Source organism: Actinoplanes sp. NPDC051513, from assembly GCF_044454685.1.
Taxonomy (GTDB): Bacteria; Actinomycetota; Actinomycetes; order Mycobacteriales; family Micromonosporaceae; genus Actinoplanes.
In genome coordinates this window covers 287,135-332,645 of the sequence record NZ_JBITDW010000010.1, presented here as the reverse complement: position 1 = coordinate 332,645, position 45,511 = coordinate 287,135, and the positions used below count along the sequence as shown (strand labels likewise).

Here is a 45,511-nt window from a genome sequence, read left to right as displayed (position 1 = left end):
CTCGGCGGCGAAGACCACGAATTCGAACTCGCCGAGACCCGCGTCGCCCTCGGGCCCGCGCTGGCCACCCTCGACGAGCGCGAGCAGAAGATCCTCACCCTGCGCTTCTACGGCAACCTCACCCAGTCGCAGATCGCCGACCAGATCGGCATCTCCCAGATGCACGTCAGCCGCCTGCTCACCAAGGCCCTCACCAAGCTGCGCGGCCACCTGGCGGGCGAGGAGATCTGAGCGACCAACCCCAGGGACAGCGTGCGGCCGGCCCGGTTCGGGCCGGCCGCATGCTTTATGCCAGCGGTGTGCGGCCCGAGAAGGTGCCCAGCCGCGAATTGATCTTCAGGGTTCCGCCGCCACCGGCGAAGAGCCACAGAGCGTTGTTCGACTTGGCTACCGCGACCAGGTCGACCGTGCCGTCCCGGTTGAAGTCGCCGACACCCACCAGGTCGCGGAAGCCGTTCCAGCCGGTGCCGATCCTGGTGCGGCCGTCGAGCGCCGTCTTGCGCCCGGGGAACAGCCACAATGCGCCCGCGGTGTCGCGGACAACCAGGTCGGAGTTGCCGTCCTTGGTGAGGTCGCCGACGCCCGCCAGTTCGGTCATCGTCGACCATCCCTGCGGGCTGATCTTGACCCGAGCGCCGAGCGCGGTGCCGGACTTGCCGGGGAAGAGGTAGAGGGTGCCGCCGCTGATCGCGGCCAGGTCGGGGTAGCCGTCCCGGTTGAAGTCGCCGGCCGCGGTGATCTCCCGGTATCCGCTCCAGTTGGTGGCCAGCCGTTTGCGCGTGCCGAACCCGCCGCCGGTGCCCGGGTAGAACCAGAGCTCGCCGTTGGTCTGCCGGGCCACCACGTCCTCGCGGCCGTCCCGGTTGAGGTCGCCGATCCGCACGATCGCGTTCTTCGTCGTCCAGGCCGAGGCGAGCTTCTTGCGCCCGGCCTCCGAGACGGTGGCGCCATTGCCGGGGTAGAGGAAGACGTTGCCGGTCGAGGCGGTCTTGGCCAGCACGTCCGGCCAGCCGTTGCCGGTGAAGTCGGCCAGCTGCGGCGAGGGCAGCGGCGCGAAGTCGACGTAGTTGCTGTCGATGTTGATGGTCACGCCGCCCCAGGTCTCCGGGTGGCCGCCCTGGTACTGCTTCATCCGCCGGCGCCCGGGCCACATCGTCGCGGGGATCGACGGGTCGGTCAGCGTGACCGCTTGGTCCCAGCGGGCGAAGTCCACATAGTCGGGCCGGGCGTAGCCGGTGGCCGAATAGTTGGCGACCTGGTCGGCGATGCCGGAGCTGACGCTCGAGTAGTAGCCGGAGAAGTAGCCGAGGTCGTGCAGCTGCTGGGTCCAGCCGTTCATGAAGGCGAGCACGCCGGCCCGGCAGGCCGCGTCGGTGGTGCTGTACGCCTCCATGTCGTAGATCAGCACGCTGTTGCGGGCCAGCCCGAGCGCCGTGGCCTGGGCGACCGCGTCCGAGCCGGCCGCCCGGCCCTGGGCGTCGGCCTTGGTGTTGTCGATCCGGTTCTTCTTCGTCGTGCAGGAGGCCTGCGGCCCGACGTACAGCGGCAGCAGCTTCCACCCAGCGGTGACCTGCTGCTGCACCCAAGCCGCGGTGAGGTTGGCCTGCGTGCAGCCGCGGCTGACCCCGCCGATGTAGATGCCGACCGCCTTGTACGGCGACGCCTTCCACGCGGTCATCGACACGGCCGCCGGGGCGGTGCACGCGTCGAAGGCGTACCCGGTGAAGGTTCCCGGCTGGACGGTGCTGTAGGCGCTGGCCGCGGTCGCGTTCGTCCGGGCCAGCGCGAACAGTGAGGCCACGAGAACGGCGGCGAGAAAGGACGCTTTGATGGCGAGGCTGCGGCGCGGCTCGATGAGCGCGTGGGCTCCCATGATGGCCTTTCTCGGGCGGCAAACGACGCCCGAGCCAATCAAACGATCATCGGGGGTCGCCTCCGCCGAACGGCTCGATCCGGACAACCCGCTCGGCCTTATCTATAGATCGACACCTATCCGGGTGACCGTGCGGCGACGGGTGGTGACGATCAGGGCCGCCGCGAGCCCGAGCGCGCCGGCCTCCATGGCCGCGCCGACCAGCGGCGTCGCTTCGTAGCCCCAGCCCGCGGTGATGGCCAGGCCGCCGAAGTACGCGCCGGCTGCGTTCCCGAGGTTGAAGGCGGAGACTGCGGCCGACGAGGCCAGCAGGTTCTGCGCGTCGTCGCCGGCCGCGGTGATCACCCGCGTGGTCAGGCCCGGCACGGTGGCGTACGCCGCCACACCGAGCGCGAAGAGGGTGACGGTGGCCGATGCCTTCGCGTGCGAGGTCCACGCGAACGCGACCAGCACCACGAGCATCGCGATCGACGCCGCGACGATCGTCCCCATCAGACGGTTGTCGGCCCCGCGCGCCCCGATCACGTTGCCCAGCACCAGGCCCAGTCCGAACAGAGCGAGCAGCCACGGCAGCGCGCCGTCGGCGAAGCCGGCCACGTCGGTCATCAGCGGCGCAACGTAGGTGAACGGCGCATAGACCGCGCCGAACGCCAGGGCGGTCATGCCGAGCGCCAGCCAGATCGCGGGGTTGCGGAAGGCGGCCAGCTGCGCGCGGGCCTCGCCGGTCGCGGACGTGGCGGGCACGAAGGCGGCCGTGGCCACCGCCGCGATCAACCCGAGCAGGGCCATCGCCCAGAACGTCGACCGCCAGCCGAGGTGCTGGCCCAGCAAGGTGCCGAGCGGGACGCCCGCGACGTTGGCCACGGTGAGCCCGCTGAGCATCGCGGCGATCGCCCGGCTGCGTCGCGACGGGGGCACCAGGTCACCCGCGACGACGGTGGCGAAGCCGATGAACGCGCCGTGGCCGAGCGCGGCGACGATCCGGCCGGCCAGCATGGCCGGGTACCCCGGGGCGAGCGCGCACAGCACGTTGCCGGCCACGAAGAACGCCAGCAGCCAGATCAGCACCGGCTTGCGGCGGCGGCGCGCGACGAAGTAGGTCAGCAGCGGCCCGCCGAACAGCACGCTGAGGGCGTATCCGGAGACGAGCAGCCCGGCCGTGGGGATGGAGACGTGCAGGTCGGCCGCGATGTCGGGCAGCAGTCCGGTGATCACGAACTCGGTCATGCCGATCGCGAACGTGCCGACCGCGAGGGCGGCGAGGGCCAAACCGGAACGCTTGATCACTCCAGCGACTCTCACAGACCCGCCACAGTTCCGCCACACCGTAAAGTAAGTCCGGGCGTCGATCTTTGGTCGCATGAGACCCGTACTCGACGTCGTCATCCCCGTCTACAACGAAGCCGCCGACCTCGAACGCAGCGTGCCACGGCTGCGCGACTACCTGCTGTCGGTGTCGCCGTTCCCGTTCCGGATCACCGTCGCCGACAACGCCAGCACCGTCACGCGTCTCCGCCGCACCATTCCGACTTTGCCCCTGAAAACACGTGGTTTCACACGATCGGGGAGTTCGGAGCTTCAGCCACAGTAGTGACTCCACAGGTTTGGCGGCGTCCGCTCCGGCTACCGTGTTAGCCGATGCCACCTTCTGCCGAGCTTCCCGGATTCCTGCACGGAGTCGCCCCGCTTCTCGATCGCTGGGGCTATACCGCCGTTGCGGCGGTGATCGGCGTCGAGAGCTTCGGGGTACCGGCGCCCGGCCAGACGATCATGGTGGCCGCGGCCATCTACGCCGGCGCCGGCCGTCTGAACATCTTCGCCGTGGCCGCGATCGCCTTCGTCGCGGCCGTCCTCGGCGACAACGTCGGGTACTGGATCGGGGTCCGCGGCGGCCGCAAGGTGGTGCACCGTTGGGGCAAATACGTGTTCCTCACGCCCGAGCGTTTGGCCCGTGCGGAGGGTTTCTTCGCGCGACGCGGAGGTCGTATTGTTGTCATCGCTCGTTTCATTGATGGTCTCCGGCAGTTCAACGGCGTCATCGCGGGAATCACTGCGATGCCGTGGCGCACCTTTCTGATCTACAACACGATCGGTGCTGCACTGTGGGTCGGTTGGTGGACGAGCGTCGCGTATGCGCTCGGTACCCATCTCGTCGAGATCATCGAGCATGCACACCGATACAAATGGTGGGCGATCGCCATCATCACCCTCGCGGTGATCGCCTACATCACACTGCACCTCCGGCACATCAGACGCCGGCGCGCCCGCAGCGCTGCGGCAGTCGTCGAGGAGCCACAAGCCTGACGTCGCGCGCCGGGATTCGCCGGGGGTGCAAACGGAAGGAGAGTTCGTGACCACCCCTCAGCTCGACCGCCGTCGTGCGCAGTCGGCGGCCGCCGGCGCCGCCGCCGAGAAGGCCCGGCTGGCAGTGACGGAGCTGGACAACCGGCTCCGCACCAACGCCGACCTCACCCAGCAGCAGGCCCAGGCGCTGCGTAACGCCGAGGCCGAGGCCAAGCGGCTCAAGCGCTCGCTCAAGACGCAGGAGCGCGACCGGGTGCGCCTGACGAAGGCACACAAGAAGGCCGTCAGCAAGGCCGAGAAGACCAAGAACCGCGCCAGCGACATCGACGCCAAGTACGACAAGGCCGTCCTGGCCGATCTGATCCGCCGCGAGAAGGAGCGCGATCAGACCGCGCAGCTCGCCACGGTGACCGCGATCGCCCCGGCCCCGGCCCCGGCCCCGGAGCCTGCGCCGGCCCCGGTCGCGAAGACCGAGGTGGCCCCGGCGGCGCCTGCGGCCACCCCGGCCCCGCGGACCACCCGGCCCGCGGCCACCAAGGCCACCCCGGCCAAGACGGCCGCAACCACCACCGCCGCGCGCACCACCGCCGCGCGCACGACCGCCGCGCGCACGACCGCTGCCAAGGCGACCACCGGCGCGACCAGCAGCCGCAACTCCGCCACGAGCCGCGCTACGTCGGCCACCAAGGCCACCGAGCCGGCCGCTTCCCGTCGCGCCACGCCCCGCCGGGGCACCACGACCGGTCGCTGATAGCACCACCACACTCAGGCCGCGTCCGGGCAACCGGGCGCGGCCTTGTGCAACGCTCGACCTGTGGCTGACATCAAAGACATCCGGGCGATCCTCTTCGACATGGACGGCACGCTGGTCGACTCCGATCGCGCCGTCGAGCGCTCCTGGCTGTCCTGGGCGAGCGAGTACGGCGCGGACGGCCCCGCCGCGTACGAGATGGCGCACGGCAGCCCCAGCGAGGCCACCGTCCGCAAGCTGCTGTCGCGGCTGACCGAGGACGAGATCCTAAGCGCCTCAGCCCGGCAACTTGAGCTGCAATATGATGACTTATCCGATGTGGTAGCGACACCGGGCGCGCACGACCTGATCGCGCTCCTCGATCGCCAGGGCGTGCCGTGGGCCGTGGTGACCAGCGCCGACGACCGGCTCGCGAAGGCCCGGCTGAACGCGGCCGGCATCACCCCGCGGGTGCTGGTGACCACCGACGACGTGGCGGCCGGCAAGCCCGACCCGGCCGGTTACCTGCTCGCCGCCGAGCTGCTCGGCGTCCCGCCGGCGGACTGCCTGGTGGTCGAGGACGCCGAGGTCGGCCTCGAGGCGGCGCGGGCGGCCGGCGCGCACACCGCGGCGCTGCGTGGCCTCGACGGCGACGTGCGCCTGAGCTCGCTGACCGACCTGGCGAGACTTCTCAGTTAGGCAGATCGTCCAGGAACACGGCCGTGGGGACGAAGAACAGCGAACCGGTCACCGCGGTCGAGAAGTCGAGGATCCGGTCGTACGTCCCGTACGGCTCGCCCAGGAACATGCGGCGCAGCATGAGCTCGGGCACGTCCGGCGTGGACGCGTACGCGATGTAGTACGTGCCGAACTCCCCGTCCTTGATCGATCCGAACGGCATGTTGTCCCGCAGGATCTTGAGCTCGTTGCCGTCAGGGTCGTCGACCGTGTTGAGCTCGACGTGCGAGTTGGGCGCCTTGTCCCGGATCTCGACGTTGTCGAGCTTGGTGCGCCCGATCGCCGCTTCCTGCTCCTCGACCTTGAGCGCGTTCCACGCCGGCAGGTCGTGCAGGTACTTCTGCACCAGGACGTAGCTGCCCCCGGCGTACGCGGTGTCCTCGTCGCCGATCAGCACGTGCTGCCCCGCCTCGTCGGCATTGGGGTTCTCGGTCCCGTCGACGAAACCGAGCAGGTCGCGCTCGTCGAAGTACTTGAAGCCGTGCGTCTCGTCGACGACGTCGGCCACTTCCCGCAACCGGTCGGCGATCTTGCTGGCCAGCTCGAAGCAGACGTCCATCTGCCCGGCCCGGATGTGGAAGAGCAGGTCGCCGGGGGTGGAAGGGGCCGCGTGCTTGGCGCCCTTCCAGGCCCGGAACCGGTGCAGCCCGGCCGGCCGCGGCACGGTGAACAGCCGGTCCCACAGGTCGGCGCCGATCCCGGTGACGCAGGAGAGCTTGGCGGCCGGCAGCCGGAAGCCGACCGTGCGCTGCAACGCGCTCATGTCCTCCAGCAGCTCCCGAGTGGTGTCCTCGCCGCCCTCCCGGACGGTCACGACCAGGAACATGGCGGCGTCGGTGAGCGGAGCCAGGACCGCCTGCGAGTTGACGAGCGGGCCGAGCGAGCGGGGCGCGGTCATGATCCGCAGCTTACTGAGCTTCGGCCGGATAATGGACGAATGAGTGATCGGGTTGACGTTCTCGTCGTGGGCGCGGGCCTGTCCGGCATCGGGGCGGCGTATCGCCTGCAGACCGAGTGCCCCGGCAAGAGCTACCTGATCCTCGAAGGTCGCGACGTCTCCGGCGGGACCTGGGATCTCTTCCGCTATCCGGGCGTCCGCTCGGACTCCGACATGTTCACCCTCGGGTACCCGTTCCGCCCCTGGCGGCAGCCCAAGGCGATCGCGTCCGGCGAGACCATCCTGCGGTACGTCCGGGACACCGCCGACCGCTACGGCATCACCGCGAAGATCCGCTTCGGCCGCCGCGTGGTGAGCGCGCACTGGTCCACCGAGGACGCCTCCTGGACGGTCCGCACGGCCAACGGCGAGGAGTACAGCTGCTCGTTCCTGTACCTGTGCACGGGCTACTACCGCTACTCGGGCGGCTACGACGCCGACTTCCCCGGGCGGGAGGAGTTCGCCGGGCGGATCGTGCATCCGCAGCAGTGGCCGGACGATCTCGACCACGCCGGGAAGCGGATCGTGGTGATCGGCAGCGGGGCCACCGCGGTGACGCTGGTGCCGGCCCTGGCCGAGACCGCTGGACACGTCACGATGGTCCAGCGCTCCCCGTCGTACATGATCACTCTGTCCGGCGGCGAAGCCGGCGGCCGGGAGATGAGCCCGGCCGCCGCCCGCCTGATCCGGTCACGGAATGTCGTGGCCACGTCGTTGCTCTATCAGGCCTCCCGGCGGTGGCCCGACAAGGTCGCCGGTTACCTGCGCCGACAGGTGGCCCAGCAGCTGCCGGCCGACGTGCCGCTCGATCCGCATTTCACGCCCCGTTACCACCCGTGGGACCAGCGGCTCTGCGTCGTGCCGGACGGTGATCTCTTCGCGGCCCTGCGGGCCGGACGGGCGTCGGTGGTCACCGGGGTGATCGACAGCTTCATCCCCAAGGGTGTACGGCTGACCGACGGCACCGAGATCGAAGCGGACATCATCGTCACCGCGACCGGGCTCTCCATGGTGGCCCTCGGCGAGATCGCGGTGGAGGTCGACGGACAGTCGATCGAGACAGGCAAGCTCAACGTCTACAAGGGAATGATGTTCTCGGGCGTGCCCAACCTCGCGTGGTGCGTGGGCTACATCAACGCCTCCTGGACGCTGCGGGCCGACCTCACCTCCCGGTACGTCTGCCGGCTGCTCAACTACATCGACCGGCACCACATCGAGATCACCACCCCGACACCTCCGCCCGGCCGGCCGAAGGCCGACGAGCCGCTGATGGCGCTCAGCTCCGGGTACGTGCGACGGGCCGCCGCGATCCTCCCCCGGCAGGGCGCGCGCCGGCCGTGGAAGATGGTCAACAACTACCTGATCGACATGCCGGCCATGCTCCTGGGCCGTATCAATGATGGACACGTTCGATTCGCCCGGCGGAAGGTCACGGTCTGACATGCAGCGCTTCGCGTTCGCCGGGCGCACCTGCCTGATCACCGGCGCGGCCAGCGGGATAGGCGCCGCGCTCGCCCTCGACCTGGCCAAACGGCGGGCGGTGCTGGCGCTGCTCGACCGGGACGCCGAAGGCCTCGAGCGGGTGGCGGCCCTCGCGCGCGAGGTCGGGGCCGGCTCGGTCACGACGTATGTCGTCGATCTGAGCGACGGCGGCGACCGGCTGGACCTCGCCGCCGAGATCGCGTCCCGCCACGGCGGGGTCGATCTTCTGATCAACAACGCCGGCGTCTCGCTGACCGGCACGTTCGAGCAGAACCGGATGGCCGACTTCGACTGGCTGCTCGAGATCAACCTGCACGCGGTGATCCGGATGACCAAGGCCTTCCTGCCGCAGCTGCTGGCCCGGCCCGGCACCCACCTCGTGAACATCTCCAGCCTCTTCGGGCTGATCGGGCCGCCCGGCCAGGTCGCCTACGCGACCAGCAAGTTCGGCGTGCGCGGGTTCACCGAGGCGCTGCGCCACGAGCTGGAGCCGCAGGGCGTGGGCGTGACCGTGGTGCACCCGGGCGGCATCAAGACGAACATCGCGGCGAGCGCCCGGATCAGCGGGGCTGACCCGGACGGCGAGCAGGCCGCGCAGGTCCGCAAGTTCGCCGAGAAGGCGCTGACCATGCCGCCCGAGGAGGCGGCCCGGCAGATCGTGGCGGCCATCCAGTCGCGCCGGCCCCGGTTGGTGATCACGCGGGAGGCGAAGGCGGCGGACTGGCTGGTGCGGATCACCCCGACCCGGTGGTGGCAGCTCACCCAGCGCCTCGCCAAGCGAGTCTCTTAGAAGATCACCAGCCGCCGCCGGTCCTGGCCGTTGATCATTGTGAAGTCGCCGCCGGCCGCGAGGGTCCCGGTCGCCCGGTTCACGCTCAGCACGCGTACGCCGATGACGCCGTTGCCCTGCGGCGCCCAGGTCGCCAGAGCACCGGTCGCGGTGACCGCCGCCAGCTTGTAGCGCGGCTCCGAACCGTCGACGCATGCGCCGTGCACGCCGTTCTTGCTGGTCAGGCAGGCGCTGTCGAAATGGCCGCCGACGTAGGTCACGCCCTTGTCGACCGCGATCGCGGCCGCGTCGCCGTCGAAGACCCGCTGCCATCGCAGGGCGCCGGTCATCGCGTACGCGATCGCACGCCCACCCACGCCCGCGGTCGCCACGTAGATCCCGCTGACGTCCAGCGCGATCGCCCGCACCTCGGCCGGAACCCTCGGCCGGAAGCCGGCGTCGACCTCGCCGGTCGTGCCGTGCACGGCCGCCAGCCGCAGCGTGCCCTTCCGGTCGTCGACGAAGTGGAAGCCGCCGCCCAGATAAATGCGGTTGCCGAGGGCGGCGAGCGCGTGCACGGCGTCGTCGGCCGACGGTCGCCACTCGGCGTCGAGCTTGCCGGTGTCGAGGGCGAACGCGGCCAGGTTGGACCGTGCCTTGCCGTCCACGTCGGTGAAGCTGCCGCCGAGGTAGAGGCGACCGTTGCCGCTGGTCAGGGCGTAGGCCGTGCCGGTGAGCGTGTGCCGGAACGGGAGCACTGCGCTGGCCACCGGACTGAGCCGGGCCAGCGAGTCGCGGGTGTGGCCGCCCACCGCGTGGAAGTCGCCGGCGGCGTAGACGCTGTCGCCCGCGGCCGCCAGGGCCCGCACGGTGCCGTCGGCCTCGGGGGCCCAGCTCAGCAGGGCGCCGGAGCGGGCGTCGAAGGCGGCCAGGCGCAGCCTCGGGTAGGTACGGCCGTGGTAGGTGGCGCTGGTGAAGGCGCCACCCAGGTAGACGACCGGGCCGATGTGGGCGATGGCGTAGACGCCGCCGTTGAAGGTGGGACCGGTGTCCAGTGCCCGGCCACCGACAGCCGTCGCCTGGGCCGGCAGGCCGAACAGGAGGATGGCCACGGCTACGGCGCAAGCGGTCAGGAATCTGGGCACAAATCCTTAACCGTCACGCACGCGGGAAAGTCTCGGCGCGAGCTCTTCTTGCTCCACGGCCACGTTCTCGAGGACCGCCTGGGTGTCGGCGGCGATCGACGGGGCACGCAGGCCCAGCATGTCCAGCCATTCGACGAGCTGGAAATGCACCGCGTCGGGGCCGTCCAGCTCGGGGCGGGCGATCGGCCATCGCGCCGGGTGCACCAGCACGGCGTCGGTCTGCCAGCCGCCGAGGCCGCCGTGCGAGCCGACCAGCTCCTCGAAGGCCGCCACCTCCTCGGTCACCGGGTCCACGCAGCTGATCAGCACGATGTCGCCGATGTGCGCCGACTCCTGGTGACGCAGCAGGTCGGCGCGCGCGTGCGGGCCGTACGGAAGAAGGGGGTCGACGCCCTCGACGGTGTCGTCGCGCAGCCGGTGCAGGCCCGAGGTCCCGTACGCGACCGGGCCGTTCTCCTCGCGGACCACCACCAGGCCGATGCCCGGGTGGGCGGCCAGCCCCGGGACCAGCCGCGGATACGCCCGGTCGATCTCGGCGCGGCAGAGACGATGCGGGAACCGGGTGAGGTACAGCAGGCAGAGGTTGCCGGACGAGACGACCAGCAGAGGAGGCTCCGGTGTCTCCGGGTCGCCCGCTTCTTCCCCGGACAGCCGCTCGACCACATCGTTCAGGGTCTCGCCGTAGCGCTGCCGGAACGTCGCGCCCTGGCTCTGCCCATGATCCGAGAGCACGACGATGTGATACCGCCGGGCCGCCTCGGGCGCCAGCCGCTCGAGCACTCCCAGCATCCGGTCGAGGCTCTCGAGCTGCCGCATCGATTCCGGGCGGGCCGGGCCGGCGTGATGCGCCACCTCGTCGTAGTCGACCAGGTCGCAGTAGATCGACGGCGCGCCCCGGGCCATCTGCTCGGCGATCAGCGAGATGTTCACGTCGCGCAGCAGCATCGAGGCCGGCCGCAGCGCCAGGAACGCGCCCGAGCGGCTGACCCGGGGCAGCAGGTTGCGCCGCCGCTGCAGGCGGGCCTGGTGCAGCTCGGTGAAGACATCGCCGACGCCGAGCACGATGGCGCGGGTGAACCCGTACGGCGATGCCATGAACGCCGCCCACCCGCGGGCCGACCGGCCCGGCAACGCCGCGTGGCTGACCGTCAGCAGGTTGACCGCCGCGTCCCCGCCGAACACGTTGCCGATGCTCACCCCGCCGTCGCGCAGCAGCCCCCGACCGTTGCTGAGCCGCGGCTCGATCGACGCCGCGTCGCGCGGCCGGCTGGAGACCATCAGCTTGCCGGTCTCCTTCTCGTACCAGCGGAAGCCCGGGATCTGCCGGGTCGCGCCGTGCAGGATGCCGGCCTGCGAGGCGGGTGTCGTCGACGGCAGCCCGGTATGCCAGCCGCGCATGGTGTGACTGCCGGAGCGCAGCCACTGCCCGAGGTTCGGCAGGTTCCCGGCGCGCACCGCCCAGCGCAGCACCGGCTCGGAGAGCCCGTCGAACTGGACCATCAGCAGGCCCGGCTCGTTGCCCGGCCGGGGCCGGCGCAGGGTCAGGAAGGGGCCGCCGGCCTGCCGCGCCTGGCGCCGGCGCACCCCGCGCATGAGGCGCTTGGCCTCCTTCACGAACGTGTCGTCGGTGCCGCTGTCCAGCATCCAGTCGATGATCGCGGCGAAGACCACGGCCACGATCGCGGCCAGGACCAGCGACGGCAGGCCGCTGATCCGGTTGGCCGGATCGATCTCGAGCGCCACCACGATCACCGCGATCTGGGCGACGACGCCGAGCAGCATGGCGCCCCACCCGCCGAGCGCGACGATGCCGACCAGCAGCAGCGGCCGCAGCACCGCGCCCACCGCCGCGACCAGCAGCACCAGGCCGAGCGTGTCGACGATGTCGGCGCTCGCGACGCCGGGCATCAGCCACAGCGTCGCGGTGAGCACGACGAATGTGACCAGCGCGCTGCGCAGCACGGCCCGCGTCCGGTTGAGGATCCGTCGCCAGCTCAGCAGCGCGCGCAGGTCGGCGCCGCGGGTGGTCGGCGCGGGCGAGGGCTCATGCGGGCTTACGGCCACGGGGCAACAATCGCACAGCTTGCCGGTGCCATGGCCCGGCGTGCCGGGAATCACCCCGCCACCCGTTCGGGGGATCGACCGGGTCACGGCGCTTCCGGGGCGGATACCTTCGGCCCGGTGCGCCGCCTGCTGATCGCCTTCTCGAGCGTGTTCCTTTTCGCGTGCTCGCCGCCGCCCGCCATCGAAGAGACGCCCAAGATCGTCGGCTATTTCACCGATTGGGGGGTCTACGGCCGCGACTTCCAGGTGAAAGACCTCGACACCGACGGGGCCGCCGGCAAACTCACCCATCTCGTGTACGCCTTCGGCAAGGTCACCGGCGGCCGGTGCTCCGCCGCCGACGCGTGGGCCGACTACGAGAAGCCGATGCCGGCCGCGGACAGTGTGGACGGCGTCCCCGACGAGCCGACCGGCCCGCTGCGCGGCAACTTCGGCCAGTTGCGCAAGCTCAAGGCCAAGCACCCCGGGCTCAAGGTGATCTGGTCGTTCGGCGGCTGGACCGGCTCGGACGGCTTCACCGCCGCGGCCCGCGACCCGGGCGCGTTCGCCGCCTCCTGCCGTGCGCTGGTCGACAACGCGCGCTGGGCGGGCGTCTTCGACGGGATCGACATCGACTGGGAGTACCCGAACGCGTGCGGCCTGACCTGCGACGCCGGCGGCCCGGACGCGCTGACCCGGGTGCTGGCCGCGCTGCGCTCCGCGCTCGGCCCCACCGCCCTGATCAGTGCCGCCGTCCCGGCCGACCTGGGCAAGCTCGACAAGGCCGACTACCTGGGCGCCTCCCGTCAGGCCGACTGGCTGAGCGCGATGACCTACGACTACTTCGGCACCGACGACCAGCGCCGTACCGAGCCGCACTCGCCGCTTTCGGCGTACCCCGGCATTCCCCGCGCGACGGCGACGACGTCGGCGACCATCGACAAGCTGCTCGCGCTGGGCATCCCGGCCGGGAAGGTGCTGCTCGGCATCGGTTTCTACGGCCGCGGCTGGATCGGCGTCTCCGGAGCCGGCCCGGGCAGCGCCGCCTCCGGTCCGGCCGCCGGCCGCTTCGAGAAGGGTCTCGAGGACTACGAGGTGCTCGCGGCGCGCTGCCCACCGACCGGGCTCGCCGGCGGCGCCGCCATCGCCCGCTGCGGCGATCAGTGGTGGTCCTACGACACACCTCAGACAATCACCACCAAGATGGTGTACGCCCGGAGCAAAGCGCTCGGTGGCGCGTTCGCGTGGGAGCTCTCCGGCGACACCGCCAGGTCCGACCTGCTCGGGGCGGTCGCGGGCGGGCTCGCAGGGCCGTCCTGAACGCTCAGCCGATCTCGACCCAGACGTTGTCGAGGGCGCCGTTGAACTGGTCGTTGTCGGCGAAGGCGCCCTTGCCGCCGATGCTCAGCGGACGCTCGTTGGTGACCGACAGCTTGGCGGGGACGGCGGTGCTACCCCGCTGCGCCCCGTCCACCAGCACGGTCAGCGTCGTACCGGAGCGGCGGCAGGCCAGCGCGTGCCACCGGCCGTCCACGACGCTGACCGTGCTCGTGATCATGCGGATGGCCGGCTTCTTGTCGTCGACCAGCACGCAGCTGGGCCGGCCGGCCGCGCCGTCGATCTGCAGCTTCCACTGGCTGCTCGTGGTCGAGTAGCCCTTCTGCACGATGTTCTGCCCCTTGCTGGTCTGCCCCGGCAGCAGCAGCACGTCCGCGCCGTACGCGACGTCGCGGGTTCCCGGGTTGAGGTCGGCCGAGGTCGGGGTCTGCAGCGCGACGTGCGGGCAGACCGGGGTGGCGCAGCGGGCCGGAAAGGCGAGGGCCATGCCCTGACCGTGCACGACGGACCGGACCTCCCCGCCGTGCCCGGAAATCACGCTCAGCGTGTGGCCGCGGCCCGACGCGTCCACGATCGCCCGCCCGTTGAACGTGTACCGGGCCATCATGACGCCGGGATTCGAGGTGGCGGCCGGCCCGGACGCCGCCGCGGGGACGGCGGCGAGAGCCGGCCCCGGGACAGCGGCGGCGAGCAGCACGGCGAACCAACGAGATCGCATGTCCGAATTATGACTTGTGTGGGGAATGCCGGAGACGACAACCGCCCCGCGAACCGGCCGATCATGCCTGCCTGAACGAACTAACCCGGGACGGTTGCCCCCTCAGCCGACGTGGGCGACCGTGCCCTCGGCCGGAAGGTCCTCCTTGCGGACCTTGATCATCACCCCGGCCACCACGGCGGCGACGAGGATCATCACGGCCGCCCAGGTGAACGCGGCCGAGTACCCGTCCACCTGCGCCAGCAGTCCCACCTTCTGCCCCTCCTGCGGGCTCGTCGCCGACGGCAGGTGCGTGGTCGCGTACGCCGTGATGGCGCCCGTCGCGATCGTGTTCAGCAGCGCCGTGCCGAGGGAGCCGCCGACCTGCTGGGTGGCGTTCAGCGCCGCGCTCGCCGCGCCCGCGTCGTGTTCGGGCACGCCGATCAGCGCCAGGCTTGACAGCGGCACGAACGTGAAGCCGAGGCCGAGGCCGAGCACGAGCTGGGCCGGCATCAGATGCGTCCAGAACGACGTGTCCAGGCCGATGAAGGTCAGCGAGTACATGGCCCCGGCGCCCAGGATCGGGCCGAGGATCATCATCGGCTTGGCGCCGACCTTCGGCAGCAGGTTGCTGGCCACGACGGCCGAGATCAGCACGCCCACCGTGACCGGCAGCGAGGCGAATCCCGCCTCGAGCGGCGTGTAGCCCAGCACGTTCTGCAGGTAGAGGATGAGGAACAGGAACGCGCCGAACAGGCCGGCGCCGACCAGGGCCGAGGTGATGTACGCGCCGCCGCGGTTACGGTCGGCCACGATGCGCAGCGGCAACAGCGGGTTGCGGGCGCGGGCCTGGAGAAGGACGAAGACCACCAGGAGCACGACCCCGGCGCCGATGAAGGCCAGCGTCGTCGCCGAGTCCCAGCCCTCGTCCGGCTTGGCCGCCTCGGTGAAGCCGTACACCAGCGAGGCCAGGCCGAGGGTGACGACGATCGCGCCCGGGATGTCGTAGGTGGTGTTGCCGTGCGCCCGGCTCTCCGGCACCAGCGGAATGGCCAGGGCCAGCGCGACCAGGGCCACCGGGATGTTCACCAGCAGGCACCAGCGCCAGTTTGCGTACTCGGTGAGCACGCCCCCGAGCAGCAGGCCGACCGCCGAGCCGCCGCCGGCGATCGCGCCGTAGACGGCGAACGCCTTGGCCCGCTCCTTGGCCTCGGTGAACAGCACGGTGAGCAGGGCCAGCGAGGCCGGGGCGAGCAGCGCGCCGAACGCGCCCTGCAGGGCCCGCGCCGCGAACAGCATCTCGCCGCTGTTGGCCAGGCCGCCGAGCGCGGACGCCGCCGCGAAGCCGACCGCGCCGACCAGGAACGTGCGCTTGCGTCCCCAGTAGTCGGCGATCCGGCCGCCGAGCAGCAGCAGGCCACCGAAGGCCAGCGTGTACGCCGTGACGACCCACTGCCGGTCCGCGTCCGTGATGTCCAGCGCCTTCTGCGCGCTGGGCAGCGCGATGTTCACGATGGTCGCGTCGAGCACGACCATCAGCTGGGCTATCGCGATGACGCCGAGCGCCACCCACCGGCGTGGGTGTGGCGCATTTGTTTCGACCGGGTGTTCTGCATTTGACATTTCTGCGGCAGCGGTCATCCCATTGCCCTTCCCGGAGTCTCCCTTAAAGGGCGATCGTATGTATCCGGGAATAGAAAAATGCCACTCGAGCAGGGAAGTGAGACGCTACTAACGCTCTCAGTCCGGTCACCGCAAAAATGTGTTCTACGTCTCCGGAGAATCGCTGTCGAGCGGCACGGCCTTGCCTCTGACCAGTCCTAGTTGGACGCCGTGCCGACCGAGAACGGAATCCAGAAGCCAGTCGCCGGCCACCCGCACGCGGTTGCCCGGCATCGACAGCAGGTGGTAACCGCGGGTGACCACCTTCGCCGGGAACCCCTTGATCGGGATGCCGAGCGGGTTGGCCGCCGAGTCGAGCCCGCCGAGGTCGACCACGAAGCCGAGATCATGATGCTTGTACGCCCGGCGCCGGCCGCGCCCGTACGAGGCCGCGATGTTGAGCGCCGCCGTGACGCCGTGCCGGACGGCGTGCTGCGCGGTCATGCCGGTGATCTCGCCCGGCATGGTCAGGTCGGGCACGGCCGCGGCGTCGCCGATCGCGTAGACGTCCGGGTAGCCCGGGACGGTCAGGTATTCGTCGACCACGAGCCGCCCGTCGCGGGTGGGCATGCCGACGTGGTCGACCAGCGGGTCGGGCCGCACGCCGACGCACCAGATCAGCGACTTCGTCGGCACGTACTCCCCGGTGGACAGACGCACCCCGTCCTGCGTTGCCTCCTGCACGCTGGTCTCGGTCAGGATCTCGACGCCGCGTTCGCGCAGCACCTGGTCGGAGGCGTCGGCGAGCCGCCGGTCGAGCGACGGCAGCACCCGGCCGGCGGTGTCGATCAGCAGCCAGCGCGGCCGGCCGTGCAGCTCGGGCCACGGCTTGACCAGGTCGTCGGTGTAGAGCACGCCCTGCGCCGCCACCTCGGTGCCGGTGTAGCCCGCGCCGACCACGACGAACGTGCAGCGCGCCCGCCGCTCGGCGTCGTCGGCCGCGTTGGCGGCCATCTCGATCTGCCGGGTGATGTGGTCGCGCAGGTAGAGCGCCTCGGAGATGCCGCGGAAGCCGTGCGCGTGCTGGGCGATGCCCGGCACCGGCAGCAACTTGTTCACGCTGCCGACCGAGATCACCAGCCGGTGGTAGCCGAGCTTGCCGGTGCCGCCCTCGGGGTCGGTGTAGCTGATCATGCGGCCGTCGAGGTCGAAGCCGTCGACCTCACCCAGCACGACGCGTACGCCCGGAAGCGTCGCCGCCAGCGAGACGGTGACCCGGCGCGGCTCGAGCAGGCCGGTGGCCACCTCGGGCAGCAACGGCAGGTAGAGGAAGTAATCGGTGGGGTTCACGATGACGATCTCGGCGCTGCCGCGGGACAGCTTGGCGAGCTTGCGGGCCGCCGCAAAGCCGGCGAACCCGGCTCCGACGATCACGATCCGGGGACGTGCCATGGCCGGTCCTCCCGTAGAAGTCGCGCGTCTCTCGACGCTAGCCCAAGAGTGCGGGCTGACCGTTCGAACTACCCCGGAAATCGGCCGAACGGCCGTCGACCGGATGTCGCGAAATTCACGTCTGAACATGTGCCGGCCGGTGCCCACACGGGGAGGCATCGAACGGCGGGGGTGCCCTTAGGTTGCTGGGGCGGTCGTCAGGGCGAAGGGGGAGGCGTGAGCGGGACGGCGGTATTTGAGCCGCATGGGTACGCTCACGTCTTCCACTACCCCTCGATCGGACACCTGGAATTGGACGCCCGAGAGGCCGATTATGCGCATTTCGTCCGCACCCGGACGCACGCATTGTTGCGCTCGGCGTACCTTTTGACCGGAGATCAGCACCTCGCCGAAGACCTCGTCCAGGAGGCGCTCGCGCGCACGCACCGGGCCTGGCTCCGCCTGGATCGGCCGGAGAACGCGGAGGCGTACGCCCGCAAGGTCATGTATCACGCCCAGGTCTCCCTCTGGCGGCGGCCGAAGGTCGCCGAAGTGCTACCCGGCGAGTTCGACGAGGAGCCGGCCGGCGACGACCCGATAGAGGCCGCGGTCCAGCGACTCGCCCTGCGCCGGGCGCTGCTCGCGCTCAGCGCCAAGCAGCGCGCCGTGATCGTGCTGCGCTTCTTCGAGGACCACACCGAGGCCGAGGCGGCCCAGATGCTCGGCGTCTCGGTGAGCACGGTCAAGACGCAGACCGCCCGCGCCCTCGACCGGCTCCGCACGCTCCTGCCCGACCTCCGCATGCTCACCTCGGAGCAGCAGCGATGAACGACCGCCTTCGCGACTCGCTGCGCGAGCTGGCCGACATCGCCCAGCCGGCCGACCTGTACGACGGCGCCGTCCGCCGCTCGCGCCGGATCGCCCGCCGGGAGGCCACGGTCGGCACCGCCGCCGCCCTCGCCGCCCTCGCGCTGCTGGCCAGCGGCCTGTGGCGGCTGCCGGCCCACGAGGCGAAAGAGCCGGCGCTGGGTCTGCGCTCCTCGGCGCCGGCCTCCCTCGCGCCGCTGCCGCGGCCCACGCCGGCCGTGCCGCGCAACACGGCCGCGCCGACCCATCAGGCCGCCAAGCCACCCACCGCCCTCGTGCGGCACAAGAACCGGCCGCAGGTCGCCGAGTCGACGGCCGCGCCGGAGTCCCGCGCGCTCGCCGACCTGCCCGGCCACGTCTTCTACCAGCAGACCGGCGCCGATCCCGACGTCGTGCGCATGTCGCCGGACGACGGCGCGGTCGACACCGTCCTGCCCAAGGCGCCCTCCGCGGTCGGCGTCTCGCCCGACGGCAACCGCATCGCGTACGCCATCGACGGCACCCTGCTCGTCGAGCCCACCGGCGGCACACCCGAGCAGGTCGCCACCGGCGTGAACACGGCCGATCAGCCGCCCGCCTGGTCGCCCGACGGTGACCGCCTGCTGGTCGCGGCCGGTGCGCCGGCGATCCTCCAGGTCGGCTCGGGCACGCTCACCCCGCTGGGCAAGCAGCTCGCGTCCGGGCAGCATTTCCGCTGGTCGGGCGATGGCACGACGCTTGTGTACGCGACTTCGTACTGCTCATTGAAGGTGGCGGCGGGCGACTCGGACGCGGCGGTCCCGGTGATCGGCGACCGGCAGCCGGTGGACAACCCGGACGGCCTGGCCGCATGCAAGCCGACCAGCGTCGACGCGACCGGGCAGCGGGTGACCGTGCCGCTGCAGACCACCGGCGAGACCGGCGCCGACAGCCCCGACACGGCCGACGCGGTGGTCGACACGGTCACCGGCGACGTGGTGTCGCTTCCGATCGCGGGCAGCGTGGTCGGCGCGTTCTTCAACCCCGACGGCAACCTGCTGGTCCGCTCGCGCAAGGGCACCCGGACGACGCTGTCGCTGTTCGCCCCCGACGGCACGCTGCTCGTGCAGGCCAAGGAGCCGTCCGAGCTACACGGCCTGAACCTCCTCGCCTACACGCGTTAGGTTTTCTTGCGGCCGAAGAGCTTGAAGCTGCGTTTCGTGGGGGTGGGCTCGCGGGCTGCCTCGCCGTTGAGGACGGCCAGGCGGTGCTGGGCCACCGGGTTCTCCGGTTCCATCCGCAGCGAGGTGAGCAACGCCTGCCGGGCCTGGTCGGTGTGGCCGAGCGCCTCCAGCGCCACGCCGTGCGTGAAGTAGTAGTGCGGCTCGTTCGGATCGAGGCCGATCGCCGTGCGCGCGGCCTGCTCGGCGTCGGCGAACTGCCGGTCGGCGGCGAGCAGCGCCCAGGCCACCCGGTCGTGCCAGAGCGGGTTCTTCGGCTCGGCTATCACCGCGCGGTAGGCCATGGTGACCGCGTCCTCGTGCTTGCCGAGCAGGCTGAGCGCACGGCTCGCGGTGGCCAGCGCCCCGGGGCTGTCGGGCGCCAGCGCGATCGCCCGGTTCGCCGCCTCGAGCGCGCCCTGGTTGTCGTCGAGCGCGAGCCGCAGCCGCGCCATCAGGTTCCAGCCGGCCACCGAGGCCGGGTCGGCGGCGAGCACCGGCTCCAGCGTCCGGGCCGCCTCGGCCGGGTCCATCCGCTCGAACGAGGCCGTGGCCCGGGCGATGCCGGTCTCGGTCGGGTTCGAGACCACCCCGGGTGCTGATTGGGCGAAGTCGGAGGACACGTGTCCATCTTCAGCGATTTGCCGGATTTCAGGAGCGGATTCCGCGGAACCTCTCGCGGCGCGCACGACGCCGGCGGACGAGCACCATCAGGCACACCACCGCCGCGAGCACCAGCACCAGCGCCGCCACCGAGAGCCACCAGGCCGAGTCGGTCGCCCCGATCTCGAGCAGGATCGCCGCGACCACGCAGCCGATCACCACCCACCAGAGCACGATGCTCACCCGGTCGAGCGAGACGTTCACCCCGGCCGCGCGGACGTGCGCATTCGAAGCCGAGACGGTCAGCAGGCGTACCGCGAACCCGCCCACCGCCGCGACGCCGAGCAGCCAGGGCAGCCATCCGGCGGGCGCGACGGTCGCGCCGAGCAGCAGGAGCAGGCAGAGTGTGGCACCGATCCCGGCGATTCGCTGACGGCCCTGGGTGAGCACGGTCATCAGGTACGCCCGCAGCGAGCGGTCCAGCCGGGTCACGAAGTAGGCGGCGAACGCGATCGGCGCCAGCGCCGCCACCCCGGCCAGCACCCGGGCCCCGCCGACCGAGAACTCGGTCATCCGCCAGCCCACGTACGCGAGGACGGCCAGCAGCACCGCCGTGTAGAGCAGGAACCGGCGCAACGCCACGTCGAGCATGAACCGGCTGGCCTGTTGCCGGGGGTCGGCCCGCAGCGCTCCGGCCAGCCCGCTCGCGCCCCGGGCCAGCCGCCCCAGCGCGAACGGGTTGCGGTGCACGACGTCCAGCGTGGCCAGCTCGTGCTGCGCGACCGCGTTGTCCGGCTCGAGCGCGAGCGCGTCGCGCAGCGCCTGCCGGGCCCGGTCGGTACGGTCGAGCTGCTTCATCACCATGGCGTATGTGATCCGGAAGTCGGCCTCGTTCGGATCGAGCTGCACCGCGAGCCGGGCCGCGTGCTCGGCCTCGACCGCGCGCCGCCCGTCGCCGAGCAGCGCCCAGGCCACCCGGTTGTGCCGGTACGCGTTCTCGGGCTCGATCTGCGCGGCTCGCTGCGCCACCTGAACCGCCTCGTCGTGCCGGTCGAGCCCGGTGTACGCCCGGCTGAGCGCGCCGAGCGCCTCGGCCGACTCGGGCGCGACCAGCACGGCCTGATGCGCGGCCCGGTATGCCGGCTCCGGCTTCTTGAGCGCGAGCTGGGCGTGGGTCATGAGCACCAGCGCGCGCACGTTGTCGGGCTCGGCCGCCAGCACCGGGCCGAGCAGCTCGGCCGCCGCCGACGCGTCGCCGCGCTGGAACTGCACGGCCGCCATCGCGACGGCCGTGCTCACATCCGTCATTGCCCGGCCGGGCCGGAAGGCCGACCGGGCGAGGTGGGGAGCCAGCCGGCCGAGCGCGTGTGGTCGTGCGGCTCGAACCAGGGGATCGACGCGAAGGCCCGCACCGGGAACGTGCCGAAGCCCTCGATCCGCGGCGGCGTGGCGGTGAACCGGGCGCCGGTCGGCGGCAGCTGCTCGAGGCCGGTGAGGTGCTCGACGATCGGGATGCCGGCGGCCAGCAGGATGCTGTGCGCGGGCCGCTCCCCCGCGCTCTCCGCCGACATGTCGTCGATGTTGACCGCGTCGATGCCGACCAGCGCCACACCCCGCTCGACCAGCAGCTTCGCCGCATCCGCGGTCAGGTACGGGTTGTTCTCCGCATATGAAGGCGTGCCCCAGTGCCGGTCGCCGCCGGTGTGCAGCAGCACCGCGTGCCCGGCCAGCGTGAGCGGCTCGAGGTCGGCCGCCTCGACCGCCCGCCGGCCGGCGCCGGCCGTGCGCACCACCGCGGCCGGCAGGTCGGCGAGCCGCCCGAGCGGCAGCCCGGCCAGGTCGGTCCCGCCCACGTAGCGGTGGCGCGGGCTGTCCAGGTAGGTGCCGGTCTGCCCGACCATGTCGATCCGGTCCATGCTGAACTCGGTGCCTTCGGCATAGCGGGTGCGGGAGTCGGCCCAGGTCAGGTGGGGGCTGATGACCGGGCCCGGCAGCCCGGGGTAGGTGGTCATGCCGTCCGCGATGACATGGCTGAGCTCGACGAGCTCGAGCCGGATCGCCGACCGCCCGGTGGGCTGAGCTTGCTCGCCGGACTGGCCCGGCTCGCCGAAGACCCGGCACGCGGTGAGCTCGACCCCTTCGACGTGGCGCAGGCCGAGCGCGGCCACCAGCAGCGCGGAGATCTCGGCCTGGGTGACGTCGGCGTGCGGCACGTCGATCTTCAGGCCCTGCGCCCGCACGCTGCCGCCGCCGGTGAGGATGACGGCGGCGTCGAGCTCCGCCCGGTACTGCAGCACGGCTGCCCCCTATCGCAGTTTGATGATCGCTTCCACGATCAGCCAGATGCCGAAGATAGCGAAGAGCGCGGCCGCGCCGTACTTGATGACCCGCTCGGGCAGATGACGGCCGAGCATCCGGCCCACCAGGATGGCCAGCGCGTCGGCGGCGACCATGCCGATGGTCGAGCCCAGCCAGGTGCCGAACCAGCCGTGCTGGGTGGCCAGCGTGATCGTCGCGAGCATCGTCTTGTCGCCGAGCTCGGCCAGGAAGAACGCCCCGCCCACGGCGAGAACGGCCGATTTCGTCGTACGCGATGCCTTGTCCTTCTCGTCGTCGGTGAGCTTGTCGCCGCGCAGAGTCCAGGCGCCGAAGACGAGGAACGCGATGCCGGCGACCAGCGAGATCCAGCCGGTGGGCAGGGTCGCACCGAGGCCGTACCCGATGCCGACCGACACGGCGTGCACGACCGCGGTGGCCACGGTGATGCCGATCAGAACCGGCACGGTCTTGAAGCGAGTGGCGAACGTCAGCGCCATGAGCTGCGATTTGTCGCCGAGCTCCGCCACGAAGATGACCACGAAGCTGATCGCCAGCGCGGCGAGGAAGCCATCCACGAAAAAACTCCCGGTAGTCGGGACCGGGAGGAAGGCGCAGGACGACCTCGACCCGGCCGTCAATGAACAACAGCCAAGTCGAAGGTCTCGCTCGCCCCGCTTTCGCAAGGCCGTGCGGCCGGACCCCGAGGGGCCAGTATGTCGACCGCGACGTTAGGAGCTACTCCCCTTCGCAGATTGAAGCTTACCCGGCGCCACCCCCCGAATAGCCCGGGAGGTGGCGCTACTCACGAGTCTTATCGGGAGATCGTCCGCTGGAGCTCGAGGCGGATCGGGGACGTGGGGGCGCGCTTGGTCTTGGCCGCGCCGTTGGCGGGGTCGGGCTGGGGAATCGGGTCGCAGCGTTTGTCGGAGCGCTCGCCCGGCAGGCGCTTGGGGAGCAAGCCTGCGGCCAGGTAGCCGGCGATCACGTTGTCGACGCAGTCGTCGCCGAAGAGCGACCCCGCGTGGGTGGTGCCGCCGACGCCCTCGACCAGCGCCGAGCGCGGGAACCGCTTGCGCACCTCGAGGCTGCCGGTGAACGGCGTGGCCGCGTCCAGCGTCTCGCTGATCAGCAGGATCGGCGCCACGGTCTCGCCGGAGACGTTGGTCGGGATGCCGGGCGCGCCCGGCCAGGTGCGGCACGGCGTGTTGTACCAAGCGTTCGCCCAGGTCTCGAACGGCGCCCGGCGGTAGACCTCCCAGTTGTCCGAGGTCCATTTCGTCCAGCTGGTCGGCCAGGCCACGTCGGTGCACTGGACGCCCAGGTAGATCGCGTACCCGTTGTCGGCGCCCTTCTCCTGCGGGTTGTTCTTCAGGTAGAGCTTCTCGAGCGGCCCGGCGTCGCGCTTGCGGACCCAGTCACTGAACGCCTGCGCGATGTCCTCCCAGCCGAAGACGTAGTAGCCGGCCTGGAGGAAGACGTCGGTGAACTCGGAGGAGCCGATCTTGCCGCCGGCCGGCTTGACGGACAGCCGGGCCCGCTCGGCGTAGTAGAGCCGCTCGACGGCGCGGGCGGTGCGCCCCAGGTGGTAGATCTTGTTGTACTTCGCCAGCCACGCGAAGTAGATCTTCATGTTCTTGTCGAACGCGATGTCCTGGTCGAGGTTGGAGTCGTACCAGACCCGGGCCGGGTTCACGACGCCGTCGAGCACCATCCGGCGCACCCGCGACGGATAGAAGGTCGCGTAGACCTGGCCCAGATAAGTGCCGTACGAGAAGCCGTAGAAGTTGATCTGCGTGGCGCCGAGCGCGAGCCGGATGCTCTCCATGTCCCGCACCGAGTCCTGCGTCTTGAGGTGGTCGAGCAGCGCGCCGCCGGCCTTCCCGCAGTCCTTGGCGTACCGCTCGGCCCGCCGCAGCCAGGTCGTCTCGATCGCGGTGGTCGTCGGCAGGTATTCCGGCCGGCGGAAGCCCGCGTAGTCGCTGTCGCAGCTCAGCATCGGCTTGCTGGCGCCGACGCCGCGCGGGTCGAAGCCGATCCAGTCGTACGCGGCGCCGGCGTCCCGGGGCACCAGCGAGCCGAGCACCGCGAGCCCCTGCCCCTTCGCGCCCGGCCCACCCGGGTTGACCAGCATGACGCCCTGGTACTTGGCGTCCGGGACGGTGTGCTTGATGCGGGAGACCGCGAGGCTGAGGGTCGGGCCGTCGGGCTTCCGGTAGTCGATCGGGACCTTGAGGAAGCCGCACTCGCCCTTGCGCGTCGCCAGCGACGGATCGGTGCACGCCCCCCACGTGATCTCCGGGCCGGCCTCACGGCGTGCCTGGTCCGCCTGGGCCTCGGTCGCCGCAACCCCGATCGCCGCCAAGGCGATCGTCGTGGCCGCCGCCAAAAATCTCTTCATCCCAGCCCTCTCGTGTCCGATTCACCCCAATATGCTGCGGCGTGGCCGGCCGCAAGAGGGCCGTCCACGCCGGGGCGTTACCAAAGAAAGCTGTTCGGCTTACCGCTTCCGAAGCCGCTGGGCGCCGAGCGCGATCGCGCCGAGAGCGGCCACGACGATGCCGTAGACCAGGGCGGTCGGGTGCAGGCCGAAGGAGGTCGCGGCGAATCCGGCGACCACGGCCGGGAGGCTGAAGGCGGTGTACGCGATCACCAGCGCGACCGCGAACAGCTCGCCCCGCTCGTGCGGCGCCGCCAGGATCGCCAGCGTGCCGAACGAGGCGAGCGCCGAGGCGCCGAAGCCGATCCCGGAGATCACCGTGCCGGCCGCGGCCACCGCGACGTTGTCCCATTCGAGCCCGGCCACACCGATCACCGAGCCGAGCGTCAGCAGCGTGGCGGCCAGGGTGAGCACGCGCGGGGTCGGAAGCTTCCGCATCGCGTACGAGGTGATCGCGCCCGTGCCGCAGAGCAGGGTCACGACGAACCCGCCCACGAGGTGGTTGGTGAGCCCGAAGACGCCGGCCGCCACCGACGGGCCGAGCGACAGGTAGAGCCCGCCGAGCGCCCAGCTGGCCACGATGATCGGCGCGAGGGCGAGGACGTCGGCCCGCAGCCGGGACGGCACCCCGAGCTTGGGCGAGAGCGAGGCGACCGCGCCGGGCCGGCGGGCCGAGGTCTCGGGGATCCGGGCCACCACGAACCCGGCCAGCGCCATGCCGACGAGCAGCAGCGCCCAGATCAGGTGGGTGGGCTCGGGCGCGAACTGCACGAGGGCGCCGCAGCCGAGCGCGCCGACGGCCAGGCCGGCAACGGGGGCGATGCCGTTGATCAGGCCGGCCCGCCCGGGAGCGTGCGGCGGGTTGAGGTCGACCAGGGCCGCGCCGAGCGTGGTGAGCGCGGCGCCGGTGGCGATGCCCTGGAGCAGGCGGGCCACGAGCAGCACGGTCACGTCGCCGGCGGTGAGGAACAGGGCGAGCGAGGTGGCCTCGAGCGCGATCGCGGCGGCCAGCACCGGGCGGCGGCCGACGTGGTCGGACAGGGCGCCGAGGGTGAGCAGCGCCCCGATCAGGCCGACCACGTAGACCGCGAAGATCACCGTGAGCGTGGTGGCCGAGAAGCCCCACAGGTGCTGGTAGACGACGTACAGCGGAGACGGGGCGGCGGAGGCGGCCGCGAAGGTGACGAAGATTGCGGCGATCGCCGCGAACGCGACCGGGCGGGAGAGCCGCCGGCCGGTGACGGCCGGTCTGGCTTCGGCAACGGTGGTCATGGGCGATTCCCTCCGAAGGCTTGCACAGACAGGTCTGTCTGCCTGAATGAGAGTAGACAGACCTGTCTGGTATCGTCAAATACATGTCCGCTGCGTCACCCACCAAGAAGGCAACCGCCCGTGAGCGTCTGCTCGCCGCGGCCGACGAGCTCTTCTACGCCGAGGGCGTGCACACCGTCGGCATCGACCGCATCATCGAGCGCGCCGGGGTCGCCAAGGCCTCCCTCTACAGCGCCTTCGGCAGCAAGGAGGAGCTGGTCCGGGCGTACCTCGAGGGCCGGCACGAGCTGCGCCGCAAGCGGCTGATGGCCGGCCTCGAGCGCTTCGACAACCCGCGCGACCGGCTGCTCGGCGTCTTCGACGTGCTCGCCGAGGTCACCGGCACGCCAGGCTTCCGGGGCTGCGCCTTCTACAACGCCAGCGCCGAGTCGGTGGCCGAGGGCGGCGCGGTCGAGCAGGTCTCCAACGCCAACCGCGCCTGGACCCGGGGGCTGTTCACCGAGCTCGCCCGGGACGCCGGTGTGGTCGACGCGCCGGGCCTGGCCGGCCAACTGATGATCATCTACGACGGCGCCTCGGTCGGCGCCCGGATGGACAAGCACCCCGGCGCCGCCGTGCTCGCCCGCGGCATAGCCGCCGGGCTGCTGGACGCCGTCATGGCGAGATAAGCGGCGGCGCTGCTGGGTAGGTCTACTTGGTGTCGATCGGCTCGGCCACGCCCGTCGCCGGCGACAGCGGCTGAGCGTCGGAGACCTCGGCCTTCACCTCGGCCTCGCGGGTGACGTACGCACCCTCGGCGGCGAGGCTCTCAGCGGCGGCATTCTCGGCGGCGACGCCCTCCGTGGCGACGCTCTCGGCGGCCACGGCCGGGGCCTTCCGGCCGCGTACCAGCGAGGCGACCGCGCCGACCACCAGCAGCCCGATGGCCATCCAGAAGACGATCACCAGGCCGTCATGGAACGGCTCGGCGATCAGCCGCGGGAAGAACTCGAGGCCGGTGAGGTTGGCCGCGTTGTCCGCCGGCAGCGCGCCCAGCACCTGCGGGCCGAGCAGCTGGCCGATCGGGTTGTAGCCGAGGAACGCCGCGAACAGCGTCCCGACCGGGGGCAGCTGGGCGATCGCGTCGGCGGTCTGGGCCGGCACGCCCTGGGCGGTGAGGCCGGTGGAGAGCGAGTGCGGCAGCGAGCCGGCGAGACCGGCCACCATCAGCGAGAAGAAGACGCCGATCGAGAGCACCTGGCCGGCGTTCTGGAAGGTGGCCCGCATGCCGGAGGCGGCGCCACGCATGTTGGCCGGGACGCTCGACATGATCAGCGACGTGTTCGGCGCCGCGAACAGGCCGCCGCCCAGGCCGTTGATGAAGATCAGGATGGCGAAGACCACGTAGTTGAAATCGCCGGGCAGTGCCAGCAGGCCGAGGAACGACGCGGCCATCACCAGCAGGCCGCCCGCCGCGAACGGGCGCGGGCCGAACTTGTCGGAGAGGTACCCGGAGAGCGGGCCGGCCGCGAGGAAGCCGATCGTCATCGGGACCAGGTAGATGCCGGCCCACAGCGGGGTGGATGCGTAGTCGTACCCGTGCAGCGGGAGCCAGATTCCCTGCAACCAGATGATCAGCATGAACTGCAGGCCGCCACGGGCCACGCTGGCCAGCAGGTTCGCGGCGTTGCCGGTGGTGAAGCCGATGTTCTTGAACAGCCCGAGCGGGAACATCGGCTCGGCGACCCGGGACTCGATGATGCCGAACGCGACCAGCACCAGCGCGCCGCCGATCAGGCCCAGCAGCACCCACGGGTTGGTCCAGCCCTGCGTGTGCCCGCCGTACGGCTGGATCCCGTACGTGATCGCGGCGAGCACGGACGTGAGGCCGACCGCGAAGGTCGCGTTGCCCCACCAGTCGATCTTCGCCTTCCGGCGCACGCCGGTGTCGTGCAGCGACCGGTACGCCCAGATGGTGCCGAGCACACCCAGCGGGATGTTCACCCAGAAGATCGAGCGCCAGTCCCACTCGGCGAGCACGCCGCCGAGGACCAGGCCGATGAACGAGCCGGCCAGCGCCGAGACGATGTTGACGCCGAGCGCCATGCCGCGCTGCTCGGCCGGGAAGGCGTCGGTGATGATCGCGGCCGAGTTGGCCATCAGCATCGCGCCGCCGACCGCCTGGAGCACCCGCCAGCCGATCAGCCAGAGCGCGCCGCCGCTCCCGTCGAACGGGTCGAGCGAAAGGATGATCGAGGTGATCGTGAAGATCGCGAAGCCCGCGTTGTAGATCTTGACTCGGCCGTACATGTCGCCGAGCCGGCCCAGCGTCACCACCAGCACCGCGGTGACCAGCATGTAGCCCATCAGCATCCAGAGCAGGTAGCTGACGTTGCCGGCGTCGAGCGGGTTGACGTCGATGCCCTTGAAGATCGCCGGGAGCGAGATCAGGACGATCGACGAGTTGATCGTGGCGAGCAGGTTGCCGAGCGTGGTGTTCGACAGCGCGACCCATTTGTAGCGCGGATGATCCACAGCTAGCACGGGATTTGTCCTTCTTCGATGTGTTCTCTAGGGGGCCGGCTGCTCGGCCAGCAGGTCACTGAGCCGGTCCAGCGCGGGGAGCGCAGCCACGATCGCGGCGTGGTCGTCGGCGGGCAGCTGCTCCAGCAGGGCGGAGAGCGCGCGGGTGCGCCCCTCGCGGCGGCGGGCCACGGCCTCCTGGCCGGCCTCGGTGATCGTGACGACGACGGCGCGGCCGTCGGCGGGGTCGGAGCCCCGGCGGGCCAGGCCCTCCTTCTCGAGGCGGGTGACCAGCTGCGTCATCGCGGGCTGACTGACGCCCTCGGGAGCGTGCAGCTCACAGAGCCGATGTGGGCCGCCGCGCTCGAGCCGGCGCAGCGTCGAGGCGGCGGTGAGGCTCAGCTGCGCCCGGGGGGTGAGCCGGCGGAGCAGCTCGTAGAAGCGCTCGAAGCCGGTGGCGATCGCCTGGTCCTCGGCCGAGATCGTCGTTGTCTGCCGCACCCGATTTTTATATCACTGGCTTATACAAGTTTTATCACCAAGTGATGCATCGCTCACTTCGCAATTCGCCCAAACGTGCCGCGCGCCCTTGCACATCCCGGCGCGCTCATGATGGCAGCATGCGGGCATGGACGAGCAGACCTTCTGGGACCTGGTCGACCGGCACGGCCCCGACCCGGCCGACGCGGACCGCCTGGCCGACGAGCTCTCCGACCACGGCGCCGCGGACATCCGGGACTTCGCCGACCACCTGGCCCGCGCGCTGCACGCGCTGGACACCCCCGCCCACTATCGCGCCGTCGCAACCTCCGGCGAGTCGTTTCTGGGCGTTCGCTGCGCGGCCGTCGCCGCCGGAGCGAACGCGTACCGGAGGGTTCTGAGCGCGCCCGCCGCGCTCGCCTCCTACGCCCACCGCCCCGGCACGCAGCTCCTCCCGGTGGCCGAACGCGCCTTCCGCACCTCCACCCGCGGAGACTGGCAGCACCAGCCCGAGGTCGGCACGACCACCGGCTCCAACTCCGCCGCGTGGAGCGGCGCCTGGCTGCACCCCCACATGGGCACGACCACCGGCGGGAGCAACGCCCCGCAGGACTACATGATCGCCCTGCGGCACGTGGCGCTGACGCTGGACGCCGACCGTGCGTGGCGCACGTGGTGGGGCCGGTCCGGCCTCGCGGCCTGCGAGCTGGGCATAGTCGCCGAGGGCAAGCTCGACCACCTGCGGCCCAGCGCCGACATCCGCCGCTGCGGCGACCGGCTGCGCGCCAACTTCACCTGCGCGCTGCCCGGCGACGGCGCCGACCTGCCGACCCGGGCCGCCGGCGAGGTGCGGGCCATGTTCGAGGTGATCCGGCAGGCCATCTCGATGCCCGGGCTGCCGCCGACCCCGCCGGTGCCCACACTGCCGCCCGACGTGCCCGCGGTTTCGGTGACCACCAAGCCGCTGCCGGAGCTGCCGGCCGAGCTCGAGCCGCAGGGCTACCTCACCCTCGCCCAGATCCAGGAGTTCTTCGGCTGACCATCTGCCCTTGAAGGCTGTTCCGCGTACGCGCGACGAGCGCTTACTATCTCTGCGCCATGGACACGCCGACCGGGGAGACCGAGCCGCAGCGCACCGGCCGGATCGTGGCCCTCGACGGCCTCCGGCTGGCCGCCGCGCTCATGGTGGCGCTGTTCCACTACGCGGGCCGGGCCGGCGGCTTCGAGGTGGTCTGGGGCGACACTCCCGCCAAGATCTTCCCGTTCCTGCACCGTCCCGCCGCGTACGGCTGGCTCGGCGTCGAGCTGTTCTTCCTGATCAGCGGCTTCGTGATCTGCATGAGCGCCTGGGACCGCGACACCATCCCGTTCTTGCGGTCGCGGGCGATCCGGCTCTTCCCCGCCTACTGGGCCGCCGTGCTGATCACCGCGACCGCGGTCTACTTCTGGCCGGTCGTCACCAGGCCGGCCGGCCTCAGCAACGTGCTGCTCAACCTCACCATGCTCCAGTTCCCCCTCGGCGTGCCCCAGGTCGACGGCGTCTACTGGACACTGTGGAACGAGGCACGGTTCTACCTGCTCTTCGCCCTCCTGGTGTGGCGCGGCCTCACCGTGGCGCGGGCCATCTGGTTCGGCTACGGCTGGCTGACGATCGGCGCGGTGGCCATGGCCGGCGGCGAGAAGTGGATGCTCGACGTGCTCCAGCCCGCGTACTCACCGCTCTTCGTGGCCGGCATGGCGTTCTTCCTGATCCACCGCTTCGGCTCGAGTCTGGCCCGATGGGGCCTGGTGGCCGCGTCGTTTCTGCTGGCGCAGCACAACATGCTCGCCCGGGTGGCCCTCGAGGAGGCGATGGACATCCACGCCCCGCTCTCCGACAAGGCCGCGATCCTCACCCTGGCCGCCTTCTTCGGCGTGCTGGCAGCGGTCGCCGTGGGCTGGACCGCCGGCATCCGGTGGCGGTGGCTGACCACCGCGGGCCTGCTGACGTACCCGTTCTACCTGATCCACGAGGCCGTCGGCTGGATCATCATCCACTACACCCACGGCCGGGCGCCGCACTGGCTGATCCTGACGGCGGTCCTGCTGCTGATGCTCGCCGCCGCCTGGCTGCTGCACCGGCTCCTGGAGCGCCCGATCGCCGCCTACCTGCGCCGCAACCTCACCCTGCGCAGGCCGGCCGCACCGGGCATCCAACGGCATGTGGCCGGTAAAAAGCCCGTCGAGGCCGAACGTCGCCACCCCATTGACGACGGTGTCCTCGTCGATCCCCGACCATGAGGCGGATCGGCGCGCTGGACGGGCTGCGGGTGGTCGCGGCGCTCATGGTCGCGCTCTACAGCTACGTGAGCCGCCCGCAGGACATCGTCGCCGTCTGGGGCGTGCCCTCCGCGACGATTTTTCCGTATCTGCACGGCTTCACGAAGTACGGCTGGCTCGGGATCGACCTGTTCTTCCTGGTCAGCGGGTTCGTGATCTGCCTGAGCTCGACCGGGAAGGACCCGGCCGCCTTCTTCCGGTCGCGGGCGATCCGGCTCTTCCCGGCCTTCTGGCCCTCGGTGCTGATCACGGCGATCGTGCTGCATCTCTGGCCGGTGGTGGTGCCGCAGGTGCGGGCCAGCGACATGCTCACCAACCTCACCCTGCTCCACCAGCCGGTGGGCGCCGCGTCGGTCGACGGCGTCTACTGGACATTGTGGACGGAAGTCAGGTTCTACCTCCTTTTCGCCCTGCTGCTCTGGCGTGGTTTCACCCAGCAAAGAGCCACGATCTTCGCGTACGCCTGGCTGATCGCCGCCGCCGTGGCCGTGTCGTCCGGCGAGCGGTGGCTGCTGATCGTGCTCCAGCCGACCTACGCCCCGCTGTTCGTCGCCGGCATCGCGTTCGCCCTCATCCACCGCTACGGCTCGAGCCTCCCGTTGTGGGGCCTGGTCGCAGCCTCGTTCCTACTGGCCCAGAACAACCTGGTCCAGCGGGCCGCCGGCGTCGCCGAGTCCGCCGTGCGCAGCCCGCTCTCCGCCCCGGTGACGATCGCCGTCGAGGCCGCCTTCTTCGCCGCGCTGGCCGTGATCGCCATCAAAGCGAAGGCGCCCGCCGTCGCAGCGGACGGGACAGGCGCCGAACGGCACTGGCTCACCACCGCCGGCCTGGTGACGTACCCCTTCTTCCTGCTGCACACCGTGCTGGGCTGGACGGTCATCCACTTCCTGCACGACCGGCTGCCGCCCTCCGTGGTGCTGGCCGGCGTGCTCACGCTCATGGCCGTGGCCGCCTGGCTCGTGCACTACGTGATCGAGCGCCCGGTGGCCGCGGCCCTGCGCGCCCGCCTGCCGAAGCCCGCGCCGGCCACCGAGAGCCAAAAGGCCATCGAGGGTCAAAAGGCCGAGCCTCAGTAGGTCAGCGACACCAGCTCGCGCAACTGGTCGACCGCGGACGGCGGCAGCTCGTGCGCCGCGGCGGCCACCACCCCACCCCGCAACACCGCATAGATCTCCTCCTGCGCCTCGGAGGGCAGGTCGGGGATCCACAGGCTGCCGAGGTTCTCGTCGACGATCGTGCGCAACCAGTCCGCGGTCTTCTCGTCGGACAGCCGGGGGATGAGATATTCGAGGGTCCAGTCGAAGAGGCCGCCCGACGACTGCCAGTCGCGGTCGGGGCGCACCATGATCAGCGCGGCCATGCGTGCCCCAGAGTGAAGGCGCGGGGCGCCAGCAGGCGGTTCGCGAGGAACAGCTCGACGGTGTCGACCTGCGGCGGGGTGAACAGCGAGACGTCGACCGGCACGATCTCGGCCTTGCGCAGGTGCAGCAGGATCTGCTCGGAGAAGCGCCGCCACTGCTGATCGAAACGACCGGCCGCGAACGGGCCGACCGCGTCGTAGGAGACGCCGTGCTCGTCGAACCAGTCGGCCCGCGACCATTTGGGAGCGCGAGTCAGGCGTACGCCCAAGGTGCGCTCGATTCGCACGGCGGTCTCCATCTCGTTCGGGCGGAATCGCCCGGTCGCCGAATCCAGTCCGAGCGCCCAGATGCGGTCGCGCTCCTCGAGGAGGGCGGCGGCAGCGGAACGCCGGAGGCCGAACAATGCGAACGGCCTTGCCAGGGTAAGGGTCGACAAATCCGGTCACCTCCCGTCAGTCAGCGATTCACCCGTTCTGGTCGATGCGCCCCCGGCTCGGGAGGTCGCGGCACTCTCGGTGTGACGACGACGGCGTTCCCGCCCTGCCCGATGCCCGCGTAGACGGTCGGGCTGGCGCCGCGCAGCAGGAACCCGTGCACGAGCCCCGCACCGGCGACCGCGGTCAGCGCGGCCGGCACGAACCAGACGAGCGCCGACTCGGGCGGCACGCCCAGCAGTGACGGGATGTTCCAGAACGCCAGGTAGCACAGCGTCCCGAGGGCCACTGTGGACAGGATCGGGGCGAGGAAGCGGCCCCACGTGCCCTCGCCGTTGGGCACGCGGTTGAGGTGCAGCAGCGCCGCGAGGGCGGTGGCCAGCAGCAGCACGAGCACGCCGAGGCCGCCCACGACGCTGAGCCGGTGGGCGAGCGCCGAGGGCGAGCGCACGCCGGCGAGGTAGGCCGTGGCGAGGGCGACCGCGGCGATGACCGACTGGGTCAGCGAGGCGGTGCGCGGCGCGGAGGTGCGGCGGGCCACCCGGCCGAGGGGTGCGGGCAGCACGTGCTCGCGGGCCAGCGCGTACAGGTAGCGGGCGATCGCGTTGTGCAGGGCGAGCGCCGCGGCGACCAGGGCGGTGAGCAGCACGACGCGGCCGGCGGTGACGGCCCACGGCGCGAGGCGGGCGCCGGCGAGGTCGAACACGAGCTCGGAGCCGCGGGCCCGGGCGAGCGCGGCGACCTGGCCGGGGTCGGCGCCGGCGCTCACCGACCACGCGGCGAAGGCCAGGACCAGGGCAAAGACAACAACCGACGCGTACGTGGCATAGCCCGCTTCCCGCCGCGGGCGCATGGTCTCCTCCGCGTACGTGCCGGTGGTCTCGAAGCCGATGAAGGCGAGCGCGCCGACCGCGAGGAGCAGGCCGAGCGCGGGCCGGTCGATGGCGGACGGGTTCGCGGGCAGGATCGAGCCGGGAGCGAACCGGTCGCCGGCCGGGGCGATGACGCTGGCCGCCCCGAACCCGGCCGCGACCGCGATCTCGGCGATCACGAGCAGCGCGAGCAGGCCGCTGAGGATCTCGACGCGCATCGGGCCGCAGAGCGCGACGATCAGCCAGCAGGCGGCGGCGACCATCCACCACTGCGCCTCGACGCCGAACCAGCTGTGCAGCAGCGGCGCGGCCGCGACCCCCACGACGCCGTAGATGCCGAGCTGAAGGGCGTGGTAGGAGACGAGCGCGAGCCAGGCCGCGGCGACGCCGGACGGACGGCCGAGGCCGCGCGAGACGTACGCGTAGAGGGCGCTCGCGTAGGGGGCGCGGTGGGCCATGGCCGCGTAGCCGGACGCGAAGGACAGCAGGACGACCGCGACGGCGACGAAGGTCAGCGGGACGAGCGGCCCGCCGCCACGGGCGTAGGCGGCGGGCACGACGGTGATCAGAACGGCGAGGGGCGCGGTCGCGGCGATCGCGAAGAACGTCACGGCGGCCGCGCCGATGCGGCCCGGGCCCAGGCCCCGGCCGGCGCCCGGCACTACGGACGGCGAAGTCGGTTCTGCGGACGGCGCGGAGAATCCGGGCCCCGTCGGGGCGGGGGGCGGATCCTCGGCGGTACCCACGGATCTATTGAGCCCTACGGGGTAGGCATCTGACAACTACCCGTATCGACTCACTCACTTTCGGTCATAGGTTTGGCACGGAGTGGCCATGACCTCAGGGTTCGATGAGGATTTTCCGACCCTCGCCCCGGCGGAACTGCTCGAGCGCGGTCGCGTACGAGGTCAGCGGGAACCTGTGAGAGACGAATATCGATGGGTCGAGAACCCCGGCCGCGAGCATCTGGCCGGCCCGGTCGAAACTGTGCAGGACCGCCATCGAGCCGGTGATGGTGATCTCGCGCCGGTAGATCTCGTACGGCTCGATCGCCACCCGGGCGTCGTACCCGGCGACCCCGAACTGCAGGAAAGTCCCGCCGCGTCCGACTCGTCGCAGACCGTCCTTGATGGCCGCTTCCGCACCCGTACAGTCGATGACGACATCGAAACCGCGTGGCGCGAGCAGATCGCCGGCCGATGCGACGGCTGCGGAGCAGCCGAGCCGTGTCGCCGTGGCCAGACGCTCGGGATTGAGGTCCACCATGGACACCGACTCGGCGCCCGACCGCTTGGCGAGCTCGAGCATCATCAGGCCCATCGTTCCCGAGCCGTAGATCAGGTACGACGAGGCCAGGTGGCGGGGCAGCACGTCGAAGCCGCGTACGGCGCAGGACAGCGGCTCGATCAGCGCCGCGTCCCGCGCCGCCAGCGTCGGCGGGAGCTTGAACAGGTTGGCCATCGGCGCCACGACGAACTCCGCGGCGCCGCCGCTCACCGTGACACCGATCGCTCCCCAGTTCTCGCACTGGTTGCCGCGGGCCCGCTTGCAGTAGTAGCAGTACCCGCAGTACAGCGACGGATCGACGGCCACCTGGTCACCGGCCTCGTAGCCGGTGACCGCCGACCCGACCGCGACGATCTCCCCGGCCATCTCGTGCCCGGGCACGATCGGGAAGGCCGGGGCGAACTCGCCCGCCATGATGTGCAGGTCGGTGCCGCAGATCCCGACCGCCGCCGGCCTGACCACGACCTCGGCCGGTCCCGGAGTCGGATCCGGGACCTCCTCGATCGCGATCTTCCCGGGAGTGACGACGACGGCTGCTCTCACTTGACGGCTCCCATCGACAGGCCGCGGACCAGCTTGTTCTGCGCCACCCAGCCGGCGATCAGCACCGGCAGGGAGACCAGGGTCGCCGCGGCGCAGAGCCGGGCGAGGAAGAGCCCCTCGGACGAGATGAACCCGACCAGGAAGATCGGCGCGGTGCCGGCGGCGGTCGCGGTCAGGTTCACCGCCAGGAAGAACTCGTTCCAGGCGAAGATGAAGCAGATCAGCGCCGTGGCGGCGAGGCCGGGCGACACGATCGGCATGATGATCTTCCGGATCGACGTGAGCAGCGAAGCGCCGTCGACCTCGCCGGCCTCGAGGACCTCGCGCGGCACCTCCAGCAGGAAGCTGCGCATCATCCAGACCGCGAGCGGCAGGTTCATCGACGTGTAGAGGATGACCATCGTCCAGATGTTGTCGAGCATCCCTAGATGCTTCGCCAGGAGATAGATCGGCAGCAATGCCGCGACCGCCGGCATCATCTTGGTGCTGATGAAGAAGAACAGCGAATCGGTCCATTTGGCGACGGGTTTCAGCGAGAGGGCGTACGCGGCCGGCGTCGCCAGCGCCACCACGAGCAGCGTCGAGAAGACGCTCGCCATCAGCGAGTTGAGCAGGAACGGCGTGATGTTGCGGTCGAAGACCTGCTCGTATTGATGCAGGGTCGGGGTGAAGACCCAGGTCGGCGGGTTGCTGGCGGCGGCCTGCTCCTGCTTGAAGCTGGTCAGCACCATCCAGATCACCGGGAAGACGAAGACGATCCCGGCGATCCAGGCGACGGTGCCCCAGATCGTGTTGCTGAGTCGTCGGTTCACCTGTTCTCCTCCATCCGGAACAGGCTGGAGATCACCCGGAGCGCGAACGTGGCCACGATGATCGTCAGGATCACCACGATCACGCCGGCCGCCGACGCCTCGCCGTACTCGAACTTGCGGAACGTGGTCAGGTAGATCTCGTACGGCAGGTTGGTGGTCGCCGTGCCGGGGCCACCCTGGGTGATGCTGAAGACCGCGTCGAACGTGTTGACCAGGTAGATCGAACCGAGCAGGCCGCCCAGCTCGAGGTACTGCCGCAGGTGCGGCAGGGTCATCCGGCGGAAGATCTGCCAGGCGTTGGCGCCGTCGACCCGGGCCGCCTCGAGCACGTCGTTCGACTGCGACTGCAGGCCGGCCAGCAGGATCAGCATCATGAACGGCGTCCACTGCCAGACCAGCGTGGTGATCACGGCGGCCTTCGGGTACGACGAGATCCAGTCGGTCGAACCGCCGAAGAGTCCGTTGATCAAGCCGTACGCCGGGTTGAAGATCGCGTGTTTCCACAGCAGCGCGGCCGCGATCGGCATAACCAGGAACGGTGTGATCAGGAGAGTACGGACGATCGGCCGCCCGACGAACTTACGGTCGAGCAACAGTGCCAGCACGAGGCCGAGGATCATCGAGAAGATCACCGCACCGGCCGTGAGGATCACCGTGTTGACCAGGGCCGCCCGCAGCCGCGAGTCGGTCAGCACGGTGACGTAGTTGTCCAGGCCGATGAACGGGTGCTTGCCCGGCTTGAGGGCGTTCCAGCTCAGCGTGGAGAGGTAGAGGGTGTAGAGGAACGGGATCTGCGTGATCAGGATCGCGAAGATCAGGGCCGGGAGCAGCGGCGCCCGGCGTATCCAGCGTTCTTTCTGGGTGCTGCCCTTGGGTGGCCGGACGGGCGGCTGGATCCGCTCGTCCGGCCGGGCCACGGTAGTGGTCATCTACTTGTAGTTCTTGGCCACGTCTTCGGCCTGCTTCTGGCCGTCGGCCAGGGCCTTCTCAACCGATGTGCTGCCCGCGATGGCGGCGCTCACCTCCTGCGAGACCTTGGTGCCCAGGTCGGAGAACTCGGGGATGCCGACGTACTGGACACCCAGCGCCGGCCGGGGCTGCACGCCCGGGTTCTGCGGGTTGGCGTGCTCGATCGAGCCGAGCGTGACGTCGGCGAACGCCTTGGCGGAGTCCTTGTACTCGGGGATCGAGTACGTCGAGGTGCGCTTGCCCGAGGGCACCCGCGACCAGCCGAGGTTCTTGCCGACCAACTGCTCGTAGTCCTTGCTGGTCGCCCACGAGATGAACTTCCAGGCCGCGTCCGCCTTCTTGGTGGTCTTGGGCATCGCCCACGCCCAGGTCCACAGCCAGCCGGAGTACTCGGTCTTGTTGACCGGCGCGTAGACGTAGCCGACCTTGCCGGACACCTTGCTGGCGTTCGGGTCCTCGAGCGTGCCGGCGGCCGAGGTGGCGTCGTACCACATGGCGGCCTTGCCCTGGCCGAACGTGTTCAGGCACTCGGTGAAGCCGGCCTGCGGGGCGCCCGGCTCGCCGTACTTCTTGACCAGGTCGACGTAGAACTGGGTGGCGGCGGTGAACTCGGGCGCGTTGACCTTGGGCGTCCAGTCCTTTTCGAACCAGGTGCCGCCGTACGTGTTGACGACCGTCGTCAGCGGCGCGAACAGCTCGCCCCAGCCGGGCAGGCCGCGCAGGCAGATCCCGGCGACGCCCTTGCCCTTGTCGTTGAGCTTGGCGGCGAAGTCGGCGACCTGAGCCCAGGTCGGGTGCTCGGGCATGGTCAGGCCCTTGGCCGCGAACAGCTCCTTGTTGTACATGAGGAACGAGGACTCGCCGTAGAACGGCGCCGCGTACATCTTGCCGTCGTCGCCGGTCAGCGACTGGACCATCGGCTTGAGCAGGTCGCCGGCGTCGTACGCCGAGTCGGCGTTGGCCTGGGTGGAGAGCTCGTGCAACCAGCCGTTCTTCGACCAGATCGGCACCTCGTACGCGCCGACCGTGGCGACGTCGTACTGACCGCCCTGGTTGGCGACGTCCTGGGTGACTTTGTCGCGAAGCTCGTTCTCCGGGAGGATCGTGAACTTCACGGTGATCCCGGTCTGCTTGGTGAAGTTGTCGGCGGTCAGCTTCTGGATGTCCTCCATCTGCGGGTTACCGACCATCAGCGCCGTGATGGTGTTGTCGTCACCGCCGCCGCTGCTGCCACCGGTCGAGCCGGCGCCCGAGCAGCCGGCCGCGGCCGCGGTGATCAAGAGTAGGCCGGTCATCGTTATCGCGAGTTTTTTGGGCATGGTGGAACCTCCGTTTATTCGAAAACGGCGTGGGTGGTTTTTAAAACCGCGTCAGACCCGGATGACCTGTGGCCCGAGCCTCGCGTAGCGGTGCGCCTCGGAAACCGGAAGCGCCGTGTCGGTGATGAGGGTTTCGAATTCCGCTATCTCGGCGAATTTGCAGAACGTGCGGACGCCGAATTTCGTGTGCACGCCGACGAAGACCCGTCGGCGGGAGGCCCGGACCGCGTGCGTCTTGATGTCGGCCACGGCCGGGTCGGGGGTGGTGAGGCCGGCCTCGCGGGATATGCCGTTCGCGCCGACGAAGGCGAGATCGATCACGAAACCGGAGAGCATGCCGGCCGCCCAGTGGTCGACGGTGGCCAGCGTCCGGCCGCGTACCCGGCCCCCGAGCAGCAGCACCGTGGCTGGGGTCGACTGGGCCAGCCAGGCCGCGGTGTTGAGCGAGGCGGTCACCACGGTGAGCGGCCGGTCGGTGGGCAACGCCTCGGCGATGAGCTGGGGCGTGAAGCCCTCGTCGATGAAGATGGTCTCGGCGTCACCGATCAGGCCGGCCGCGGCGGCCGCGATCCGGCGTTTCTCCGGCACCCCGCGGGTGGTGCGGATCGCCAGGTCGGTCTCGAATTTCGCGGTCTCCACCGGATACGCGCCGCCGTGCGTACGCCGGATCAGGCCGTGTTTTTCGAGCAGCCGCAGGTCGCGGCGAATTGTTTCGGCGGAGACGTTCAGTTCCGCGGCGAGTTTCGCGACGTTGACCTCGCCGTGGCGGCGGGCCAGCGCGACGATCTGGTGATGCCGCTCGTCCGAATTCAAACCGCACCCCCAAGCTCGATTAACCGTGGACTATTTGTAACACCATCGAAACCGTGTGGTCCGCATCACCTTCCGGGCAAGATGTTTGCATCCTTGCCCGGTTGGCGCGTGGTTTTTCGCGGCGCAATCCGGCTGTTTACGGTTCGAAGCAGACAAACTGCCTGCCCGTTTGTTCGAAGATCGCGCCCGCTTCGTGCCCGCGAGCGTCCGCTCGGGCGGCCACAGGATTCTCTCAAGTGGGCTCCGCCACGGCCGACTTGCATGCCGTGCTCGCGACTCAGCAACTGACGGAATTCCTGGCCGTGGTCGCCGACCGCCCCGGCGGTCCGGCCGCGCACCATGCTGCCGTCGACTGCGCCGCCCGCGCCCTCCACGCCGACGTGGCCGTGCTGCTGATCGACGATGGGGTGGTCGCCGCGGTCGGGGTCGACCCCGCCGCCGTGCCCGCGTACGCCCTCGGCGAGATCGCCGCCGGCCGCCGCTGCACGCTCGAGCTCGACGGTCACCCGTACGCCGTCACCTTCGCCGCCATCGGCGGCTCCGTCCCGCAGGTCGCGCCCGAGGAAGCCGGCGCCGGCATGGGGAACGGTCTGCTGGTCCTCGGCCGGCGCGGCGACGCCGCGTTCACCGCCGAAGAGGTCACCCTGCTGCGCGGCATGGCCCGGGTCCTCGAGCTCAGCCTCAGCTCGCTGCAACGCCTCGAGTCCGAGCGCCGGTACGCCGAGGAGAACGACCGCCTCCTCGACTCGCTCCAGCAGCGGCAACGCCTCTTCGAGAAGCTCACCGAGATCCAGCGCGCGATCGCCCGCCGCAACCCGCTCGAGAAGATCTTCGAGATCGTCACCGGCGCGGCCCGCGAGCTGCTCGGCGCCGAGATGTCCAGCCTCAACCTCATCGACCGCGACGACCCTGCCACCGGCGGGGTGGCCGCCGCCTCCGGCGTGCCGCCCGAGTTCATCAACCGCATGCAGCGCATGCCGCTGGCCGCCGGCGGCGTCTCCGGCCTCGCCATCCTCGGCGACGAGCTGGTCATGGTCGAGAACTATGCGATCTCGCCGATCGCGATCCCCGCCATGACCAAGGCGCAGCTGCGCTCGGTGATGGCCACCCCCGTGCACGAGAACGGGCGGCCCGTCGGCAGCCTCACCGTCGGCATGTTCAGCGAGCCCCGCGACTGGGACAAGCCCGCCCAGGAGATGCTCAAGGCGTTCGCCGAGCACGTCAGCCTCGCGCTGACCGACGCGCGCACGCTCGAGGCGATGAACCAGGCGTTCCTCGACTCGCTCACCGGGTTGCCCAGCCGCGCGCTGTTCCAGACCCGCATGGAGGAGACGCTCGCCTCCGGCTCCCTGGCCGTACTCTTCATCGACCTCGACCGCTTCAAGATGGTCAACGACTCGCTCGGCCACGCCGCCGGCGACCACCTGCTGATGGGCGTGGCCGACCGGATCAGGTCGTGCATGCGCGACGGCGACACCGCGGCGCGCCTCGGCGGCGACGAGTTCGCCGTGCTGCTGCCCGGGCTGGCCTCGCCGGACGAAGCCTCGCCGATCGCCGTACGCGTGCTCGAGCAACTGCGCGAGCCCTTCGACCTGAACGGCACCGAGGCGTTCGTCAGCGCCAGCATCGGCATCGCGTACAGCCGGCCCGGCGAGCACACCGCCCAGGAGCTGCTGGTCGACGCCGACCTGGCGATGTATCAGGCGAAGAAGCACGGCAAGGACAAGTTCGAGCTGTTCGAGCCCGAGATGAGGGCCGAGTTCCAGGCCACCATCAACCTCGAGTCCGACCTGCGGCGCGCGGTCGTACGGCACGAGTTCGAGCTGCGCTACCAGCCGATCGTCCACCTGACCACCGGCGAGATCACCGGCGTCGAGGCCCTGATCCGCTGGAACCACCCGCACCGCGGCGTGGTCCCGCCGGCCGACTTCATCCCCCTCGCCGAGGAGACCGGCCTGATCGTGCCGATCGGCGAGTGGGTGCTGCGCGAGGCAACCCAGCGCGTCGCCGAGTGGAACAAGCGCCGCGCGGGCCGCCCGCTCACGGTCAGCGTGAACATCTCGGCCGTGCAGCTGGAGCAGAGCGTGCTGCCACAGGTGGTGCAGTCGGCGCTGGACGCGAGCGGCCTGCCGGCCGACCGCCTGATCCTCGAGCTGACCGAGTCGCTGCTGGTCGACCACCGCTTGGCGACGCTGCGCCGCCTCGAGGCGATCAAGGCATTGGGCGTACGACTGGCGATCGACGACTTCGGCACCGGCTACTCGTCGCTGGCGTACCTGCGCCGCTTCCCGATCGACATCATCAAAATCGACAAGTCCTTCGTGGACGACGTCGTCGACGAGCCGACCGCCGCGGCCCTGACCCACGGCATCATCCAGCTGGGCCGGGCCCTCCAGCTCTCCACGATCGCCGAGGGCATCGAGCACGCCGGCCAGCTGAGCTCCCTGGCCGGCGGCAATTGCGAGCTGGGCCAGGGCTACTACTTCGCCGAGCCCCTGACCCGCTCAGCCCTCGACGACCTGCTGTTCCCGGTCCACCTGCCCCACGACTGCGATTGACGCACCCTCGCCGTCCTTTCCAGGCGAGCCTCAGACGGCCGCCATCCTTTGTCGCGGGCGTCGGCCGCCGTCGAGGCGGTCGGCCAGGCGGTGCAGCGCGCCGGCCGCCAGCACACGCAGCCGCCCAGGCGGCCGCTCGACCACGACCGGGCTGTTCGGCAGCGCCGATTGGCTCAGGCTGCCGGCGGTTCGGTTGACCAGTGAAATCATGCCCAGTTCCTGCATCGGACGATCCCTCCGTTTGGTGATGCGGGCTAAGCTCATTTCAGTGGAAACATTACCCGACTGATGCGGGTCAAACACGCTTTGGTGGAATCAATGTCAGATATCGCCAACCTGGACGTCTTCGGCGGCGCCGCCTGTCTCGACTTCGCCAACACGCTCGACGGCCGCGGCACCGAGAGCCCCGAGGAATACCTGCACACCTACGCCGACCTGGTGAGCTGGGGGCGCTACGCGGGAGTGCTCGACGAGTCCACCGCCCGGCGGCTGACCGGCGACCATCCCGCCGTCCTGCGCACCGCGCTGCGACTCCGCGAGGCGATCTTCCAGGTCTTCGTGGCCCTCGGCCGTGGCCAGGCCGCGCCCACGGACTCGCTGGCCACGGTGCAGGCGCGCTACGCCGAAGCGATGGCCGTCGCCCGGCTCGCCCCCGACGGCGACGGCTTCGACTGGCGCTTCGATGGGGACGACCCCGGCCGCGCCTGGTGGCCCTTGGCGGTCTCCGCCGTCCGGCTTCTCACCGCCGGCCCGCTCGACCGCGTGAAGGTCTGCGCCGCCGAGGCCGGGTGCATCGGCCTGTTCGTGGACACCAGCAAGAACCGCAGCCGCCGCTGGTGCACGATGGACGGATGCGGCGTCGACGCCAAGGTGCAGCGCCAGGCACGCCGCCGCCGCGACGCGCGAACGGCCTAGTTGGAGACCATCGGAGGTCGGGGTCGTCGGCCGCCGCCTGTGGACGGCGCCCGGATTTTGTCGTACCCGGCTGTTCTACTCGTCCCCACCCAGAGGTGCGGGGCGGGGGAGGTCTGTGGGCCGCCGGGTGATCCAAAAATCTTGCGGTGATCAGTGGCTGGGCGAGGCGTGCCATGGCCGGGGGTCGTGGGTGGGTGCGGTGGGTGCGGCCCGTCGCGCTGAGCCTCGGGGATCCCGCGATGTGGCGGTCGCGGCCGGTCTGTGGGACGCACTTCCCAAAGACCGGCCGGGTGTCCCGGTCAATGGGCGCAGGGCCCCACGCTGCGGGAAAGATCCGGGCGAGCGACGGGAATATCCACTTATATCGACCAGCTGTTGATCGAGGGCCGCTAGCGGTGATGAGGTCCCGTTCGCGGCAAACCGCCACTTATCAAGATCTCCACCCGCGGTCGCGGCAGCCGGGCCGAGCCGGGCGCGAAGCCGGCGACGGCAACCACCCGATGACCGCGACGGGCCGCACTCACGGTGACCACGCACGACCCCCGGCCATGGCAACCCCAGCCCAGCCACCCACCCCACCGCAACGGGCGCCACCCACAGTGACCACGCACGACCCCCGGGCCAAGGCGCGCCCCGTCCCAGCCGACGCTTCAACCGGCGGCCGAACGCGCCTTGCCCATGGCACAGCCCCCGTATGAGAAATGCTCGGATCAGCGTACGAGCCGGGGGCACCGCCGCCGACGCGCGGCGCACTGTGATCCACGTCTCCGGCGGTGCCGGCTCATCGCGCCAAAGCGAAGCGTCAACGAAGCGTCAGCGGTATACGTCGATGACGGTCTGCTCGATGCCGCTTCCCTCGCTGCCCTGGGCGGTCACCCGCAGCGACATCGTCCGGCCGTCCGCCGGCTTCGGCAACCGGGCCCGGTACACCCCGTCGCCCGAGCGCTGGGCCGCGGCGGGCTGCCAGGTCACGCCGCCGTCGAGCGAGGTCGCCACCGTGCAGCGGGTGATCGCCTGACGACGTACGCCATGGGCTTGAAGGATGGAGAACGTCGCCTGGCCGGACGCCGACGGGTGGTTTGCCGCGTCCAGCGGCAGGTTGTAGTCGATCGAGAGCAGCGGCAGGAGACTCGCGCCGGCGGACGAGCGGAACGTCCACGAGGTGGTGGTACGGGTCGAGACCGGCAACGCCCGGCTCGCGTCGACGTCGAAGGTGAGCCGATAGTTCGCGGGGCGGCTCGGGACCGCGAAATCGGCGATCGAGTCGTGCGCCTCCCCGACCAGCTGCCCGTTGCGATCCAGCCGGAGCGTGACGCCCAGGTCGAGGTCGAAACCGCCGGCGAGGCAGTCGAAGCGGCCGTGCTGGTCGGCGAGCGTGACCAGTTCGACGTGCATGTTGCCGCTGGTGCGCGACGGCTGGGCGGGCACGCAGCCGCTGGGGGAACCGCCCGGATCGTCGAAGAAGTCGGAGTGCAGCGGCTGCCGCAGCCACGTCTTCCGCTGCCGGCTGTTCGGCGCGTAGCTGCGCAGGCCTTCCTGACTGACTGTCCCGTTCCAGAAGGCCTCGTCGACCCACTTGACGCCGGGGGTGACGTAGTCGGTGCGGTCGCCGGCAACCGGGCCGGTCTCGTGCTCGGCGATGAACAGGCCCTCGGGGCTGAAGCCGTAGCGCTTGTGGCCGGTCACGGAGTCGGGAATGTCGATCTGATGGAAGCGCTGCTCGATCCGGGCAAGGCCGTCCCGGGAGGCGGTGAAGACCGGATCGGCCGGGAGCGTGTTGCCGAACGGGTGAACCAGGTCGTAGACATCGCCGTTCCCCGCTTCCAGCCCGAAGCCGCCATATGTTCGGAAGGTTCCGATCCCGGCGCCGTCGTTGTCGGGCAGGACGAAGACGTGGGATGCGGCGTCGCCCCAGCCGAAGGCGAAGTCGTTCCAGGCCTGCCCGCGCCGGCCCGACTGCACGTAGGTGAGGCCGGCGGCGCGCAGAGACGCGTCCACACCGGACACGCCCGCCGCGAGGGGTAGCGCCTTGGACAGATCGAACCGCAGCGTCGTGTCGGTCGTGACGGCGATGTCGGGATCGCCGGCCAGCGCCGCCCGCTCGTCGCCGTCGGTGTACGACATGAACGAGGCCATCACGCTGTACCGCCCGTCCGGCACGTGGAAGGTGAGCGTGCCGCCCAGGTCGCCGCCGTCGGACGCCGCGAACACGGCCGGATCGTCGAGGTTGACCACCTGGAGGAAGAAGAACCCGTCGGCACCCTCCGGCATCCCGGGGATGGTGGTCGTCTGCACGGTGAGGTCATGACCGGGGGGTTCGACATAAAACCCCGTCGGCGTACGGGCAACGACCGCTCCCCCGACGCTCGCCGCAACCGTAGCGGTGTAATACCCGGCGGCGAGCCCGTCCCGGTCGATGGTCATCGTGACGCCGCCCGTGGCCCCGGCCGCCAGCGACAGCCGCGTCGCCGAGAGCGAAGCCGCCGAGGACGGCGCCGCGGCCCCGTGGCGATCGCGAACCGTCACGGAAAGCGCGACGTCCGCCGCCGCGGCGCCGGTGTT

General features: G+C 70.7%; 40 protein-coding genes and 2 pseudogenes (1 of these 42 only partly in view). 16 read left to right on the top strand and 26 right to left on the bottom strand.

The window, feature by feature from the left end:
* The coding region (locus ACIA5D_RS30660; protein ID WP_396033790.1) for a sigma-70 family RNA polymerase sigma factor at positions 1 to 231 on the top strand (231 nt) is incomplete at its 5' end.
* Positions 232 to 286: 55 nt separating this feature from the next.
* Here the strand turns inward: ACIA5D_RS30660 and ACIA5D_RS30655 are convergent.
* Together ACIA5D_RS30655 and ACIA5D_RS30650 are read right to left on the bottom strand one after the other, a co-directional pair.
* Complete coding sequence (locus ACIA5D_RS30655) at positions 287 to 1,873, bottom strand: glycoside hydrolase domain-containing protein (protein ID WP_396033789.1); 1,587 nt, start codon at positions 1,871 to 1,873, stop codon at positions 287 to 289.
* A 102-nt stretch (positions 1,874 to 1,975) separates the two neighbouring features.
* A complete protein-coding gene (locus ACIA5D_RS30650) occupies positions 1,976 to 3,160 on the bottom strand; it encodes an MFS transporter (protein WP_396033788.1) in 1,185 nt (394 codons plus the stop codon).
* Between the two features lie 73 nt (positions 3,161 to 3,233).
* Between ACIA5D_RS30650 and ACIA5D_RS30645 the strand changes: the two are divergent.
* The 4 genes and pseudogenes from ACIA5D_RS30645 to ACIA5D_RS30630 form a co-directional block, all read left to right on the top strand.
* Positions 3,234 to 3,371: pseudogene (locus ACIA5D_RS30645) on the top strand (glycosyltransferase family 2 protein); the annotation flags it as partial.
* 140 nt (positions 3,372 to 3,511) lie between these two features.
* Positions 3,512 to 4,177, top strand: coding sequence for a DedA family protein (locus ACIA5D_RS30640; RefSeq protein WP_396033787.1), 666 nt, complete (start codon positions 3,512 to 3,514; stop codon positions 4,175 to 4,177).
* A gap of 46 nt (positions 4,178 to 4,223) precedes the next feature.
* A complete protein-coding gene (locus ACIA5D_RS30635; RefSeq protein WP_396033786.1) occupies positions 4,224 to 4,928 on the top strand; it encodes a hypothetical protein in 705 nt (234 codons plus the stop codon).
* Positions 4,929 to 4,991: 63 nt separating this feature from the next.
* Complete coding sequence (locus tag ACIA5D_RS30630) at positions 4,992 to 5,606, top strand: HAD-IA family hydrolase (protein WP_396033785.1); 615 nt, start codon at positions 4,992 to 4,994, stop codon at positions 5,604 to 5,606.
* On the opposite strand, the gene ACIA5D_RS30625 is transcribed toward ACIA5D_RS30630, so the two are convergent.
* Positions 5,599 to 6,543, bottom strand: coding sequence for a Dyp-type peroxidase (locus ACIA5D_RS30625; protein ID WP_396033784.1), 945 nt, complete (start codon positions 6,541 to 6,543; stop codon positions 5,599 to 5,601). The genes ACIA5D_RS30630 and ACIA5D_RS30625 overlap by 8 nt on opposite strands.
* Positions 6,544 to 6,582: 39 nt before the next feature.
* On the opposite strand from ACIA5D_RS30625, the gene ACIA5D_RS30620 reads away from it, so the two are divergent.
* On the top strand, positions 6,583 to 8,022 hold the full coding sequence (locus ACIA5D_RS30620) for a flavin-containing monooxygenase (protein ID WP_396033783.1): 1,440 nt from the start codon (positions 6,583 to 6,585) through the stop codon (positions 8,020 to 8,022).
* A gap of 1 nt (position 8,023) precedes the next feature.
* On the top strand, positions 8,024 to 8,854 hold the full coding sequence (locus tag ACIA5D_RS30615; RefSeq protein WP_396033782.1) for an SDR family NAD(P)-dependent oxidoreductase: 831 nt from the start codon (positions 8,024 to 8,026) through the stop codon (positions 8,852 to 8,854).
* On the opposite strand, the gene ACIA5D_RS30610 is transcribed toward ACIA5D_RS30615, so the two are convergent.
* Both ACIA5D_RS30610 and ACIA5D_RS30605 read right to left on the bottom strand, forming a co-directional pair.
* On the bottom strand, positions 8,851 to 9,945 hold the full coding sequence (locus tag ACIA5D_RS30610; protein WP_396033781.1) for a hypothetical protein: 1,095 nt from the start codon (positions 9,943 to 9,945) through the stop codon (positions 8,851 to 8,853). The two genes, ACIA5D_RS30615 and ACIA5D_RS30610, sit on opposite strands and share 4 nt — an antisense overlap.
* A gap of 39 nt (positions 9,946 to 9,984) precedes the next feature.
* On the bottom strand, positions 9,985 to 12,042 hold the full coding sequence (locus tag ACIA5D_RS30605) for an alkaline phosphatase family protein (RefSeq protein WP_396033780.1): 2,058 nt from the start codon (positions 12,040 to 12,042) through the stop codon (positions 9,985 to 9,987).
* Positions 12,043 to 12,207: 165 nt separating this feature from the next.
* Here ACIA5D_RS30605 and ACIA5D_RS30600 point away from each other — a divergent pair.
* A pseudogene (locus ACIA5D_RS30600) lies at positions 12,208 to 13,341 on the top strand (glycoside hydrolase family 18 protein); the annotation flags it as partial.
* Between the two features lie 4 nt (positions 13,342 to 13,345).
* Here the strand turns inward: ACIA5D_RS30600 and ACIA5D_RS30595 are convergent.
* The 3 genes from ACIA5D_RS30595 to ACIA5D_RS30585 all read right to left on the bottom strand — a co-directional run bounded on the left by ACIA5D_RS30595 (position 13,346) and on the right by ACIA5D_RS30585 (position 17,110).
* Positions 13,346 to 14,077, bottom strand: a complete 732-nt coding sequence (locus ACIA5D_RS30595; protein WP_396033779.1) for a LamG-like jellyroll fold domain-containing protein — start codon at positions 14,075 to 14,077, stop codon at positions 13,346 to 13,348.
* Between the two features lie 102 nt (positions 14,078 to 14,179).
* On the bottom strand, positions 14,180 to 15,679 hold the full coding sequence (locus ACIA5D_RS30590) for an MFS transporter (RefSeq protein ID WP_396033778.1): 1,500 nt from the start codon (positions 15,677 to 15,679) through the stop codon (positions 14,180 to 14,182).
* A 144-nt stretch (positions 15,680 to 15,823) separates the two neighbouring features.
* Positions 15,824 to 17,110: an NAD(P)/FAD-dependent oxidoreductase gene (locus ACIA5D_RS30585; protein ID WP_396033777.1), complete on the bottom strand. Its 1,287-nt coding sequence runs from the start codon at positions 17,108 to 17,110 to the stop codon at positions 15,824 to 15,826.
* A 291-nt stretch (positions 17,111 to 17,401) separates the two neighbouring features.
* Between ACIA5D_RS30585 and ACIA5D_RS30580 the strand changes: the two genes are divergently transcribed.
* Together ACIA5D_RS30580 and ACIA5D_RS30575 are read left to right on the top strand one after the other, a co-directional pair.
* Positions 17,402 to 17,917: a SigE family RNA polymerase sigma factor gene (locus ACIA5D_RS30580; protein WP_396033814.1), complete on the top strand. Its 516-nt coding sequence runs from the start codon at positions 17,402 to 17,404 to the stop codon at positions 17,915 to 17,917.
* Complete coding sequence (locus tag ACIA5D_RS30575) at positions 17,914 to 19,098, top strand: hypothetical protein (protein ID WP_396033776.1); 1,185 nt, start codon at positions 17,914 to 17,916, stop codon at positions 19,096 to 19,098. The genes ACIA5D_RS30580 and ACIA5D_RS30575 overlap by 4 nt, the downstream gene beginning before the upstream one ends.
* On the opposite strand, the gene ACIA5D_RS30570 is transcribed toward ACIA5D_RS30575, so the two are convergent.
* From ACIA5D_RS30570 to ACIA5D_RS30545, 6 genes are all read right to left on the bottom strand, one after another.
* Positions 19,095 to 19,757 carry a tetratricopeptide repeat protein gene (locus ACIA5D_RS30570; RefSeq protein ID WP_396033775.1) on the bottom strand — a complete coding sequence of 221 codons (663 nt, stop codon included), beginning with the start codon at positions 19,755 to 19,757 and terminating at the stop codon, positions 19,095 to 19,097. The two genes, ACIA5D_RS30575 and ACIA5D_RS30570, sit on opposite strands and share 4 nt — an antisense overlap.
* A 28-nt stretch (positions 19,758 to 19,785) precedes the next feature.
* Entirely contained in the window at positions 19,786 to 21,045 is a 1,260-nt protein-coding gene (locus tag ACIA5D_RS30565) for a tetratricopeptide repeat protein (protein WP_396033774.1), read from the bottom strand.
* Positions 21,042 to 22,034, bottom strand: coding sequence for a cyclase family protein (locus ACIA5D_RS30560; RefSeq protein ID WP_396033773.1), 993 nt, complete (start codon positions 22,032 to 22,034; stop codon positions 21,042 to 21,044). The genes ACIA5D_RS30565 and ACIA5D_RS30560 overlap by 4 nt, the downstream gene beginning before the upstream one ends.
* A gap of 9 nt (positions 22,035 to 22,043) precedes the next feature.
* Positions 22,044 to 22,631, bottom strand: a complete 588-nt coding sequence (locus ACIA5D_RS30555; protein ID WP_396033772.1) for a TMEM165/GDT1 family protein — start codon at positions 22,629 to 22,631, stop codon at positions 22,044 to 22,046.
* Between the two features lie 236 nt (positions 22,632 to 22,867).
* On the bottom strand, positions 22,868 to 24,454 hold the full coding sequence (locus ACIA5D_RS30550; protein WP_396033771.1) for an alpha/beta fold hydrolase: 1,587 nt from the start codon (positions 24,452 to 24,454) through the stop codon (positions 22,868 to 22,870).
* A gap of 99 nt (positions 24,455 to 24,553) precedes the next feature.
* Positions 24,554 to 25,765, bottom strand: a complete 1,212-nt coding sequence (locus ACIA5D_RS30545) for an MFS transporter (RefSeq protein WP_396033770.1) — start codon at positions 25,763 to 25,765, stop codon at positions 24,554 to 24,556.
* Between the two features lie 83 nt (positions 25,766 to 25,848).
* Between ACIA5D_RS30545 and ACIA5D_RS30540 the strand changes: the two genes are divergently transcribed.
* The gene (locus ACIA5D_RS30540) at positions 25,849 to 26,433 is read left to right on the top strand and encodes a TetR/AcrR family transcriptional regulator (RefSeq protein WP_396033769.1); all 585 of its coding nucleotides are present in this window, start codon (positions 25,849 to 25,851) and stop codon (positions 26,431 to 26,433) included.
* 22 nt (positions 26,434 to 26,455) lie between these two features.
* On the opposite strand, the gene ACIA5D_RS30535 is transcribed toward ACIA5D_RS30540, so the two are convergent.
* Positions 26,456 to 28,288 carry an MFS transporter gene (locus ACIA5D_RS30535; protein ID WP_396033768.1) on the bottom strand — a complete coding sequence of 611 codons (1,833 nt, stop codon included), beginning with the start codon at positions 28,286 to 28,288 and terminating at the stop codon, positions 26,456 to 26,458.
* 27 nt (positions 28,289 to 28,315) lie between these two features.
* A complete protein-coding gene (locus tag ACIA5D_RS30530; protein ID WP_396033767.1) occupies positions 28,316 to 28,768 on the bottom strand; it encodes a MarR family winged helix-turn-helix transcriptional regulator in 453 nt (150 codons plus the stop codon).
* Positions 28,769 to 28,895: 127 nt separating this feature from the next.
* Here ACIA5D_RS30530 and ACIA5D_RS30525 point away from each other — a divergent pair, with 127 nt between their 5' ends.
* The 3 genes from ACIA5D_RS30525 to ACIA5D_RS30515 are packed head-to-tail and all read left to right on the top strand — an operon-like array spanning position 28,896 to position 32,142.
* Entirely contained in the window at positions 28,896 to 29,786 is an 891-nt protein-coding gene (locus tag ACIA5D_RS30525; RefSeq protein ID WP_396033766.1) for a DUF4240 domain-containing protein, read from the top strand.
* Between the two features lie 59 nt (positions 29,787 to 29,845).
* Positions 29,846 to 31,027, top strand: a complete 1,182-nt coding sequence (locus ACIA5D_RS30520; RefSeq protein WP_396033765.1) for an acyltransferase family protein — start codon at positions 29,846 to 29,848, stop codon at positions 31,025 to 31,027.
* Positions 31,024 to 32,142, top strand: coding sequence for an acyltransferase family protein (locus tag ACIA5D_RS30515; protein WP_396033764.1), 1,119 nt, complete (start codon positions 31,024 to 31,026; stop codon positions 32,140 to 32,142). The genes ACIA5D_RS30520 and ACIA5D_RS30515 overlap by 4 nt, the downstream gene beginning before the upstream one ends.
* Here the strand turns inward: ACIA5D_RS30515 and ACIA5D_RS30510 are convergent.
* The 8 genes from ACIA5D_RS30510 to ACIA5D_RS30475 form a co-directional block, all read right to left on the bottom strand.
* Complete coding sequence (locus ACIA5D_RS30510) at positions 32,136 to 32,426, bottom strand: hypothetical protein (protein WP_396033763.1); 291 nt, start codon at positions 32,424 to 32,426, stop codon at positions 32,136 to 32,138. The genes ACIA5D_RS30515 and ACIA5D_RS30510 overlap by 7 nt on opposite strands.
* Positions 32,414 to 32,863 (bottom strand): hypothetical protein, encoded by a 450-nt coding sequence (locus ACIA5D_RS30505; RefSeq protein WP_396033762.1) that lies wholly within the window; start codon positions 32,861 to 32,863, stop codon positions 32,414 to 32,416. Before ACIA5D_RS30505 ends, ACIA5D_RS30510 begins: the two co-directional genes overlap by 13 nt.
* A 20-nt stretch (positions 32,864 to 32,883) precedes the next feature.
* Positions 32,884 to 34,395 (bottom strand): APC family permease, encoded by a 1,512-nt coding sequence (locus ACIA5D_RS30500; RefSeq protein ID WP_396033761.1) that lies wholly within the window; start codon positions 34,393 to 34,395, stop codon positions 32,884 to 32,886.
* Positions 34,396 to 34,573: 178 nt separating this feature from the next.
* Complete coding sequence (locus ACIA5D_RS30495) at positions 34,574 to 35,563, bottom strand: zinc-dependent alcohol dehydrogenase family protein (RefSeq protein ID WP_396033760.1); 990 nt, start codon at positions 35,561 to 35,563, stop codon at positions 34,574 to 34,576.
* Positions 35,560 to 36,375, bottom strand: coding sequence for a carbohydrate ABC transporter permease (locus ACIA5D_RS30490; protein WP_396033759.1), 816 nt, complete (start codon positions 36,373 to 36,375; stop codon positions 35,560 to 35,562). The genes ACIA5D_RS30495 and ACIA5D_RS30490 overlap by 4 nt, the downstream gene beginning before the upstream one ends.
* Positions 36,372 to 37,304, bottom strand: coding sequence for a carbohydrate ABC transporter permease (locus ACIA5D_RS30485; RefSeq protein WP_396033758.1), 933 nt, complete (start codon positions 37,302 to 37,304; stop codon positions 36,372 to 36,374). Before ACIA5D_RS30485 ends, ACIA5D_RS30490 begins: the two co-directional genes overlap by 4 nt.
* Positions 37,305 to 38,663: an ABC transporter substrate-binding protein gene (locus ACIA5D_RS30480; protein WP_396033757.1), complete on the bottom strand. Its 1,359-nt coding sequence runs from the start codon at positions 38,661 to 38,663 to the stop codon at positions 37,305 to 37,307.
* A gap of 51 nt (positions 38,664 to 38,714) precedes the next feature.
* A complete protein-coding gene (locus ACIA5D_RS30475; RefSeq protein ID WP_396033756.1) occupies positions 38,715 to 39,476 on the bottom strand; it encodes a DeoR/GlpR family DNA-binding transcription regulator in 762 nt (253 codons plus the stop codon).
* A 236-nt stretch (positions 39,477 to 39,712) separates the two neighbouring features.
* Here ACIA5D_RS30475 and ACIA5D_RS30470 point away from each other — a divergent pair, with 236 nt between their 5' ends.
* Positions 39,713 to 42,034: a putative bifunctional diguanylate cyclase/phosphodiesterase gene (locus ACIA5D_RS30470; RefSeq protein ID WP_396033755.1), complete on the top strand. Its 2,322-nt coding sequence runs from the start codon at positions 39,713 to 39,715 to the stop codon at positions 42,032 to 42,034.
* Positions 42,035 to 42,064: 30 nt separating this feature from the next.
* Here the strand turns inward: ACIA5D_RS30470 and ACIA5D_RS30465 are convergent, their stop codons facing one another.
* Positions 42,065 to 42,337 carry a hypothetical protein gene (locus ACIA5D_RS30465; protein ID WP_396033754.1) on the bottom strand — a complete coding sequence of 91 codons (273 nt, stop codon included), beginning with the start codon at positions 42,335 to 42,337 and terminating at the stop codon, positions 42,065 to 42,067.
* A gap of 15 nt (positions 42,338 to 42,352) precedes the next feature.
* Here ACIA5D_RS30465 and ACIA5D_RS30460 point away from each other — a divergent pair, with 15 nt between their 5' ends.
* Positions 42,353 to 42,949, top strand: coding sequence for a CGNR zinc finger domain-containing protein (locus ACIA5D_RS30460; protein ID WP_396033753.1), 597 nt, complete (start codon positions 42,353 to 42,355; stop codon positions 42,947 to 42,949).
* A gap of 813 nt (positions 42,950 to 43,762) precedes the next feature.
* On the opposite strand, the gene ACIA5D_RS30455 is transcribed toward ACIA5D_RS30460, so the two are convergent.
* Positions 43,763 to 45,511, bottom strand: the 3' portion of a protein-coding gene (locus tag ACIA5D_RS30455; RefSeq protein WP_396033752.1) for a S8 family serine peptidase. The gene runs 1,407 nt beyond the window's last position; the window shows 1,749 of its 3,156 coding nt (coding positions 1,408-3,156); its start codon lies beyond the right edge, outside the window — the gene reads right to left on this strand; its stop codon occupies positions 43,763 to 43,765.

Coding starts and splice junctions, on each gene's coding strand:
- ACIA5D_RS30590 (WP_396033778.1), bottom strand. CDS start 15,679: ATGTCAAATGCAGAACACCCGGTCGAAACAAATGCGCCACACCCACGC.
- ACIA5D_RS30545 (WP_396033770.1), bottom strand. CDS start 25,765: ATGACCACCGTTGCCGAAGCCAGACCGGCCGTCACCGGCCGGCGGCTC.
- ACIA5D_RS30485 (WP_396033758.1), bottom strand. CDS start 37,304: ATGACCACTACCGTGGCCCGGCCGGACGAGCGGATCCAGCCGCCCGTC.
- ACIA5D_RS30585 (WP_396033777.1), bottom strand. CDS start 17,110: ATGGCACGTCCCCGGATCGTGATCGTCGGAGCCGGGTTCGCCGGCTTT.
- ACIA5D_RS30510 (WP_396033763.1), bottom strand. CDS start 32,426: ATGGCCGCGCTGATCATGGTGCGCCCCGACCGCGACTGGCAGTCGTCG.
- ACIA5D_RS30625 (WP_396033784.1), bottom strand. CDS start 6,543: ATGACCGCGCCCCGCTCGCTCGGCCCGCTCGTCAACTCGCAGGCGGTC.
- ACIA5D_RS30655 (WP_396033789.1), bottom strand. CDS start 1,873: ATGGGAGCCCACGCGCTCATCGAGCCGCGCCGCAGCCTCGCCATCAAA.
- ACIA5D_RS30520 (WP_396033765.1), top strand. CDS start 29,846: ATGGACACGCCGACCGGGGAGACCGAGCCGCAGCGCACCGGCCGGATC.
- ACIA5D_RS30615 (WP_396033782.1), top strand. CDS start 8,024: ATGCAGCGCTTCGCGTTCGCCGGGCGCACCTGCCTGATCACCGGCGCG.
- ACIA5D_RS30550 (WP_396033771.1), bottom strand. CDS start 24,454: ATGAAGAGATTTTTGGCGGCGGCCACGACGATCGCCTTGGCGGCGATC.
- ACIA5D_RS30460 (WP_396033753.1), top strand. CDS start 42,353: ATGTCAGATATCGCCAACCTGGACGTCTTCGGCGGCGCCGCCTGTCTC.
- ACIA5D_RS30640 (WP_396033787.1), top strand. CDS start 3,512: ATGCCACCTTCTGCCGAGCTTCCCGGATTCCTGCACGGAGTCGCCCCG.
- ACIA5D_RS30480 (WP_396033757.1), bottom strand. CDS start 38,663: ATGCCCAAAAAACTCGCGATAACGATGACCGGCCTACTCTTGATCACC.
- ACIA5D_RS30620 (WP_396033783.1), top strand. CDS start 6,583: ATGAGTGATCGGGTTGACGTTCTCGTCGTGGGCGCGGGCCTGTCCGGC.
- ACIA5D_RS30540 (WP_396033769.1), top strand. CDS start 25,849: ATGTCCGCTGCGTCACCCACCAAGAAGGCAACCGCCCGTGAGCGTCTG.
- ACIA5D_RS30565 (WP_396033774.1), bottom strand. CDS start 21,045: ATGACGGATGTGAGCACGGCCGTCGCGATGGCGGCCGTGCAGTTCCAG.
- ACIA5D_RS30515 (WP_396033764.1), top strand. CDS start 31,024: ATGAGGCGGATCGGCGCGCTGGACGGGCTGCGGGTGGTCGCGGCGCTC.
- ACIA5D_RS30595 (WP_396033779.1), bottom strand. CDS start 14,077: ATGCGATCTCGTTGGTTCGCCGTGCTGCTCGCCGCCGCTGTCCCGGGG.
- ACIA5D_RS30525 (WP_396033766.1), top strand. CDS start 28,896: ATGGACGAGCAGACCTTCTGGGACCTGGTCGACCGGCACGGCCCCGAC.
- ACIA5D_RS30575 (WP_396033776.1), top strand. CDS start 17,914: ATGAACGACCGCCTTCGCGACTCGCTGCGCGAGCTGGCCGACATCGCC.